The organism is Novosphingobium clariflavum (genome assembly GCF_026420865.1).
Lineage (GTDB): Bacteria > Pseudomonadota > Alphaproteobacteria > Sphingomonadales > Sphingomonadaceae > Novosphingobium > Novosphingobium clariflavum.
The window spans coordinates 1-54,766 of record NZ_JAPCWC010000011.1 but is presented as its reverse complement, the minus strand read 5'-3'; the positions used below and the strand labels follow the sequence as shown (position 1 = coordinate 54,766).

The 54,766-nt window shown below is 66.0% G+C and carries 59 protein-coding genes (1 of these 59 cut by a window edge); 32 read left to right on the top strand and 27 right to left on the bottom strand.

Annotated elements, in window-relative coordinates; all coding sequences use genetic code 11:
- From OKA11_RS14750 to panC, 4 genes are all read right to left on the bottom strand, one after another.
- Positions 1-695, bottom strand: partial view of a sensor histidine kinase gene (locus tag OKA11_RS14750; protein WP_267221615.1) — the 5' portion only. It extends 673 nt beyond the left edge of the window; the window shows 695 of its 1,368 coding nt (coding positions 1-695); its start codon is at positions 693-695; its stop codon lies beyond the left edge, outside the window.
- A 4-nt stretch (positions 696-699) separates the two neighbouring features.
- A complete protein-coding gene (locus tag OKA11_RS14745; protein ID WP_267221613.1) occupies positions 700-1,389 on the bottom strand; it encodes a response regulator transcription factor in 690 nt (229 codons plus the stop codon).
- A 155-nt stretch (positions 1,390-1,544) separates the two neighbouring features.
- Positions 1,545-2,315, bottom strand: a complete 771-nt coding sequence (locus OKA11_RS14740) for a CsgG/HfaB family protein (RefSeq protein WP_267221611.1) — start codon at positions 2,313-2,315, stop codon at positions 1,545-1,547.
- A gap of 197 nt (positions 2,316-2,512) precedes the next feature.
- Complete coding sequence (gene panC / locus OKA11_RS14735) at positions 2,513-3,370, bottom strand: pantoate--beta-alanine ligase (protein ID WP_267221609.1); 858 nt, start codon at positions 3,368-3,370, stop codon at positions 2,513-2,515.
- 159 nt (positions 3,371-3,529) lie between these two features.
- Here panC and OKA11_RS14730 point away from each other — a divergent pair, with 159 nt between their 5' ends.
- The 3 genes from OKA11_RS14730 to pgmG are packed head-to-tail and all read left to right on the top strand — an operon-like array spanning position 3,530 to position 6,100.
- The gene (locus OKA11_RS14730) at positions 3,530-4,342 is read left to right on the top strand and encodes a division plane positioning ATPase MipZ (RefSeq protein ID WP_267221607.1); all 813 of its coding nucleotides are present in this window, start codon (positions 3,530-3,532) and stop codon (positions 4,340-4,342) included.
- A 10-nt stretch (positions 4,343-4,352) separates the two neighbouring features.
- The gene (locus OKA11_RS14725) at positions 4,353-4,676 is read left to right on the top strand and encodes a J domain-containing protein (protein ID WP_267221604.1); all 324 of its coding nucleotides are present in this window, start codon (positions 4,353-4,355) and stop codon (positions 4,674-4,676) included.
- Positions 4,677-4,699: 23 nt separating this feature from the next.
- Complete coding sequence (pgmG, locus tag OKA11_RS14720) at positions 4,700-6,100, top strand: phosphoglucomutase/phosphomannomutase PgmG (protein ID WP_267221600.1); 1,401 nt, start codon at positions 4,700-4,702, stop codon at positions 6,098-6,100.
- Positions 6,101-6,120: 20 nt separating this feature from the next.
- On the opposite strand, the gene OKA11_RS14715 is transcribed toward pgmG, so the two are convergent.
- A complete protein-coding gene (locus OKA11_RS14715; RefSeq protein ID WP_267221598.1) occupies positions 6,121-7,422 on the bottom strand; it encodes an MgtC/SapB family protein in 1,302 nt (433 codons plus the stop codon).
- 151 nt (positions 7,423-7,573) lie between these two features.
- On the opposite strand from OKA11_RS14715, the gene OKA11_RS14710 reads away from it, so the two are divergent.
- Complete coding sequence (locus OKA11_RS14710) at positions 7,574-10,036, top strand: ligase-associated DNA damage response DEXH box helicase (RefSeq protein ID WP_267221595.1); 2,463 nt, start codon at positions 7,574-7,576, stop codon at positions 10,034-10,036.
- A 17-nt stretch (positions 10,037-10,053) separates the two neighbouring features.
- On the opposite strand, the gene OKA11_RS14705 is transcribed toward OKA11_RS14710, so the two are convergent.
- The 5 genes from OKA11_RS14705 to OKA11_RS14685 all read right to left on the bottom strand — a co-directional run bounded on the left by OKA11_RS14705 (position 10,054) and on the right by OKA11_RS14685 (position 13,287).
- A complete protein-coding gene (locus OKA11_RS14705; RefSeq protein WP_267221593.1) occupies positions 10,054-10,473 on the bottom strand; it encodes an ExbD/TolR family protein in 420 nt (139 codons plus the stop codon).
- 198 nt (positions 10,474-10,671) lie between these two features.
- The gene (locus OKA11_RS14700) at positions 10,672-11,106 is read right to left on the bottom strand and encodes an ExbD/TolR family protein (protein WP_142636806.1); all 435 of its coding nucleotides are present in this window, start codon (positions 11,104-11,106) and stop codon (positions 10,672-10,674) included.
- 23 nt (positions 11,107-11,129) lie between these two features.
- Positions 11,130-11,663 (bottom strand): ExbD/TolR family protein, encoded by a 534-nt coding sequence (locus OKA11_RS14695; RefSeq protein ID WP_267221591.1) that lies wholly within the window; start codon positions 11,661-11,663, stop codon positions 11,130-11,132.
- 109 nt (positions 11,664-11,772) lie between these two features.
- Positions 11,773-12,546, bottom strand: a complete 774-nt coding sequence (locus tag OKA11_RS14690; protein ID WP_142636810.1) for a MotA/TolQ/ExbB proton channel family protein — start codon at positions 12,544-12,546, stop codon at positions 11,773-11,775.
- Between the two features lie 72 nt (positions 12,547-12,618).
- Positions 12,619-13,287, bottom strand: a complete 669-nt coding sequence (locus tag OKA11_RS14685; protein ID WP_267221589.1) for a TonB family protein — start codon at positions 13,285-13,287, stop codon at positions 12,619-12,621.
- Positions 13,288-13,679: 392 nt separating this feature from the next.
- Between OKA11_RS14685 and OKA11_RS14680 the strand changes: the two genes are divergently transcribed.
- Together OKA11_RS14680 and OKA11_RS14675 are read left to right on the top strand one after the other, a co-directional pair.
- Positions 13,680-14,537 carry a hypothetical protein gene (locus OKA11_RS14680; RefSeq protein WP_267221587.1) on the top strand — a complete coding sequence of 286 codons (858 nt, stop codon included), beginning with the start codon at positions 13,680-13,682 and terminating at the stop codon, positions 14,535-14,537.
- A 76-nt stretch (positions 14,538-14,613) separates the two neighbouring features.
- Positions 14,614-15,921: a homoserine dehydrogenase gene (locus tag OKA11_RS14675; RefSeq protein ID WP_267221585.1), complete on the top strand. Its 1,308-nt coding sequence runs from the start codon at positions 14,614-14,616 to the stop codon at positions 15,919-15,921.
- Positions 15,922-16,032: 111 nt separating this feature from the next.
- Here the strand turns inward: OKA11_RS14675 and OKA11_RS14670 are convergent, their stop codons facing one another.
- The gene (locus OKA11_RS14670; protein ID WP_267221583.1) at positions 16,033-16,539 is read right to left on the bottom strand and encodes a hypothetical protein; all 507 of its coding nucleotides are present in this window, start codon (positions 16,537-16,539) and stop codon (positions 16,033-16,035) included.
- Between the two features lie 66 nt (positions 16,540-16,605).
- On the opposite strand from OKA11_RS14670, the gene glpX reads away from it, so the two are divergent.
- Together glpX and OKA11_RS14660 are read left to right on the top strand one after the other, a co-directional pair.
- Positions 16,606-17,580, top strand: a complete 975-nt coding sequence (glpX, locus tag OKA11_RS14665; RefSeq protein ID WP_267221581.1) for a class II fructose-bisphosphatase — start codon at positions 16,606-16,608, stop codon at positions 17,578-17,580.
- 171 nt (positions 17,581-17,751) lie between these two features.
- On the top strand, positions 17,752-18,687 hold the full coding sequence (locus OKA11_RS14660; RefSeq protein WP_142636821.1) for a ribose-phosphate pyrophosphokinase: 936 nt from the start codon (positions 17,752-17,754) through the stop codon (positions 18,685-18,687).
- Between the two features lie 133 nt (positions 18,688-18,820).
- On the opposite strand, the gene OKA11_RS14655 is transcribed toward OKA11_RS14660, so the two are convergent.
- On the bottom strand, positions 18,821-19,765 hold the full coding sequence (locus OKA11_RS14655) for a helix-turn-helix domain-containing protein (RefSeq protein WP_267221578.1): 945 nt from the start codon (positions 19,763-19,765) through the stop codon (positions 18,821-18,823).
- A 185-nt stretch (positions 19,766-19,950) separates the two neighbouring features.
- Here OKA11_RS14655 and hisN point away from each other — a divergent pair, with 185 nt between their 5' ends.
- The 14 genes from hisN to OKA11_RS14585 all read left to right on the top strand — a co-directional run bounded on the left by hisN (position 19,951) and on the right by OKA11_RS14585 (position 33,198).
- Entirely contained in the window at positions 19,951-20,736 is a 786-nt protein-coding gene (hisN, locus tag OKA11_RS14650) for a histidinol-phosphatase (protein WP_267221576.1), read from the top strand.
- 10 nt (positions 20,737-20,746) lie between these two features.
- Positions 20,747-21,175 carry a gamma-glutamylcyclotransferase family protein gene (locus OKA11_RS14645; protein WP_267221574.1) on the top strand — a complete coding sequence of 143 codons (429 nt, stop codon included), beginning with the start codon at positions 20,747-20,749 and terminating at the stop codon, positions 21,173-21,175.
- 181 nt (positions 21,176-21,356) lie between these two features.
- Positions 21,357-21,560, top strand: a complete 204-nt coding sequence (rpmI, locus tag OKA11_RS14640; protein ID WP_021232722.1) for a 50S ribosomal protein L35 — start codon at positions 21,357-21,359, stop codon at positions 21,558-21,560.
- Between the two features lie 13 nt (positions 21,561-21,573).
- Positions 21,574-21,933: a 50S ribosomal protein L20 gene (rplT, locus tag OKA11_RS14635; RefSeq protein ID WP_142636829.1), complete on the top strand. Its 360-nt coding sequence runs from the start codon at positions 21,574-21,576 to the stop codon at positions 21,931-21,933.
- Positions 21,934-22,162: 229 nt separating this feature from the next.
- The gene (locus tag OKA11_RS14630) at positions 22,163-23,035 is read left to right on the top strand and encodes a helix-turn-helix domain-containing protein (protein ID WP_267221571.1); all 873 of its coding nucleotides are present in this window, start codon (positions 22,163-22,165) and stop codon (positions 23,033-23,035) included.
- Between the two features lie 115 nt (positions 23,036-23,150).
- On the top strand, positions 23,151-24,248 hold the full coding sequence (gene pheS, locus OKA11_RS14625; protein WP_267221569.1) for a phenylalanine--tRNA ligase subunit alpha: 1,098 nt from the start codon (positions 23,151-23,153) through the stop codon (positions 24,246-24,248).
- Between the two features lie 21 nt (positions 24,249-24,269).
- Complete coding sequence (gene pheT, locus OKA11_RS14620; protein WP_267221567.1) at positions 24,270-26,681, top strand: phenylalanine--tRNA ligase subunit beta; 2,412 nt, start codon at positions 24,270-24,272, stop codon at positions 26,679-26,681.
- A 53-nt stretch (positions 26,682-26,734) separates the two neighbouring features.
- Positions 26,735-27,616, top strand: a complete 882-nt coding sequence (locus tag OKA11_RS14615) for an aldose 1-epimerase family protein (protein ID WP_379489359.1) — start codon at positions 26,735-26,737, stop codon at positions 27,614-27,616.
- An 11-nt stretch (positions 27,617-27,627) separates the two neighbouring features.
- On the top strand, positions 27,628-28,377 hold the full coding sequence (locus OKA11_RS14610; RefSeq protein ID WP_267221563.1) for an SDR family NAD(P)-dependent oxidoreductase: 750 nt from the start codon (positions 27,628-27,630) through the stop codon (positions 28,375-28,377).
- A gap of 95 nt (positions 28,378-28,472) precedes the next feature.
- Complete coding sequence (locus OKA11_RS14605) at positions 28,473-30,011, top strand: peptide chain release factor 3 (protein WP_267221561.1); 1,539 nt, start codon at positions 28,473-28,475, stop codon at positions 30,009-30,011.
- 104 nt (positions 30,012-30,115) lie between these two features.
- On the top strand, positions 30,116-30,820 hold the full coding sequence (locus OKA11_RS14600; RefSeq protein WP_267221559.1) for an endonuclease/exonuclease/phosphatase family protein: 705 nt from the start codon (positions 30,116-30,118) through the stop codon (positions 30,818-30,820).
- 151 nt (positions 30,821-30,971) lie between these two features.
- Positions 30,972-31,310, top strand: coding sequence for a P-II family nitrogen regulator (locus OKA11_RS14595; RefSeq protein ID WP_267221556.1), 339 nt, complete (start codon positions 30,972-30,974; stop codon positions 31,308-31,310).
- A 29-nt stretch (positions 31,311-31,339) separates the two neighbouring features.
- Positions 31,340-32,677 carry an ammonium transporter gene (locus OKA11_RS14590; protein WP_267221554.1) on the top strand — a complete coding sequence of 446 codons (1,338 nt, stop codon included), beginning with the start codon at positions 31,340-31,342 and terminating at the stop codon, positions 32,675-32,677.
- 182 nt (positions 32,678-32,859) lie between these two features.
- Entirely contained in the window at positions 32,860-33,198 is a 339-nt protein-coding gene (locus OKA11_RS14585; RefSeq protein ID WP_142636847.1) for a P-II family nitrogen regulator, read from the top strand.
- A 269-nt stretch (positions 33,199-33,467) separates the two neighbouring features.
- On the opposite strand, the gene OKA11_RS14580 is transcribed toward OKA11_RS14585, so the two are convergent.
- Entirely contained in the window at positions 33,468-33,896 is a 429-nt protein-coding gene (locus OKA11_RS14580; protein ID WP_267221551.1) for a TIGR01244 family sulfur transferase, read from the bottom strand.
- A 298-nt stretch (positions 33,897-34,194) separates the two neighbouring features.
- Here OKA11_RS14580 and OKA11_RS24635 point away from each other — a divergent pair, with 298 nt between their 5' ends.
- The 5 genes from OKA11_RS24635 to queC all read left to right on the top strand — a co-directional run bounded on the left by OKA11_RS24635 (position 34,195) and on the right by queC (position 39,347).
- Positions 34,195-34,953 (top strand): cold-shock protein, encoded by a 759-nt coding sequence (locus OKA11_RS24635; protein ID WP_142636851.1) that lies wholly within the window; start codon positions 34,195-34,197, stop codon positions 34,951-34,953.
- Positions 34,954-35,096: 143 nt separating this feature from the next.
- Positions 35,097-36,287: an aspartate aminotransferase family protein gene (locus tag OKA11_RS14565; RefSeq protein WP_267221549.1), complete on the top strand. Its 1,191-nt coding sequence runs from the start codon at positions 35,097-35,099 to the stop codon at positions 36,285-36,287.
- Positions 36,287-37,213: an ornithine carbamoyltransferase gene (gene argF / locus OKA11_RS14560; RefSeq protein ID WP_267221547.1), complete on the top strand. Its 927-nt coding sequence runs from the start codon at positions 36,287-36,289 to the stop codon at positions 37,211-37,213. Before OKA11_RS14565 ends, argF begins: the two co-directional genes overlap by 1 nt.
- Positions 37,214-37,227: 14 nt before the next feature.
- Entirely contained in the window at positions 37,228-38,118 is an 891-nt protein-coding gene (hslO, locus tag OKA11_RS14555; protein WP_267221545.1) for an Hsp33 family molecular chaperone HslO, read from the top strand.
- Positions 38,119-38,648: 530 nt separating this feature from the next.
- The gene (gene queC / locus OKA11_RS14550) at positions 38,649-39,347 is read left to right on the top strand and encodes a 7-cyano-7-deazaguanine synthase QueC (protein ID WP_267221543.1); all 699 of its coding nucleotides are present in this window, start codon (positions 38,649-38,651) and stop codon (positions 39,345-39,347) included.
- A gap of 151 nt (positions 39,348-39,498) precedes the next feature.
- Here queC and OKA11_RS14545 read toward each other — a convergent pair whose 3' ends face one another.
- The 9 genes from OKA11_RS14545 to OKA11_RS14505 all read right to left on the bottom strand — a co-directional run bounded on the left by OKA11_RS14545 (position 39,499) and on the right by OKA11_RS14505 (position 46,864).
- Positions 39,499-40,518, bottom strand: a complete 1,020-nt coding sequence (locus tag OKA11_RS14545; RefSeq protein WP_267221541.1) for an OmpA family protein — start codon at positions 40,516-40,518, stop codon at positions 39,499-39,501.
- Between the two features lie 191 nt (positions 40,519-40,709).
- Positions 40,710-41,168 (bottom strand): DUF2793 domain-containing protein, encoded by a 459-nt coding sequence (locus OKA11_RS14540; protein WP_267221539.1) that lies wholly within the window; start codon positions 41,166-41,168, stop codon positions 40,710-40,712.
- A gap of 50 nt (positions 41,169-41,218) precedes the next feature.
- Complete coding sequence (locus OKA11_RS14535) at positions 41,219-42,271, bottom strand: GTA baseplate fiber-binding domain-containing protein (RefSeq protein ID WP_267221537.1); 1,053 nt, start codon at positions 42,269-42,271, stop codon at positions 41,219-41,221.
- Between the two features lie 88 nt (positions 42,272-42,359).
- A complete protein-coding gene (locus OKA11_RS14530) occupies positions 42,360-43,043 on the bottom strand; it encodes a phage major capsid protein (RefSeq protein WP_267221535.1) in 684 nt (227 codons plus the stop codon).
- 65 nt (positions 43,044-43,108) lie between these two features.
- Positions 43,109-43,510, bottom strand: coding sequence for an HK97 family phage prohead protease (locus OKA11_RS14525; protein WP_267221533.1), 402 nt, complete (start codon positions 43,508-43,510; stop codon positions 43,109-43,111).
- On the bottom strand, positions 43,507-43,815 hold the full coding sequence (locus tag OKA11_RS14520) for a DUF6127 family protein (RefSeq protein WP_267221531.1): 309 nt from the start codon (positions 43,813-43,815) through the stop codon (positions 43,507-43,509). The genes OKA11_RS14525 and OKA11_RS14520 overlap by 4 nt, the downstream gene beginning before the upstream one ends.
- Positions 43,812-44,984 carry a phage portal protein gene (locus OKA11_RS14515; RefSeq protein WP_267221529.1) on the bottom strand — a complete coding sequence of 391 codons (1,173 nt, stop codon included), beginning with the start codon at positions 44,982-44,984 and terminating at the stop codon, positions 43,812-43,814. The genes OKA11_RS14520 and OKA11_RS14515 overlap by 4 nt, the downstream gene beginning before the upstream one ends.
- A gap of 55 nt (positions 44,985-45,039) precedes the next feature.
- Complete coding sequence (locus OKA11_RS14510; protein ID WP_267221527.1) at positions 45,040-46,368, bottom strand: DNA-packaging protein; 1,329 nt, start codon at positions 46,366-46,368, stop codon at positions 45,040-45,042.
- Entirely contained in the window at positions 46,361-46,864 is a 504-nt protein-coding gene (locus tag OKA11_RS14505; RefSeq protein ID WP_267221525.1) for a hypothetical protein, read from the bottom strand. The genes OKA11_RS14510 and OKA11_RS14505 overlap by 8 nt, the downstream gene beginning before the upstream one ends.
- Before the next feature lie 188 nt (positions 46,865-47,052).
- Here OKA11_RS14505 and OKA11_RS14500 point away from each other — a divergent pair, with 188 nt between their 5' ends.
- Positions 47,053-47,691: a YqaA family protein gene (locus tag OKA11_RS14500; protein ID WP_267221523.1), complete on the top strand. Its 639-nt coding sequence runs from the start codon at positions 47,053-47,055 to the stop codon at positions 47,689-47,691.
- A gap of 131 nt (positions 47,692-47,822) precedes the next feature.
- Here OKA11_RS14500 and OKA11_RS14495 read toward each other — a convergent pair whose 3' ends face one another.
- Genes OKA11_RS14495 through hisD form a run of 5 tightly spaced genes read right to left on the bottom strand, consistent with a single transcriptional unit; the run spans position 47,823 to position 51,801 of the window.
- Complete coding sequence (locus OKA11_RS14495; RefSeq protein WP_267221520.1) at positions 47,823-48,113, bottom strand: antibiotic biosynthesis monooxygenase family protein; 291 nt, start codon at positions 48,111-48,113, stop codon at positions 47,823-47,825.
- Positions 48,110-48,517 carry a VOC family protein gene (locus tag OKA11_RS14490; RefSeq protein WP_267221518.1) on the bottom strand — a complete coding sequence of 136 codons (408 nt, stop codon included), beginning with the start codon at positions 48,515-48,517 and terminating at the stop codon, positions 48,110-48,112. Before OKA11_RS14490 ends, OKA11_RS14495 begins: the two co-directional genes overlap by 4 nt.
- A gap of 5 nt (positions 48,518-48,522) precedes the next feature.
- A complete protein-coding gene (locus OKA11_RS14485) occupies positions 48,523-49,686 on the bottom strand; it encodes an alpha/beta hydrolase family protein (RefSeq protein WP_267221515.1) in 1,164 nt (387 codons plus the stop codon).
- Between the two features lie 25 nt (positions 49,687-49,711).
- Entirely contained in the window at positions 49,712-50,467 is a 756-nt protein-coding gene (locus OKA11_RS14480) for an SDR family NAD(P)-dependent oxidoreductase (RefSeq protein ID WP_267221513.1), read from the bottom strand.
- 2 nt (positions 50,468-50,469) lie between these two features.
- Positions 50,470-51,801 (bottom strand): histidinol dehydrogenase, encoded by a 1,332-nt coding sequence (hisD, locus tag OKA11_RS14475; RefSeq protein WP_267221511.1) that lies wholly within the window; start codon positions 51,799-51,801, stop codon positions 50,470-50,472.
- 173 nt (positions 51,802-51,974) lie between these two features.
- On the opposite strand from hisD, the gene OKA11_RS14470 reads away from it, so the two are divergent.
- From OKA11_RS14470 to OKA11_RS14455, 4 genes are all read left to right on the top strand, one after another.
- Positions 51,975-52,919 (top strand): fumarylacetoacetate hydrolase family protein, encoded by a 945-nt coding sequence (locus OKA11_RS14470; RefSeq protein WP_267221509.1) that lies wholly within the window; start codon positions 51,975-51,977, stop codon positions 52,917-52,919.
- On the top strand, positions 52,916-53,485 hold the full coding sequence (locus OKA11_RS14465) for a cupin domain-containing protein (RefSeq protein ID WP_267221507.1): 570 nt from the start codon (positions 52,916-52,918) through the stop codon (positions 53,483-53,485). The genes OKA11_RS14470 and OKA11_RS14465 overlap by 4 nt, the downstream gene beginning before the upstream one ends.
- A complete protein-coding gene (locus tag OKA11_RS14460) occupies positions 53,485-54,234 on the top strand; it encodes an SDR family NAD(P)-dependent oxidoreductase (RefSeq protein WP_267221505.1) in 750 nt (249 codons plus the stop codon). The genes OKA11_RS14465 and OKA11_RS14460 overlap by 1 nt, the downstream gene beginning before the upstream one ends.
- Positions 54,235-54,557: 323 nt before the next feature.
- Positions 54,558-54,731: a hypothetical protein gene (locus OKA11_RS14455; protein WP_267221503.1), complete on the top strand. Its 174-nt coding sequence runs from the start codon at positions 54,558-54,560 to the stop codon at positions 54,729-54,731.
- The last annotated feature ends 35 nt before the right edge of the window (positions 54,732-54,766 follow it).

Below are 54,766 nucleotides of genomic sequence, written 5' to 3'. Positions count from 1 at the left end.
AGCCGGGCAAGCGCTTCGCTGGAATGGCGGGTCAGTTCGTCGATCTCGTCACGGTCGAGCGAACCCTTTTCCAGCCGGGCCAGCGCTTCCTCGTCGGGATGGCGGAAGGCGGCATTGATGCGCTCGATCCGCGTGCGCAGCCGGTGCGCGGCGGTCATCCCGATCAGCGCCACCGCCAGCGTCGCCAGCAGGCCGCCGGTCACGTAGACCAGCGCCACTTGCCGGCGCAGCGCGTCGATGTCGTGGTCCTCGTGGGCCACCAGCAGCCTGAGGTCCGGGCCAAGCTGGGTGGCGCGCGCAAAGGCGCTGCCGCCGGGAAGGGCAATCGGACCCGATTCCGAAACCCCGGCATGAAGCCCGGGCCACTGGCGCAGGTCGCCCGCCAGGCGCCGACCTGCCGTGTCTGCCAGCAGGTAATGCGCCAGTTGGCCGTCGCGCGGTTGCAGGGCGATGCGATCGGCGATCCGCCGTGCCAGTTCCTCGCGTCCGCCGCTGGCGTGGATATCGACCATGCCGGCAAGATCGAGGTCGACCGCACGTTCGAGCGCGATCTGGTTGGTATTGCGGATGGTCGCGTCGGTCAGCAGCCAGAGGCAGGCGGTGATGGCGGCGGCGATGATGATCGCCCAGAGCACGGTCCGCGCGAAGATCGAGCGGTGGAAGCGGGTCGGCGGCGCGGTGGACTGGTGCGGCACGCGCTTATCGGCGGCCGTCGAGCAGGCGATAGCCCGAGCCCCAGATGGTTTCGAGGGCCGGCCCGTCGAAGCCTTCCTCCAGCTTGCGGCGCAGGCGGCCGATGTTGACGTCCACCACGTTGGTCTGCGGGTCGAAGTTCATCTTCCACACGTCGCGCAGCAGCATCTCGCGGGTCAGGACTTCACCGGCATTTTCCATGAAGTAGCGGAACAGCTCGAACTCCTTGGGGCTGAGCGCAAGGTGGCGGTTCTCGCGAAAGGCGGTGCGGGCCTTCACATGGCATTCGAAGGCACCGTAGAGGATCACCGCGCTATGCGTGCGGCCCGAGGCCCGCCGGTGCAGCGCGCGCAGGCGGGCGAGCAGTTCCTCGGCCTCGAAGGGCTTGGCCAGATAGTCGTCGGCACCGCCATCGAGGCCTTCGGCGCGGTCGGAGCTGCGCCCCAGCGCGGAGAGCATCAGGACCGGCGTGCCGACCCCCGATTCGCGCAGGCGCTCGAGGATCGTCAGCCCCTCCAGGTCGGGCAGCATGCGGTCGAGGATGATGACGTCGAAACGCTCCACCCCGGCGAGCTTGAGCCCGTCCTGCCCATTGGCCGCCCAGGTCAGGGCCAGGCCTGCCGTTTCGACGACCTCGCGCACCTGCTGGGCGGCGCGGGCATCGTCTTCGATGTAGAGGATGCGCGCGGCGCTCATGATCCCGTGCGCCGTGCCTGTGATGCCGAATTGCCTGTCAAAACCTGAGCCCCGTGATGACGGGGCCCCGGCATGGGCCGGGCCCCCGATCAGATAGCCATTGGCGGATGGGATTTCCGCTGACAATGCCTGTTATAGCACGAAACTTCAGGATGTTACTTCGCCGGCGGGGCTGCTGCCGAAGCGTTTTCGGGAAGTCCGCCGAGCTGGGTGACCAGCTTGGTATAGGCATCGAGGTAGGCGAGCACGATGATCTGGCCGATCTGGGTGTTCTGGTAGCCGCCGCCACCGACCCCGCCGAAGGTGCCGCCGAAGAAGCCGCCGCCACCCGCGCCGAAGCTGACGTCGGACTTGCGGGCATACCCCTCGGTCAGCGCTTCCTCGACCGTGGTGCGTGAATTGACGATCGAGAGGGTGACATTCGCCTCGCCCTTCTTGATGTTGAGGCCGCCGGCGATCGCGCCGACGCCGTGGCCGAACAGGCCGCCGACCCCGCCGAGCACGCCGCCGATGCCGCTGCCGCCCGAATTGTTGTTGGTCGAGACGATGTCCGGCTGGAGGAAGTAGTCCGCCGCCTTGATCTGGCCCTTGCCGATGTTGGAGCCGCCCTGCAGCTCGCCCTGTTCGGCCAGCGCGCGTTCCATTGCGCTGTTCTGGAGCGAACGGCCGCGATTGACGAGGGTGAAGCAGCGCGACTGCTGCACGAAGACGCGCAGGATCGCCTCGGGACTGCCGAGGTTGAACTCGCGCCACCACTGGTTGTCAGGCTCGATGATGGCGACGGTGCCGAGATTTTTGCGGCAGACGGGAATCTGTCGGGTGCCATTGTCCTGGGCCTTGCGGGCCGATGACCGGTCTTCCGCAAAAGCTGCAGGAGCGCTTGCCATGATGGCAAGCGCGGCGAGCGCACATGCGAACGTTTTCATCGTTCTGGTCCCTCCGTTACGCCGCTCGGGGAATTGCCGCTGCGGCGATCTGGTTTCCGGCCGGTATACGGGCGGTATTTGGCCGTTTCACTGGAATAGTGTCGGCGCCAGACCTTAAGATGGAATCGATTGCGGGCAAATGACTAATTCTGTCAGATTCGATCCTTGAAGCCGGCGTCCATGCACCGAAGGGAGCATCAGCGCGGGGCGACCGCCATGTTGTCGATCAGCCGGGCCTTGCCGATCCGGGCGGCAACCAGCAGCCGCATCGACCGGTCGGAGCGGGCATCGAGCAGGGCGAGGTCGTCCGCGTCGCGCAGTTCGGCATAGTCGAGCGAGGCGAACCCCCCGGAAAGCAGGGCCTTTTCGAGGTCCGCGAGCGCATCGGCAACGCGGGTGTCGCTTTCGATGGCGGCGATGGCGGCCTTCATCGCGGTGGGCAGGGTGACCGCGGCGGCGCGCTGCTCGGCGGTGAGGTAGGCATTGCGCGAGGACCGGGCGAGGCCATCCGTCTCGCGCACGGTCTCGACGCCGATGATGGCATCTGCATGCGGCTGGGTCAGGTCGAGGTCACGCGCCATGCGGCGGATCACCGCGAGCTGCTGCCAGTCCTTCTCGCCGAACAGGGCGACGTCGGGCAGGACCTGGTGGAACAGTTTGCACACGACCGTGGCAACACCGTCGAAATGACCGGGGCGCGCGGCGCCGCACAGGCCTTCGGACACACCCGTGACCGAGATGTTGGTGGCAAAGCCCTGCGGGTACATCGCCTCCACGGTAGGCGCCCAGATCAGTGCCACGCCTTCGGGTTCCAGCAGGGCGCTGTCGCGCTCCAGCTGGCGCGGATAGGCGTCGAGATCCTCGTTGGCGCCGAACTGCAGCGGGTTCACGAAGATCGAGACGACCACGTGATCGGCGTGCTTGCGGGCCTCGCGCACCAGCGTCAAATGGCCTTCATGAAGCGCGCCCATGGTCGGCACGAGCGCCACGGTCCCGGTCTCGCGCAAGGTCGCGACGGCACGCCGCAGTGGATCAAGGCTGTGGACGGTTTGCATTGGGGGTGGCTGCTCCGTTAGAATGGACTTGACCGGTTCTCGCGCCCGCCCTTAGCGCCGGCGTGCCCCGGGCGGCAATTGATATCCGCTTCCGGTGGAAGCAGATCGGTATTCGCCAGTCAGGCAGGACCGGCGGCAACAGGGAAAGCGACAGGGTCCGTGACAACGCATCGCATCGTCTTCGCCAATGAAAAGGGCGGCACCGGCAAGTCCACGACGGCGGTTCATGTCGCCATCGCACTGGCCTATCAGGGCGCCAAGGTGGCCGCGATCGATCTCGATCCGCGCCAGCGCACGCTCTACCGCTATCTCGAGAACCGCATGGAGACCGAGCGCCAGCGCGAGATCGCGTTGCCCGGCGCCCGTTTCGCGGTCTACGACGGTGAGGATATCGACGAACTCGACGATCTCGCCGAGCAGATCGCCGAAGGCTACGATTTCCTGATCTTCGACACTCCGGGCCGCGACGACCAGTTCGCGCGCCACGTTGCCGCCACTGCCGACACGCTGGTGACGCCGCTCAACGACAGCTTTGTCGACTTCGACCTGATCGGCCAGGTGGAGAGCGATACCTTCCGGGTGAAGAAGCTCTCGTTCTATGCCGAGCTCATGTGGGAAACCCGCAAGAAGCGCGGCCTCAAGACCATCAACGAAGGCCGCCGCGAGCTGGACTGGGTGGTGGTGCGCAACCGTGTCCAGCACGTCGAGGCCAAGAACATGCGCCGCCTCGAAGGCGCGCTCAAGGAACTGTCGAAGCGCGTGGGCTTCCGCATCTCGCCGGGCCTGTCGGAACGCGTCATTTTCCGCGAACTGTTCCCCTCGGGCCTGACCCTGCTCGACAAGGGCCACCTTGGCGAACTGGGCACCAGCCATCTGGTTGCGCGCCAGGAACTGCGCGGCCTCGTGGCCGGGCTCAACCTGCCGATGCCCGCGCGCCGCGAACCACAGCTTGCGCTGAGCGACGAGGGCTGAAACCGGCGTCATGAAGCTGCTCTGGATCCTCGCGCTGGGCTGCATCGCCTGCAAGATGCTGACGGGCCGCTGGCCGTGGAACTTCCTGGGCTACGACTGGCCGGCCTCCGGGCCGCGCAAGCAGTCCGGCTTTGCCCGGATCCACGCCGAGGCGCAGGCGCGGGCTCTGCTGGGCCTGTCCGAAGGCGCCAGTCGCGAGGCGATCCTCGAGGCGCACCGCAAGCGGGTGGTCCAGGTCCATCCCGATCGCGGCGGCTCGAACGAGAAAGTCCATGAAGCCAATGCCGCGCGCGACCTGCTGATCGGCGCGCTGGAGCGGGGCGCGGGGTCCTGAGCGGAAGCGGACAGGGCGGGGCCATGCAGGGCTACCGCATCGACCCGACGGTCCTGCGCGAATACGACATTCGCGGTGTGGTCGGCGAGAAGCCGGAAGGCAACCTTGGACCCGGCGATGCCCGTGCCATCGGCCGGAGCTTCGCTACGCTGGTGCGGGCGGAGGGCGGCGGCAAGGTCGTGGTCGGGCGCGATGGCCGGCTCAGTTCGCCGATGCTGGAAGCGGCTCTGGTCGAAGGGCTGACCGCCAGCGGCGTCGACGTCGTGCGGATCGGGATTTCGAGCAGCCCGATGCTCTATTTCGCCGAACTGTCAGCCGAAGATGTGCAGGGCGGCATTCAGATAACTGGCAGCCACAATCCCGCCGATCAGAATGGCTTCAAGATGGTAATGGCGGGTCGGCCCTTTTACGGGGCGGCGATCCAGCGGCTGGGGGAACTGGCCGCCGCCGGGGAATGGAGCCGCGGTGCCGGCCGCATCGAAGACCGCAGCGTCATCGATGCCTATGTCGAGGGCATGCTGGGCGCCCTTGCCGACTTGCCCGCCGACCGTCTTGCGGCGCTGAAGATCGGTTGGGATGCGGGTAACGGTGCCGCCGGTCCCGTGCTCGAACGATTGACCGCGCGATTGCCTGGCGAGCATCATCTTCTCCACACCGATGTTGACGGGACCTTCCCCAACCATCACCCGGATCCGAGCGAGGAGGCCAATCTTGCAGACCTGCGCGCGCTCGTCGCGGCGAAGAAGCTCGATTTCGGAGTGGCCTTCGATGGTGACGCCGATCGTATCGGGGTGATCGACGGGCAGGGGCGGGCATTGGCCGGGGATCAGTTGCTGCTGATCTATGCCGAGGATGTCTTACGCAAAAACCCGGGGGCTCGGGTGATTGCCGACGTGAAGGCCTCGCGCGTGCTGTTCGATCGGGTCGCGGTGCTGGGTGGGGTGCCGGACATGTGGAAGGCCGGGCACGCGCTGATCAAGTCCAGAATGAAGCAAACCGGCGCCGTGCTGGCGGGTGAGATGACCGGGCACATGTTCTTCGCGGACGACTATCACGGCTTCGACGATGCCTTCTACGCGGCGCTGCGCCTGATCGCGGCCACCTTGCGGCTGGATCGCAGCGTCGCCGAATTCCATGACGCCATGCCGCAGCTGGTCTCCACGCCCGAACTGCGCTTCGCGGTTGGGGAAAGCCGCAAGTTCGCGGCCATCGAGGAAGTGCGGGGACGACTGGCCGAGGCGGGCGCCGAGGTGGTCGCGGTCGACGGGGTGCGGGTGACGACGGCGGACGGTTGGTGGTTGCTGCGTGCGTCGAACACCCAGGCCATGCTGGTCGCACGGGCCGAAAGCGAAACGCCCGAAGGTCTGGCCCGGCTGGTCGGCGAGATCGACCGGCAACTGGCGGCCTCGGGGCTGTCGCGCTGATCGCGGGTGATGCCGTGAGGTCAGGGGAGGGCCAGCGCGGCGATGCCGATCCCGGCGGCGCTGGCGATGAGCGGCAAGGCCGCGACCCGCCCCCGGCGCCATCCCGCCAGGCTGATCGATAGCCCTGCCTTGAACAGGGTGTTGAGCGCGACGGGAACGGCCAGGACCAGTCCTGCGGTTCGCGCGTCGAGCGACTGTCCGGCCAGACCGCCCATCGTGATGATCGCGGAATCGACATCGACGCTTCCCGATATCGCCAGCACGACCGCAAGGCCGCGTTCCCCGAAGGTGTTCAGAACCCAGAGCGAGGCGACCGTCAGGACCATGACGAGGCCAGCCAGCATCAGCGCCGGTCCGATGTCGAAGGGATTGCGCACCGGCATGTCGCTCGATGACGGTGTGGGCACTGGGAGGGCTGGCGATGGGGAGGCTGGCGCGGCCGTGCGGGTGCGGTGCAGCAGCCAGCCCGCAGCGACCAGCGCGATCACCAGGCCCGGTACGACCAGGCGTGCGAACGTCGGCAAGGCGACGGGGGCGAGGGCGCTTGCCAGCAGCAGGACACGCACGAACATGATGGCCGAGGCACAGGCGATCCCTGCAGGCAGCGCCGCATCGGCGTCGCCGGCCTGTTTCATCCGGCTGGCGAGCGAGGCGGTCACCGCGGTCGAGGAGACCAGCGATCCGGCGGCGGCGGTGGCGATCACGCCGCGCGTGGAACCCAGCACCCGGGCGGCAAAATAGCCGGCGAAGGAGAAGCCGGAAACCAGCACGACGATCAGCCACAGCTTGCGGGGGTTCCAGGCCTGATAAGGGCCGAACGGCTGGTCGGGCAGGAGTGGCAGGATGACCAGCGCGATCAGCGCGAAGCGGGCGATCGACAGCACTTCGCGCTGGCTCAGCCGGTCGATCCAGCCATGGAGCTGATCGCGCAAGGTCAGCAGCAGCACCATCACCACGGCAATGGCCGTGCCGGTCAGCCGCTGGCCGAGGCCGACATAGAAGCCGCTCGCCAGGGTCAGCAGTGCGACCAGGGCGCCGGTGCCGCTGACCGTTGCATTGATCCGGCTGCCCTTGAGATAGCCGATCAGCACGAGCAGCGCGGCGGCGGCAAGGACGATCGCGGCCGGACCGGGGGCCAGGCCAAAAAGCTGACCGGAGATGCCGCCGGTCAGCCCCATCAGCGCGAACGTGCGCACGCCTGCAAAGCGCGTCCCGGCAGCCTGTTCGCGCAGCACCCAGCCGCGCTGGATGCCGACCAGCAGCCCGAGCGCCAGCGATACGGCCAGCAGGGCGAGATGGGATTGCGCAAGTTCGGTCGACATGATCGGTCGGCGGCGGCCTTGCCTTTCGTGACATGGAAACGGTCATCGTGGCGGCAACCGGCGGTCCAGGCAACTCTTCGTTTCGGCGGACTTTTCTCGGCGCGCCGGCTATGCTCCAAGGGATGGTGATGGTTGTGAGACGAACCTGGGGATGACGCCCGCGCTGCCTGCCGAAATTGCCGCCTGGTTTGCCGCGCGTGGCTGGCGGGTGCGGCGCCACCAGGCCGAAATGCTGGCGGCCTCCGATCGCGGCAACCACGCGCTGCTGGTCGCCGATACGGGGGCGGGCAAGACGCTGGCGGGGTTCCTGCCGACGCTGGCCGATTTCTGCCCCTCGCGGCTGGACGGCGGCCCGCCGCCCGAGGGCTTGCACACCATCTACGTCTCGCCGCTCAAGGCGCTGGCGCACGACGTGCAGCGCAACCTGTTGGCGCCGGTCGAGGAAATGGGCCTGCCGGTCCGCATCGAGACGCGCAGCGGCGATACCCCGTCCGACCGCAAGGCCCGCCAGCGCGCACGGCCTCCGCATATCCTGCTGACGACGCCGGAATCGCTTTCGCTGCTGCTGACTTATCCCGAGGCGGGGGAGCTGTTTTCCGGGCTCAAGCGGATCGTCGTCGACGAGATCCACGCCTTTGCCACCGGCAAGCGCGGCGATCTGCTGGCCCTGTCGATGGCGCGGTTGCAGGCCTTGTCGCCGGGGCTCCGGCGGGTAGGCCTGTCGGCGACCCTGGCCGATCCCGACGGGTTCCGCGGCTGGCTGGCACCCTGGGGCGACATCGAGGCGGTGGAACTGGTCGAGGGCGAGGAGGGGGCCGAACCCGAAGTCTCGATCCTGCTGCCGCAGCAGGAACGTATCCCATGGAGCGGTCATGCCGCGACCTGGGCGATCCCGCAGCTCATCGCGCTGATCGCGGCGCACCGCACGACGCTGATCTTCACCAACACCCGCTTCCTGGCCGAATACATCTTCCAGGAACTCTGGAACGCCAACGAGGACAACCTGCCGATCGGCATCCATCACGGCTCGCTGTCCAGGGAGGCGCGGCGCAAGGTGGAAGGCGCGATGGCCGAGGGGCGGCTTAGGGCCCTCGTGTGTACCGCCAGCCTCGATCTAGGTGTCGATTGGGGGGACATTGACCTTGTCGTGCAGATGGGGGCGCCCAAGGGCTCCTCGCGCCTGCTCCAGCGCATCGGGCGTGCCAATCACCGGCTGGACCAGCCGAGCAAGGCCATGCTGGTGCCGGGCAATCGCTTCGAGTTTCTCGAGGCTTTCGCCGCGCAGGAAGCGGTGCGCGAGGGGCAGCGCGACGACGAGCCGTTCCGACCGGGCGGTCTTGACGTCCTGGCCCAGCACGTGATGGGCACCGCCTGTGCGGGGCCGTTCCGGGAAGCGGAACTGGCGGCGCAAGTGCGGTCCTGCTCGGCCTATGCCTGGGTGGACGACGCCTGTTTCGCGCGGGTCCTCGAATTCGTCGCGACCGGGGGCTACGCCTTGCGGTCCTATGACCGGTTCCGGCGGATCGTGCGCGAAAAGGATAGCGAATCGGGCTGGCGCTGGCGGCTCACGCACCCCGAACATGCCGCGCGCCACCGCCTCAACGCCGGGATCATCGTCGATGCCGAGATGCTGGAGGTGCGCTTCCGTAATGGCCGCTCGCTGGGCAAGGTCGAGGAAGGTTTCGGTGCCAGCCTGAAGGCGGGCGACACCTTCCGGTTTGCCGGCATGGACCTCGAGGTCGAGGCGCTGCGCGAACTCGAGTTGATCGTGCGCGCTGCGAAACGCTCGGCGACGATCCCCAGCTACATGGGCCAGCGCATGCCGATCTCGACCCATCTTGCCGACCGGGTACGGGCGATGCTGTGCGATCGCGCAGGCTGGGCGCGGTTCCCGGACGACGTGCGCGAATGGCTGGAAGTGCAGGACTGGCGTTCGCACTTGCCGGCACCGGGACGGTTGCTGGTGGAGAGCTTCCCGCATCAGGGCTGCGCCTATACCACCTATTATACGTTCGAGGGCTGGCCGGCGAACCAGTCGCTCGGCATGTTGATTACCCGGCGCATGGAAGAGCGCGGGCTGGGGCCGCTCGGCTTTGTCGCCACCGACTATGCGCTGGTGGTCTGGGGGCTGCGGCCGGTGGAGGACCCCGCCGCGCTGCTCTCGCCCGATATCCTGACCCACGAATTTGTCGACTGGGTCCAGCAGTCCTACCTGCTGCGCCGCGCCTTTCGGGAGGTGGCGGTGATTTCCGGTCTTGTCGAGCGCCAGCAGCCCGGCACCCGCAAGTCGGGCCGGCAGGTCACGTTCTCGACCGACCTGATCTACGACGTGCTGTGCAAGTACGATCCGGATCACCTGTTGATCGAGGCAGCCTGGGCCGATGCCCGCGCGCGCATGACCGACGTTGCCCGTGTCGCTGATGTGCTCGACCGGGCTGCGAAGGAGGTGGACCATGTCCGTCTGGACCGGATCAGCCCGCTTTCGGTGCCGGCCCTGTCGATGATCGGGCGCGAATCGCTGCCGGCAGGATCGGCGGACGTGGATCTGCTGATGGAGGCGGAGAGCCTGGCCTCGCTGGCGATGCGGGTCGATCCGCCCGCCAGCGAGGACTGAGATCTTGCAACGGCAGTCTATTGTTCGAAGTGGCCGAAGCGATCGTTGTCGACGAACCCGAAATTGGTGACCCCTGATGCCTTTATGGCGGCAAGCACTTGTGCGGCGCGGTCGTAGCTGGCGCCGGCGTCGGGCCGGAAACGCAGTTGCGGTTCGGTCGGCATCCGGGTGGTGCTGTAGAGCAGTTTGGCCAGTTCGGCGCTTTCCACCGCCTCGCCGTTCCAGCGGATCGTTCCATTGGCGTCGAGAGAGACGGTGTTCTGCAGCGGCTGCACCGCCCGGGTGGCTAGGTCCGAAGGCAGGTCGATGGGAACAGAGTTGGTGGCAACCGGGATGGTGATCACGAACATGATCAGCAGTACCAGCATGACATCGATGAGCGGGGTGGTGTTGATGGTGCTGATCGGGGTTTTTGAAACGGCCTCTCCAGTGGTCATGGGCAAGTCCTCTCGATCGGGTCTTTTCCGCACTGGCATGAGATCTAACGCGAAACCCTCAGGGCTCCAAGTGAACATCCTGTCCGCGCGCCGACTTGGAGGCGGCTACGGATCGCGGACATAGCAAGCGGACATAGAAAAAGGGGCGGATTTCTCCGCCCCTTCCTTGGTCCCGAAGGTCCTGTTCGCGCTTTCGGCTTACTTGCCGAAGGTGCTGAACTGTTCGTTGCCGACGAAGCCGAACTTGGTCACGTTCGCAGCCTTGATGAGCTGGAGAACCTGAGCCGAAAGTTCGTACGACGCCTGCGGTTCCGGCTGGTACTGCAGTTCGGGCTCGACCTTGTAGGTCAGCGACTGCGCCAGCAGGTTCTGCAGGGTGCCCTGGTCGACGGCATTGCCGTTCCACAGGATCCGCGCATCCGCGGTGAGCACGATCTTGTTCTTGATCGGGTCCACCGGCGGCGGGTTGTTCGTCGGAGGGGTTGCAACCGGCAGGTCGATATCGATCGAGTTGGTCGCAACCGGAATGGTGATGATGAACATGATGAGGAGAACGAGCATGACGTCGATCAACGGCGTCGTGTTCATTTCCATCATCGGCGCGCCATCGTCCTTGCCGCCTGACATTGCCATGGAATGTTACTCCTTCTCGAACGTCAGGCGTTCGGGTCGACCGGGTTGGAGATGAAGCCAACCGTCGGGTAACCCGCAATCTGAACGTTGTAGATCGCGCCGGCCACGCAACGCCACGGGGCGTTCACGTCACCACGGATGTGGACCTGCGGGACCAGATCCGGGTTGTCCTTCAGGGCTTCCGGACCACCAGCACGCTTCACGATAGCGTCGAGACGCTTGAAGGCCTGGTCGTAGAGTTCCTTGGAGGTAACCGGCGTGATGTTGTTGAAGTAAACGCGGCATTCGCCATTGCGCGAAGCGCCCTGGTAGCCGGGTTGACCTGCGCTGCGACCCGCATCGTCGGTGGTCGTGACAGTGAGGAGGAGGTTCTCCACCTTGTCCTTCGATTCTTCCGACTTGATGATGGGGATCTTCAGCTTTTCGATCGTCTGGATCGCGACCGGGACCGCGATCAGGAAGATGATCAGAAGCACCAGCATGACGTCGACGAGCGGCGTCGTGTTGATGTCGGACATCGGTGTTTCGGCACCGCCTCCGCCCGAGGATATCGCCATAGTCTTATCCTATTCCTTGCGTTGCCCTGGGGAGGCGGCGGACGCAGCCTGCGCCGCCACCTGGGTTCCCCGTGGGCACGCCGCCCTGAAGCGGCGTACCCCGTGCTGCTTACGGCTTGGCCGGAGCAGCAGCCGGCTTGGCCGGAGCAGCGGCGGGCTTCGCCGGGGCAGCAGCAACTGCGGGCTTCACAGCGCCCTTCGAGTTGATGTTGGCAAGCAGGTCGCTCGAGAAGCCGGTCAGCACTTCGGCGATGCGCTTGTTGCGGCTCTGCAGGTAGTTGTAGGCGAGAACGGCGGGAACGGCGACGATCAGGCCGAGTGCGGTCATGATCAGCGATTCACCGACGGGGCCGGCAACCTTGTCGATCGAGGCCGAACCGGCGATGCCGATCGCGATCAGGGCGCGGTAGATGCCGACGACGGTACCGAACAGACCGATGAACGGAGCGGTTGCACCGACGGTGGCGAGGAAGGGCAGGCCCTGGGCCAGGCGCGAGTTGATCGAGGCTTCCGAACGCGCGAGCGAAGCGTGCATCCAGTCATGGGCTTCGAGCGAGTCGGTCATCTTCGAGTGCTGTTCTTCAGCAGCGATGCCGTCGTCGACGATCTGGCGCCATGCGCTGTTCTTTTCCAGCTTGGCAGCGCCTTCACGAAGGGTCGGGGCCTTCCAGAACTGGGTGCGGACGGCACCGAACTGGCGCATGATCTTGGCCTGTTCGAACCACTTGGTGAAAAGGATGTAGAACGAACCGAACGACATCACGCCCATGATGATCACGGTCGCGTACGAAATGAAACCACCGGCCTGAAGGGCTTCGACGAAGCCGAACTTGTTCTGCGGCGCGGCTTCGCCAGCGGCGGCAAGGATGTCAACGATAAGCATGCGAATTACCTCTCAAGAAGAATGCAGGATTTGGCGGGACCCAGCGTCTGGTGGTCCCGGCCGTGCCGTGGATTAACTGAGCTTGTAGACGATCGACGTCGCGAAGGAGCCGCTGGTCGGGTTACCCGCGTCATCAAGAGCGGGGTTGAAACGACCGAAACGGTTCATACCTTCACAGGCGGCGGAATCGAGCTCGGGGCTGCCGCTGGAGCTGGTGACGGTGCAGCTCGAAACACGGCCATCGGGACCGATGCTGACACGCACGCCAACACGACCTTCACGTTCTTCGCGCAGGGCCTTTGCAGGATATTCCTGGTTGAAACGCTGGGTCCAGTTGCCCTTGACCGAGGCGCCACGTGCCTTGGAGGGAGCCGGGGGAGCCGGGGGAGCCGGCGGGGCCGGAGCGGCCGGAGCCGGGATCGGCACCGCAGGCAGCGGAACCGGCGGCGCGGTGTTGACGGTCGTCACCGGCGGCGGGGCCGGGGCGATGTTGATAGGCGGCGGCGGCGCCACGATCGGCGGCGGCGGCGTATCCTGCTGCTTGGGAGGCGGCGGCGGGGGCTCTTCCTCCTTCGGTTTCTCTTCCTTGATGTCGACTGTGGTCACCTTGTTGATGACCTTTTGCGCGGCTTCGTATGCCAGACCCGTGACGAGTGCATAGCCTACAAAGACGTGAATCAGCGCGACAATGACAAGCGCGGTAATCTTGTTACCGCTCATTTGCTGGTCAGCGTAAGCCATTCAAACGCATCACTCCATTACCAAGCCCAGAACCCGCCCGGGTGCGGGACAGGTCCAAAGGCGCCCATGGCCCGCCCCGTGAGGAGAGGTCCATGACGAAACTCCAAATTACCCACCCTGACGGCTAACAGTCTGCCGATCCGTAAACGATGCAACGGGCTGGCGAACCGCGGGGCATTTTCGTTTTTTTGCCCCATTTTGCGAGTTTCCTTAGCGGTACCGTTGCTCCTGTGCAACGCCTTATCGGCAGCGGAACCGTTAACGCCCGATTCAGGGCATATAAGTTCCAAGGGTAAAAAGGGGATTTTGTCTGAGGAATGCGGCGACGAATTTGTGCCGCATGTCCCTGGCGGCTATGGCCAGCCCCCAACGTTTCCCAGAGTGAGACATCGATGCCTGCGAATCCGACCCGCGTTGCCCTCAGACTGGCATGCCTTGCCCTTGCGGCGCAGACGCTTCCAGCCCATGCGCAAGTGCAGGCCGGTGTGGCCGCGCCGACGCGCGGCGAGCCGACTTTCGCGGATGTCGCCGATCTTGCCGATTCGTCGGCTCTGGTGGTACGCGCGACGGTCCGCAAGATCGTGCGGGTCGAGGATGCCAGGGCGCCGGGGCTGACCCCGGGCATGGGCCGTTTCTACATCAATGCCCAGACCGTGGCCTTGCTGACGGGCTCTTCGCCGATCGGCGAATCGATCGCCTATTTGGTTGACCTTCCGCTCGATTCCCGCGGCAAGCCGCCCGCGCTCAAGAAGCAGGACGTGCTGCTCTTTGCCCGCGCCGTGCCCGGCCGTCCGGGCGAACTGCAGCTGGTCACGCCGACCGCCCAGCAGGTCTGGAGCGAAGCGGCCGATGCGCGCCTGCGCGGCATCCTCAAGGCGCTCATTTCGCCCGATGCGCCGGCGCGAATCACCGGCGTGCGCGAGCTGCTCTATGTCCCGGGCAATCTGGCCGGGCAGGGCGAGACGCAGATTTTCCTCAACACCGCCAATGGCTCGGCAGCGTCGATCACCGTCGTTCGCGCGTCCGGCGCGGCCCCGGCATGGGGGGTGTCGTTCTCTGAACTCGTGGCAGACGTCGGCCATCCGCCGCAGGCCGACACGCTGGAATGGTACCGCCTGGCCTGCTTCCTGCCGGCCAATCCGCCCCCGCGCGCCAATGTCTCGGAAGGTGTCGAGGCGATGCGTCAGGCCGCTGCCGACTACCGCCTCGTGCTTGTGCAACTTGGTGGTTGTCATCGTAATCTTCGCTGAGCCCGGGGGAAGAGGCGTGAAGGTACTGGAATTTCGCGTGCGGCTCGCTTAGGGCCCGCACGCGAAAGGGAAGTCCATGGTTGAACCGCTGAATATTGCGCTGGCCGGTCTCGGCACGGTCGGGGCGGGCGTTGTCCGTCTCATCGAGACCAATGCCGAACTGATTGCCCGGCGTGCGCGCCGCCCCATCCGTATCGCCGCGGTGAGCGCGCGCGATCGCAGCAAGGACCGCGGGGGCGACCTCTCGGGCTACGACTGGGTCGACGATACCGCTGCCTTGGCCGCCCGGCCGGACGTGGACGTGGTTGTCGAGATGGTCGGCGGCTCGGATGGTCCGGCGCTGGCGCTGGCCCGCAACGCCATTGCGCAGGGCAAGGGTTTTGTCACCGCCAACAAGGCAATGATCGCGCACCACGGCCTTGAACTGGCCTCGGCGGCGGAGTCCGCGGGAGTGGCGCTCAAGTTCGAGGCGGCGGTCGCGGGGGGCATTCCGGTCATCAAGGGGCTTGCCGAAGGCGCCGCTGCCAATGCCATAGAGCGGGTTTACGGCATCCTGAACGGCACCTGCAATTACATCCTCTCGACCATGGAAGACACCGGGCGGGACTTTGGCGATGTGCTCGCCGAAGCCCAGCGCATGGGGTACGCCGAGGCCGATCCCACGTTCGACATCGAAGGCGTCGACGCCGCGCACAAGCTTTCGATCCTGGCTGCGATCGCCTTTGGTTCGCGCCTGCGTTTCGACGCGGTGGAGACTTCCGGGATCTCGCGCGTCAAGGCGGCGGATATCGAGCAGGCGCGTTCGCTTGGCTACGTGATTCGCCTGATCGGCATGGGCGAGATCGACCGGACCGGCGGCGCGCCGTGCCTGTTCCAGCGGGTGCGCCCGCACCTGGTGCCGTTCGACCACCCGCTGGCGAGTGTCGACGGGGCGACCAATGCGGTCGTTGCCGAGGGCAACTTCATGGGCCGGCTGCTGTTCCAGGGCGCCGGTGCCGGCGACGGTCCGACCGCCAGCGCGGTGGTTGCCGACATCATCGACATTGCGCGCGGCGAAAAAGGCGCCGCGTTCTCGATGCCGGCGGGCGAACTCGAGGCGATGGAGCCGGCCGAGACCGGCCATCGCCGCAGCCGCAGCTATATCCGCTTCACCGTGCCCGACCGTCCGGGCGTGCTGGCCGACATCACCGCGGCCATGCGCGATGCCGGGGTGTCGATCGCCAGCATGATCCAGAAGGGGCTCGCCGGGCAGGAGGGCGAGGTGATCCTTGCCATCGTCACCCATGAAGGGCCGGAATCGGCGGTCTGCGAGGCGATGCGGGTGCTGGAGGGGTCGCAGAGCCTGACCGCCGCGCCGCTGGTGATGCAGATCATCGAGGGATAGGTCGGCCGTTTGGAAATTCGCTGAAGGGCGATTGTCGACTGGCCGGTCCCGAACCGCCGCGAACGCCCCGGCTCCTTCCAGAGCCGGGGCGTTGGTCTTTCCGGCGGCGCCTCAATGCGCGCGCAGTTCGCCCTTGGCGACGAGATCGGCGTCCGATCCGGCAGGAGCCTCGGGAATCTGCGAAAGGTCGATGATCAGCGGCTGAGCGGGCGGGCAGGGCGGAATGAAGCAGCCCTTGGCCACTGTCACGCCGGGCATGTGCTTTTCGAAATCGGGTGCGCGCAGCCGTCCGTCGTTGGTCCCGGCCTTGCCGGTCGGATCGCTGTCCGCCGTCGATTCGACGCGGAACTGGTCTTCATCGGGGGCGCAGACGACGATTTCCCCGGCGCGCGTGTTGCGCACGCAGGCACGGTGGCTGCGATCCGGGGTGATCCGGCCGCCACCCGCCATCATCTTTTCGGCGATGGCCTTGTCCGCATCCGAGATGGTGTTACCCGTCGTCGCGGCGGTGCCGGACGAGGCCTTTGCGGCCGCCGTACCGGCCGGGTTTTCCTGCGCCATCGCGGCAGCGGGAGAGAGGGTCGCGATTGCGAATAGCGCGCGCCATATCCTCGACAAGTGGTATTCCTCTGTCTAATCCCCCTGCCCGAACCTTATCCCTCCATGCCTTCATGCGGAGTGTTCATGCCCGAAGCAAGCAAAGTCCTCGATCGCGTCCTCGTTCTTGAGATGGTGCGCGTGACCGAGGCGGCGGCCATCGCGGCTTCGCAGCTGGTCGGCAGGGGGGACGAGAAGGCGGCGGACCATGCCGCGGTGGAGGCCATGCGCAAGGCCTTCGACACGCTCTACATGGACGGCACCGTGGTGATCGGCGAGGGTGAGCGCGACGAGGCGCCGATGCTGTTCATCGGCGAAAAGGTCGGCGGCGCTCCCGGGCGGGGCCCGAAGATCGACATCGCGCTCGATCCGCTGGAGGGCACCACGATCACCGCCAAGGCCGGTCCCAATGCGCTGGCGGTGCTGGCGGCGGCGGAAGAGGGTGGCCTGCTCAACGCGCCCGACGTCTACATGGAGAAGCTGGCGATCGGCCCGGGCTATCCTGAGGATCTGATCGACCTCACAAAGAGCCCGACCGAGAACGTCCAGGCGGTCGCCGCCGCCAAGGGCGTGAAGCCTGAGGACATCATCGTCTGCGTGCTCGATCGTCCGCGCCACGCCGGACTGATCGCCGAACTGCGCGGTATCGGCTGCGGCGTCGTGCTGATCGGCGATGGCGACGTCGCCGGGGTGATTGCGGTGACCGACGAGAACACCACGATCGACATGTACATGGGCTCGGGCGGGGCACCGGAAGGCGTGCTGGCAGCCGCGGCACTGCGCTGCGTCGGCGGCCAGATCCAGGGACGCCTGCTGTTCCGCAACGACGACGAGCGGGCCCGTGCCCGCAAGTGGGGCATCGAGGACCTCGACAAGATCTACAAGCTGCGCGATCTCGCCAAGGGCGACTGCATCTTCGCGGCGACCGGCGTGACCGACGGTTCGTTGCTGGCGGGCGTCAAGCGCCTCAAGGGCGGTACGATGACGACCGAGAGCGTGGTCATGCGCGCGAGTTCGGGAACGGTCCGCTGGATCAAGGGCGAACATCGCCTTCACGGCTGAATTTCAGGTGCTTGACGCAGGAAGGCCGGCCCGCGCCATGCTGCGGGCCGGCCTTCCTGCGTTCGGGTCACGGAGACGCGGCGTCGCTTTGATGTTGCAATCCGATGACTCATGGCTAGAGGCGGGCGCGTTCAGCCACCCATCACTTCCACGCCGTCTCGGGGATTCGCCATGAAGATCATGTCCGGCAACAGCAACCTTCCGCTCGCGCGGGCCATCGCAGCCTATCTCGAGCTGCCGCTGACGGACGCGGCCGTACGCCGCTTCGCCGACGAGGAAATCTTCGTCGAAATCCACGAGAACGTCCGCGGCGAGGACGTGTTCATCGTGCAGCCGACCAGCTATCCGGTGAACGACAACCTGATGGAGCTGCTGATCTGCATCGATGCGCTGCGCCGCGCGTCTGCCAAGCGGATCACCGCCGTGGTGCCTTACTTCGGTTATGCCCGCCAGGACCGCAAGCCCGGCCCGCGTACGCCGATCTCGGCCAAGCTGGTCGCCAACCTGCTGACCGAGGCCGGTGCCGACCGCGTCCTCTCGGTCGACCTGCACGCCGGGCAGATCCAGGGCTTCTTCGACATCCCGACCGACAACCTGTTTGCCGCGCCGGTCATGGCCGCTGACATCCAGGCCCGCTACGGCGACCAGTCGCTGATGGTGGTCTCGCCCGACGTCGGCGGCGTGGTTCGCGCCCGCGCGCTGGCCAAGCGCCTCGATAACGCCCCGCTCGCCATCGTCGACAAGCGTCGTGACAAGCCCGGCCAGTCGGAAGTGATGAACATCATCGGCGACGTGAAGGGCCGCGCCTGCATCCTGATCGACGACATCATCGATTCGGGCGGTACCCTGTGCAATGCGGCCCAGGCGCTGATGGACGAGGGCGCCACCAGCGTCACCGCCTACATCACCCACGGCGTGCTGTCGGGTGCGGCGGTCAGCCGCGTCACCAATTCGGCGCTCAAGGAACTGGTCATCACCGATTCGATCCAGGCCACCGAGGACGCCAAGGCTTCGGACAAGATCCGCATCCTGACGATCGCCCCGCTGATCGGCGAAGCGATCCGCCGCATCGCCGACGAAAGCTCGGTCTCGAGCCTGTTCGACTGAGGACCGGTCTGCGGATTGAAGGCATTCAGGGCCCGGGGCGCAAGTCCCGGGCCTTTGTGTTTCCGCCGGTACCAGGCACGCGCCATGCCTTGGGCTTTGCCGATGGCGGGTCGCTGCTATGGCCTGGCCGCTGCTATTGCCAAGGACGCGCCTGTCCCGGCTCCAGCCGCTTGAGCGTTTCCAGCCTCCGGGCCTGGCGCGATTCGAGCGCCAGCGTGAGGATCGGCTGCGGGCGCTTCACGAACTGGCTGGGCGACATGCCGAAGAGTTCGGTGAACTCATGGATCAGGTGGCTCTCGTCGTAATAACGCAGCGCGATCTCGTCCGCCTCATCGGCATCGACGACGCCGCGCAGGTAGCTTGCCATGTCCAGCGCGCGGGCGCGGCGCAGGACCTGCTTGGGGGACATTCCGAAGTCGCGGTTGACCACGCGTTCGAGCATGCGACGCTCCACCCCGCATTCACGCGCGGCATCGGCGACGGTGATCGAGGGGTTGCGGTAGCTGATCGTCTCGAACCGCGCCGCGATGGGATCCGGCGGCGGGCAGTTCATCTGCTGGATGCGCTGGCGAAAGGTCTGCTCCAGTCGTTGCAGCCATTCCTCCGGCGGTGCATCGGGGGCGACCATCGCGACATAACATTCGGACGGTATCGACACGGCGTTCGTCGAGACCAGCCGGTCCACGAAATCGCCGATGCGCGGCCCCTGCATGGCCGTGCAGGCGCCGGGACGGAAGGAAATGCCGACGCTGGTGAAGCTGCCGGTCACGGTGATCGGCATGCGGTGCGTCTGCGGTCCGAGGAACAGCGCGGCCTTCTCGAACGTGTGTTCGCCGTCCGCATCCCTTGCCGTCCACCTGCCTTCGATCTGGATGCGCAGATGGGCGGTGTCGCTGAACAGTCCGCAGGACAGGGTGTAGCCGGCCGGCGCGGCTACCCGCGTGACGTAGACGCGTCCGATCCACGGCGCGAGATCGGCCGCCGGGGCGCGGTTGTAGGACAGTGGCTGGCCATTGCGGGCAAACCCCTGCTCCGGCGCCAGGGCCGGGTCGACGGCTGGAAGTGATCTGCGCAGCATGCCCCTACTCTTGCAGAAGATGTGCTTCTGCCATGCCGGGATAAATGGGGCGCAAGGGCGCCGCAATGTGTGAAAAACACATAAGGTCCGGTGTCGGCCCCGATTTTGCGGGTGGCGCGGCCCGGCTCGCATGCGGCTTGCGTGCGGCTTGACCGGGCCGGGGAGGAACAGGCACAGGTGCGGCCATGAAACTCGATCAGGATATCGCCCTCGCCATGCGACTCGCCGATGCGGCGGGCGAGGCGATCCGCCCGCATTTCCGCTCCGGCCTTACCGCCGAGCGCAAGTCCGACGCGTCTCCCGTCACCATCGCCGATCAGGCGGCCGAGGAGGCGATGCGCCGCATCCTCAAGGCCGAGGTGCCGCAGGACGGGATCATCGGTGAGGAGTTCGGCACCGAGGAAGGCACGTCACGGCGGACCTGGGTGCTCGATCCGATCGACGGCACCGTCTCGTTCATCGCCGGGCGTCCGATCTTCGGCACGCTGATCGCGCTGCTGGTCGACGGCTGGCCGGTGCTGGGGGTCATCGACCAGCCGATCCTGCGTGAGCGCTGGGTCGGTGCCAGCGGGGCGGCGACGACGTTCAACGGCCAGCCAGTGCGCACCCGCGCCTGCCGCGAACTGTCGGAGGCGATGCTGGCGACCACCGGGCCGCAGTATTTCAACGACCACGAGGGCGAGCACTTCATGGCGCTGGCCGCCAGGACCGACCACAAGCGCATGATGATGGGCGGCGACTGCTACAACTATGGCCTGCTCGCCTCGGGCCAGCTCGACCTGATCTGCGAAGCCGGGCTCAAGCTGCACGACTGGGCGGCGCTGGTGCCGATCGTCGAGGGTGCGGGCGGGACGATGTGCGACTGGAACGGTGAGCCGCTGCACCAGCAGTCCGAAGGGCACGTGCTGGCCATCGGCGATGCGGCGCGGCTCGAGGACGTGGTCGAGGCGATGGCCTGCCACCACCACTGAGTCGATCCTGGTGCAGGACCTGTTTGTCTACGGTACGCTCCAGCCCCATGCCGGAACGCGCATGGGGGAGTGGATCGCAGGGCGCTTGGTCCGTGCCGAGCCGGCATGGGCGCCGGGCCGGATTGTCGCCGTGAAGGGCGGAAACGGCTGGTTCCCTGCGCTTCTGCCGGCGCGCTCCGGCGCCAAGGTGCGGGGCACGCTGTGCCGGCTGGACTTGCGGCCGGGCGATCTTGCCCGGCTGGACCGCTACGAGGGGCGCGAGTATCGCCGGATCTGCATGCCGGTACGCCTTGCCTCGGGGCGCCGGACCCCGGCGCAAATCTATGTCTGGCGTGCCTCGCAGCCCAAGGCCGCGCCGGTGATCCGCGATGGGGATTACCTCGGCTGGCTGGCCAGGACCGGCCGGCAGGCTTTCACCACGCTGCGCAACGGCACCTGAGGCCGCGAAATCCGCGAGGACTGCGCGCGGTGCCCGGCAGGGCTTGCGCTGCGGGCAATCTCGCCCTAAAGGCGCGCCCTTCAATCGACACGGTTGAGTCTCCGCAAGGGGATTCGCTCGTCCGCCTGGCGAAAAGGGCTGCCATGGCTGACTGGACGTGTCTGCTGCGAAAGGAAACGAAATGCCCAAGCTGAAGACCAAGAGCGGTGTGAAGAAGCGCTTCAAGCTCACCGCCACCGGCAAGGTGAAGCACGGCGTCGCCGGCAAGCGTCACCGCCTCATGAGCCACAACGGCAAGTACATCCGCCAGAATCGCGGCACCGAAGTCATCTCTGACGCCGATGCAAAGACGATCAAGAAGTGGGCGCCCTACGGGCTCAACTGAGGAGTACTGACCTATGAGCCGTATTAAGAGGGGTGTTACCACCCGCGCCAAGCACAAGCGTATTCTGGACCAGGCCAAGGGTTACCGCGGCCGTCGCAAGAACACGATCCGCGTTGCCCGCCAGGCCGTCGAAAAGGCCGGCCAGTACGCGTACCGCGACCGCAAGGTCAAGAAGCGCACCTTCCGCGCCCTGTGGATCCAGCGTATCAACGCTGCCGTCCGCGCCGAAGGCCTGACCTACTCGCAGTTCATCCACGGCGCCAAGCTCGCCGGTATCGAACTGGATCGTAAGTCGATGGCCGACCTCGCCATGAACGAGGGTTCGGTGTTCTCGGCGGTGATCGCTCAGGCAAAGGCCGCTCTGCCGGCCTAAGCCGATCGGTTCGGAGGCTTTCGAGGCTCCGAAATCGCGATCCGCGAAAACAGTTACGGGGCGTGGGTGTTTTGGCACCCGCGCCCCGAATTGTTTCTGCTTTCATGGTTTTAATGGCGCTTCTCTGCCGAATTGCTTTGCGCGTCCTGTCCTGAACCTGTAATTTTTCGGCGCGGAGGCTCGTCGACATTACAGTGGCAAGAAACAGGACAACGGCAAGAACCAGGGAATGACAGCCAGGCGGGTCATCATCCAATATTGCCCGGTGCCCCCGGGGCTCGAGCGCTACGTCACGGCCTTGTTCTACTGCGACGTCGATCTCGGTGCCGACGAACGCCTGCATGACGTCCTGTGCCCGGACTGGGCGACCTTCCGGTTCCATTACGGAGCGCCCGTGCGGGCCACCACGCGGTCCGGCAGCCGGATCGACGGCAGTTGCTTCACGGTGAGCGGGCCGCGCACGCAGGAAGTGCGGTTCTCTATGGGGGCGGCGCGGCAATGGGGCTTTCGCGTCAGCCCGCTGGGCTGGGCGGCCCTGGTCGACGCCCCCGCCTATCTGTATGCCGACAGGCTGATCGATGGGGATCACGACCCGGTCTTCGCACGGTTCATGCCGCTGCACGATCTGCTGGCGGATCCGGGCGTCTCGCCAGGGGCCCATCTTGATTGCCTGATCGCGTTCCTGGCCGGGCTGGACCTGCGGGACGTGCCGCATGAGGCACTGATCGCCGCGATCGGCGAGGCCGTGCTCGATCCCGAATTGCGCACTGCGGTTGATCTTGCCGCGGCCGTCGGCGCGCATCCGCGCATGGTCGAGCGGGTGTGCCGCGCCGCCTTCGGCTTTTCGCCCAAGCTGCTGCTGCGGCGCCAGCGTTTCCTGCGCAGTGTCGAGCAGTTCACCGAGGCGCCGGCGCTGAAGTGGATCGGGGCGATGGACGAGGCCTACCACGATCAGGCTCAGTTCGTACGCGATTTCAAGGCCTTCATGGGGATGACTCCGCGCGAGTATGCCGCGCTCGACAAGCCCTTGACGGAAACGCTGATGCGCGAGCGGGTCCGGCTCGGCCGGACGGGCATGGGGCGGCGGTTCCGGGCGGGCTGATCGGGGGGCAGCCATGCGGCCTCTTCGGGGGAGGCGCGCTCTCGCCGTTGCGATTCTCGCGCGCTCCCCCTAAGGACCGCGCTTCCAGATATCAGCAACAGTCAGGCAGACACCAGTGGACTACGCAGCAACCGGCCAGGAGGCGCTCTCGCGGATCGCGGAAGCATCCGATCTTGATACGCTGGAGGCACTGCGTGTCGAGTTTCTGGGCAAGCAGGGTTCGATCTCCGGCCTGCTCAAGACGCTGGGCAAGCTCGATCCCGAAGAGCGGAAGGTCGAAGGCCCCAAGATCCATGGTCTGCGCGAGAGCGTGAGCGATGCGCTCGGCGCCCGCAGGGACGCGCTGGAGACGGCAGCGCTGAACGCCCGTCTTGCCTCCGAGACCATCGATCTCTCGCTGCCCGCGCCCGAAGCGCCGCGCGGCACCGTTCACCCGATCTCGCAAGTGATGGACGAGATTGCCGAGATCTTCGCCGACCTCGGCTTCTCGGTCGCCACCGGGCCGGAGATCGAGGACGACTGGCACAACTTCACCGCGCTCAACATGCCGGAAAGCCACCCGGCGCGCGCGATGCATGACACGTTCTATTTTCCGGACCGCGACGCCAAGAACCGCGAGATGCTGCTGCGTACGCACACCTCCCCGGTGCAGATGCGCACCATGCTGGCGCAAGGCGCGCCGCTGCGCATCATCGCGCCGGGCCGCGTCTACCGTTCGGACAGCGACGCCACCCACACCCCGATGTTCCACCAGGTCGAAGGTCTGGTGATCGACAAGGACGTCCATCTCGGCCACCTCAAGTGGACGCTGGAGACCTTCCTGAAGGCGTTCTTCGAGCGTGAGGACATCGTCCTGCGCCTGCGCCCCAGCTACTTCCCCTTCACCGAGCCTTCGGTGGAAGCGGACATCGGCTTCACCCTGATCGACGGCAAGCGCGTGATCGGCGGCGATCCGTCGAAAGGCGAGGGCGGCTGGATGGAAGTGCTCGGCTCGGGCATGGTCAACCGCCGCGTCATCGAATTCGCCGGGCTCGATCCCGATGAATGGCAGGGCTTTGCCTTCGGCATCGGCATCGATCGCCTGGCCATGCTGAAGTACGGCATGGACGACCTGCGCGCTTTCTTCGACGGCGATGTGCGCTGGCTCTCCCACTACGGTTTCTCCGCCCTCGACGTGCCGACCCTATCGGGCGGCGTTGGCACTCCGGCTTGAGCGCGGGAAGGATTGTAAAAAATGAAGTTCTCGCTTTCCTGGCTCAAGCAGTATCTTGAGACCGACGCCTCGCTTGAGGATATTGCCCTGAAGCTCAACGCCATCGGCCTTGAGGTCGAAGGCATCGAGGATCCCGCCGCCAAGCTGGCCGGTTTCCGCGTGGCCAAGGTGCTGACCGCGGACAAGCATCCGCAGGCGGACAAGCTGCAGGTTCTCACCGTAGATACCGGTGAGGGCGTGCTGCAGGTCGTCTGCGGCGCGCCGAATGCGCGTGCGGGCCTTGTCGGCGTGCTGGGCCTTGCCGGTGCGACCGTGCCTGCCAATGGCATGGTGCTGAAGGTGGCTGCCGTGCGCGGCGTCGAATCGAACGGCATGATGTGCTCCACGCGCGAGCTGGAACTGGGCGAAGATCACGACGGCATCATCGAACTGCCCGAAGACGCGCCGGTCGGCACGCCTTTCGCGGACTATCACGGCGCCGATCCGGTGATCGAAGTTGCGATCACCCCGAACCGTCCGGACTGCATGGGCGTCTACGGTATCGCGCGTGATCTCGCCGCCGCCGGCCTCGGCACGCTGAAGCCGATCGAGGTGCTGGACATTGCCGGCAGCTTCTCCTGCCCGGTGGAGGTGCGTACCGACGACGTCGAGGGTTGCCCGGCGTTCTACGGCCGCGTCATCAAGGGCGTGAAGAACGGTCCTTCGCCGCAGTGGCTGCAGGATCGCCTGAAGGCGGCAGGCCAGCGGCCGATCTCGGCGCTGGTCGATGCCACCAACTACATCATGCTGGCCTATGGTCGCCCGGCTCATGCCTATGACCTTGCCAAGCTGAACGGCGCCGTCATTGCGCGCCGCGCCAAGGACGGCGAGACGGTCGTCGCGCTGAACGAGAAGACCTACACGCTCGACGCCGAGATGACCGTGATCGCCGACGATTCGGGCGTGCACGACATCGCCGGGATCATGGGCGGCGAGCATTCGGGCTGCGGCGACGAAACCACCGATGTCCTCCTCGAAATCGCATACTTCGATCCCGAGCGCATCGCCCGGACCGGCCGCAAGCTCAACCTCACCTCGGACGCGCGTAGCCGTTTCGAGCGCGGCATCGATCCGAACTTCCTCGATACCGGCCTCGACCATCTGACCAAGCTGATCCAGACGCTGTGTGGTGGTGAGGCTTCGCAGGCGGTGCGCAGCGGTGCGGCCCCGGCCACGCCCAAGATCGTCCACTTCGATCCGGCGCTGACCGAGAAACTGGGCGGCGTCGCGATCGAGCCGGCCGAACAGCAGCGTATTCTGGAAAGCCTCGGCTTCGCCGTCGTCGCGCAGGAAGCCGGGTTCGACAAGGCCTGGGCCGTCACCGTTCCCGGCTGGCGCCCGGACGTCGACGGCGCCCCCGACATCGTCGAGGAAGTCGTCCGCATCCACGGTCTCGACAAGGTCATCAGCGTCGCCCTGCCGCGCGTCGATGGCGTCGCCCGTCCGACCGCGACGCCGACGCAGGCGCTTGAGCGCCGCGTCCGCCGCGCCGCGGCCGCGCGCGGTCTGCATGAAGCGGTTACCTGGTCGTTCCTGCCCTCGGCTGAAGCCGATGCCTTCGCGGAAGGTAACGGCGCGCTGTGGACGCTCGCCAACCCGATCAGCGAGGACATGAAGGTCATGCGGCCGTCGCTGCTGCCGGGCCTGCTGATGGCGGCCAAGCGCAACCTCGATCGCGGCGCTTCCTCGCTGCGCCTGTTCGAACTGGGCCGCCGCTATCTGCGCGGCGAGGGCGGTGCGAGCGACGAGCGCCTGGCGCTGGGCTTCGTGCTGGCCGGCGAGAAGGTCGCGCGCGGCTGGGCGAGCGGCAAGGCGGCGATGTTCGATGCCTATGACGCCAAGGCCGAAGTCACCGCGCTGCTGGCTGAAGCCGGCGCTCCGGTTGAGAAGCTGCAGGTCATGGGCGAGGCTGGTTCGCAGTTCCACCCCGGCCAGTCGGCCACGCTGCGCCTTGGGCCCAAGAACGTGCTGGCGCGCTTCGGCATGCTGCACCCCACGGTTGCCAAGCAGTTCGACATCGAAGGCCCGGTGGCCATTGCCGAGATCTATCTCGACGCCGTCCCCGGCAAGAAGGGGGCTGCGACGTTCGCCCGTACCCGCTACGCCCCGCCGGCGCTGCAGGCGGTGACGCGCGACTATGCGTTCCTGGTTCCGGCCGAGCTTCCGGCGGGCGACCTCGTCCGCATGGTGGCGGGCGCGGACAAGGTGAACATCGTCTCGGCCCGCCTCTTCGACGACTTCCGCGGCCAGGGCGTGCCCGAAGGCCAGAAGTCGCTCGCGCTCGAAGTCACCCTCCAGCCGCTTGAGAAGAGCTACAAGGAAGAAGACCTCAAGGCGATCAGCGACAAGGTGACCGCCGCCGCCGCCAAGCTCGGGGCCGTGCTTCGCGGTTGAAGGGGAGCCTGAAGAGGCTACTCGGGAAAAAGGGAAGATCGCCGGTGACTGACATGGAATTCGTGACCATCTCCTCCGGCGATCTTACCGCACGCATTGCCACGTTCGGGGCCGAACTCTGGTCGCTGACCGACCGGACCGGCCGCGAATACATGACCGACGCCGATCCGGCCTTCTGGACCGGCCATGCGCCGATCCTGTTCCCGATCGTGGGCGGGCTCAATGGCGATCGCTACCGGTTGGACGGGCAGGACTACACGCTGCCCCGCCACGGTTTCGCCCGCCATTCGGCCTTTGAGGTGGTCGAGCAGGAAGAGGGCGCGGTCCGCCTGCGCTTGCGTGACAGCGAGGGCACCCGCAAGGTCTATCCCTTCGCCTTCGTGCTCGATCTGGTGTTTCGCATTGACGGCGCGGCGCTGCATGTGGCGGCGGAAGTCTCCAACCCCGGCGATACGCCGATGCCGTTCAGCCTTGGCTATCACCCCGCCTTCGCCTGGCCGCTTCCCGGCGGCGCGCCCAAGGCGGAACATACGATCGCTTTCGAACAGGCCGAACCGCAGCCGGTCCGCCGCATCGATCCGGCGACCGGCCTCGTCCTGCCAGAGCCGGTGCCGACACTGGTGGAAGGCCACCTCTACCGCCCCGATGCCGCGCATTTCGTCGAGGACGCGGTGATCTGGGACCGGCTTTCCAGCCGCGCGCTGACGTTCGGCGCGCCCGGTGGCGGCCAGCTTGCGGTGGCTTTCCCGGACATGCCGATGCTGGGCATCTGGCAGAAGCCGGGCGCGAATTACCTCTGCATCGAACCCTGGCAAGGCCATGCCGATCCGCTGGGCTATTCCGGCGACTTCCGCGCCAAGCCGGGCATGCTTTCGCTGGCCCCCGGCGCCAGCCGCCGCTTCCGCATGGACGTGACCGTCCTGACCGCTGATTGAAGGAGACCTCCATGAAGACCGCACTCGTAACCGGCGCCACCTCCGGTATCGGCGAAGCCTGTGCCCGCGCGTTCGTGGCGGCAGGCTGGCGCGTGATCGGCACAGGCCGCCGGGCCGAGCGTCTGGACGCGCTGAAGGCCGAACTCGGCGCGGACAAGTTCCACGCCGCCGTCTTCGACGTGCGCGATGAAGCGGGGCGCGATGCCGCGCTGGCGGCGCTCCCGGCGGAGTTCGCCGGCATCGACTGCCTCGTCAACAATGCCGGCCTCGCGCTCGGCACGGAACCGGCCCAGAGCGCTTCGCTCGATAGCTGGAAGACGATGATCGACACCAATGTCACCGCGCTGGTCTCGCTCACCCACAAGCTGCTGCCGGCGCTGATCGAGCGCAAGGGCGCGATCGTTAATCTCTCGTCGGTGGCGGCGACCTACCCCTATACCGGGGGCAACGTCTACGGCGGCACCAAGGCCTTCGTGCACCAGTTCTCGCTGGGCCTGCGTTCGGACCTTGCCGGGACGGGCGTTCGCGTCACCTCGATCGAGCCGGGCATGGTGGAGACCGAATTCACGCTGGTGCGCACTGGCGGCAACCAGCAGGCCTCCGACACGCTCTATGGCGGTGCCAATCCGATGACGGGTGAGGACATTGCGCAGACGGTGCTGTGGGTGGCCATGCTGCCGCCGCATCTCAACATCAACACGCTGGAACTGATGCCGGTCAGCCAGTCCTTCGCCGGTTTCCAGGTTGCCCGCGCCGGATAAGGCTCCGGGAGGGGAGGTATGGAGCGAGGGAGGGCGCCGCCGCGCGTTCCCTCGATCCTCTTTCCTTCTGGGGCAGTCCCCAGTAAAGGGCGCCGATGACCAATTCCCGCCGCACTTTCGCCATCATTTCGCACCCTGACGCCGGTAAGACCACGCTCACCGAAAAGCTGCTGCTGCAGGGCGGCGCGATTCACCTGGCAGGTCAGGTCAAGGCACGCGGCGCGGCGCGGCGTGCGCGTTCGGACTGGATGAAGATCGAGCAGCAGCGCGGCATCTCGGTCACCAGCTCGGTCATGACCTTCGAGCGGACCGATGCCGATGGCAATACGGTCACCTTCAACCTGCTGGACACGCCGGGCCACGAGGATTTCTCGGAAGACACCTACCGCACGCTGACGGCGGTCGATTCGGCGATCATGGTCATCGACGCGGCTAAGGGCATCGAGCCGCAGACACGCAAACTGTTCGAAGTCTGCCGCTTGCGTTCGGTGCCCATCATCACCTTCATCAACAAGGTCGACCGCGAAGGCCGTGCCTGCTTCGACCTGATGGACGAAGTGGCCGACATGCTGGCGCTGGATGTCTGCCCGATGTCCTGGCCGGTCGGCATGGGCGGGCTGTTCGAGGGCATTCTCGACATCGCCAGTGGACGGATCAGCCGCCCGGAAGGGCCGAGCAAGGAATTTCTCGGCCATGTCGACGAAAACGCCGCGCTCCCCGATGCGGTGGCCGAGGAACTGGAGCTGGCGCAGGCCGGGTATCCGGAATTCGACGTCGAGGCCTATCGCGGCGGTGACCTGACGCCGGTCTACTTCGGCTCGGCGCTCAAGAACTTCGGTGTTGCCGAGCTGATCGATGCAATTGCCCGGTTTGCCCCGCCGCCCCGCCCGCAGCCCTCGGAGGCGGGCACGATCGAGCCGGACAACAAGGAAGTCACCGGCTTCATCTTCAAGGTCCAGGCCAACATGGACCCGATGCACCGCGACCGTATTGCCTTCATGCGTCTGGTTTCGGGCACCTTCAAGCGCGGCATGAAGCTGACGCCTTCGGGCCTCGGCAAGCCGATCGCGGTCCATTCGCCGATCCTGTTCTTCGCGCAGGACCGCGAGATCGCCGACAGCGCCGAGCCCGGCGATATCATCGGCATTCCCAATCACGGCACCTTGCGGGTGGGCGATACGCTTTCGGAGAAGAATCAGGTTCGTTTTACCGGCTTGCCGAACTTTGCCCCGGAAATCCTGCGCCGCGTCGCGCTCAAGGACCCGACCAAGACCAAGCAGCTGCGCAAGGCACTGGACGACCTTTCGGAAGAAGGTGTCATCCAGGTCTTCTATCCCGAGATCGGCTCGCAATGGGTCGTGGGGGTTGTCGGTCAGTTGCAGCTGGATGTGCTGATCAGCCGCCTCGAAGCCGAATACAAGGTTGAGGCGGTGCTGGAGCCTGCGCCCTTCGATACGGCCCGCTGGCTCAAGGGCGATGACAAGGCGCTGCGCGATTTCGGCGAATTCAACAAGATGAACCTCGCCCGCGACCGGGATGGCGACCCGGTGTTCATGGCTCGCTCGGCCTGGGACGTGAGCTACCAGCAGGAGCGCAATCCCGACCTGACTTTCAGCGCCACCAAGGAGCGCTGACGGGAACCGCGAGGACGCCTTGCGGATTGAACTTATCTCCGCCTTGGCAGTGCCGCGGCGGTCGGCCTAAGTTCCGGTCGTCAAAGCCCTCGCGAAAGTTCCCCGTGCAGATCACCTTCGCCAGCTACAATATCCGCAAGGCCGTGGGGTTGGACCGGCGGCGCGATCCCGAACGGATTCTCTCGGTCCTGCGCGAGATCGATGCGGATGTCGTTGCGCTGCAGGAAGCGGACCGCCGTTTCGGCCGCCGGATGAGCGCCTTGCCGCTCGATGCCATCCATACCTCCACCGATTATGTGCCGGTGCCATTGTCGATGAAGCCCGACAGTCTGGGCTGGCACGGTAATGCCCTGCTGGTGCGCAAGGGCATCGGACTGCTGGATGCTGCGCAGGTGCCCTTGCCGGTGCTGGAGCCGCGGGGCGCCATTCGCGCGGACCTCGCGCTGGGCGGAACCCGCTTCCGGGTCGTGGGCATGCATCTCGATCTGTCGGGTCTGCGGCGCCGGTTGCAGGTGCGAAGTGTGCTCTCGCACGTCGAGGACTGTGGCCAGCCGATGCCCACCGTCTTGATGGGCGATTTCAACGAATGGTCGGCCCACGGCGGTTGTTTCCGGGAGTTTCAGGCGCCTTGGCAGGTGCTTTCACCTGGCCGGAGTTTCCCCTCCAGACGGCCACTGGCGCTGCTTGACCGCATCATAGTGTCCGAGCAATGGGTGGTTCTTGGAACAAAGGTCCATCATAGCCCGTTATCGGCGATAGGATCTGACCATCTGCCGGTATTTGCCGCGCTCGAGCTGCCTAAAAAATAGGCAGTTGCTCAGGAATCGGGCGATGACTCGTGCTGCAAGTGCGAGCGTCTGGTAAAAATGTGCCGGAATCTTGCCCTTTGGTAAATTGGCACACCCCTTGCTTAACGTAGGTACGACCGGTGCTGGGACCGGTGGCAAGCAGGGGATAGGCATGAAGTTCATCATAGCCATCATCAAGCCCTTCAAACTCGACGAAGTTCGGGAAGCTTTGGGCGCAATTGGCGTCGCCGGCATGACCGTGACCGAGGTGAAGGGCTTCGGCCGTCAGAAGGGGCAGACGGAAATCTATCGTGGGGCCGAGTATTCGACCAACATGCTCCCGAAGGTGAAGATCGAGGTCGCCGCGCCGGACGATCTGGCGCCCAAGATCGTCGAGACGATCCAGCAGGTCGCCAGCACCGAAGCCATCGGCGATGGCAAGATCTTTGTCCTCGATCTCGCATCCGCGGTGCGCATTCGCACCGGCGAATTCGGCGATACCGCGCTTTGACCGGCGCCTCCCACAGAAGGGATTCCACGATGAACCGCAAACTTCTTTGCGGCGCCGGCGCTCTGGGAGCGTCGCTGTTCGCCGCCATGCCTGCCTTTGCGCAGGCCGCAGCCACCCCTGTGCCCAACCCCGGCAACAACGCCTGGATGATGACCTCGACCCTGCTGGTCCTGCTCATGATCCTGCCTGGCCTTGCGCTGTTCTACGGCGGCCTGACCCGCTCGAAGAACATGCTCTCGACGATGACGCAGATTGGCGCCGTGGCGTGTCTCGCCATGCTGCTCTGGGTGATCTACGGCTACGGCCTGGCCTTCGGCCCTGAAGGCAATGCCTTCATTTCGTGGGGCAAGTTCTTCCTCGCCGGCGTTACGCCTGCCAGCACGGCGGCAACCTTCACCAGCGAAGTGATCAGCGAATATGTGTTCATCTGCTTCCAGATGACCTTTGCCGCCATCACCATCGCGCTGGTGCTCGGTTCGACGGTTGAGCGCATCAAGTTCTCGGCGGTCATGGTATTCGGCCTGGTCTGGCTGACGATCACGTATTTCCCGATCGCCCACATGGTCTGGGCTGCCGGCGGCTTCCTGTTCGCAGGCAAGATGTTCGGTACCGATCTGCCTGCTGCGCTGGACTTTGCCGGCGGTACTGTCGTCCACATCAACGCGGGCGTTTCCGCGCTGGTCCTCGCCATGATCCTCGGCAAGCGCAAGGGTTACCCCTCGGAGCCGATGCCGCCCCACTCGCTGACGCTGACCATGGTAGGCACCGGTCTGCTCTGGGTGGGCTGGTTCGGTTTCAACGCCGGTTCGGCGCTGGAAGCCAACGGTTCGGCTGGCCTTGCCATGATCAACACGTTTGTCGCCACTGCTTCGGCCGGCCTGTTCTGGATGCTTGCAGAGCGCTTCAGCGGCCACAAGGGTTCGGCCCTGGGCTTCTGCTCGGGCATCGTTGCCGGTCTGGTTGCGGTGACCCCGGCTGCAGGTAATTCGGGCCCGTTCGGTGCGATCGTGCTCGGCGCCGTGGCTTCGATCATCTGCTTCTTCGCCGTTAGCAAGCTCAAGCCCGCGCTTGGCTATGACGATGCCCTCGACGCCTTCGGCGTGCACGGCATTGGCGGCATGGTCGGCGCCGTGGGCACCGGTATCGTCTACGCTCCGAGCCTCGGTGGCCCCGGCGCTGCTGATTTCTCGATGGGCGCCCAGGTTGCCACGCAGGTCATCGCGGTTCTGGTCGCGATCGTCTGGGCTGCAGTCGGCACCGTGATCGCTGCCTATGTCGCTAAGGCTGTCACCGGGCTGCGGGTTGCACCGGAAGTCGAGCAGGAAGGCCTCGACATCGGTGAGCACGGCGAGCGCGCCTACAACTAAGTTCTCGAGTTTGGCGGCGGCGGGATTTTTCCTCTCCTCCTTCCCGTCGCCGCCTGCCAGTGTTCCTCCTGCGAACACAAACTTAAAGGGCCGGAGCCAGCCGCTCCGGCCCATTTTTCTTTGTCGTGGAGGAGTGTTTGTGGGATGCTCGCGGCATCAGCCAGTCGGCCAGGGAGATACGCGTGAAATACATCGTCGCGATCATCAAGCCGTTCAAGTTCACCGAAGTGAAGGATGCGCTCGCCAGTGCCGGAGTGTCGGGCCTGACGGTTTCCGAGGTGAGCGGCTTTGGTCGGCAGAAAGGGCAGACCGAGATCTATCGCGGCGCAGAATACGCTTCGAGTCTGGTGCCCAAGATCAAGTTGGAAATTGCCGTTTCGGATGCCTTTGCCGATACCGTTATCGAGATCATCGGCAAGGGCGCGAGTACCGACGAGATCGGTGATGGCAAGATCTTCGTGTTCGAACTCGCCGAAGTCCTGCGCGTCAGGACCGGTGAGCAGGGCGATATCGCCCTCTAGGCGGCGTGGACAAATTCCGCATCGCCACGGCTGGAGGCAAAAGCCGTCAATTCCAGAAGGTGAGGCGCAGGAGTATGTCGATACTTCCAGCCGAGCCGACGCCGAAGGGGCGGCTTTTGCCTCCAGCCCCGGAGGGGTTGCCCTGCAAGCGGCGCCAGCAGCGTTGCTCCGCCTTGAAAGAAGCCCGCTCTTCCTGCGGCTTCGCGCCTTGCTGGCGCCGCTTGCAGGGCAACCGTGGCGATGCGGAATTTGTCCACGCCGCCTAGGTCTCAGCCGCCGGCCGAAAGCATTTCGATCAATTGACGGACCGGCGATACGTCGTAGCCTGCGGCGGCGGCTTTCGATGCAATCACGGCGGGATTGTCACCGGCCTTGGCGCGGGCGAGCGCCCAGAGCAGGGTCGAGCGGGTTCCCGACCGGCAATAGGCCAGGACCGGACCGTCCAGACCTTCGAGAGCGGCGCTCATGGCGTCGACTTGTGCCTGGCTGAAACCGCCATGGCCCACCGGAATGGCCACATAGTCGATCCCGGCGGCGCGCGCTGCTGCTTCGATTTCGGCGCCGGGCGTCTGGTCGTCGCTTTCGCCCTCAGGGCGGTTGTTGATGATGCGAACGATTCCCAGGTCCTTGGCTTCGGCAACGGCCTCCACGGTGATTTGCGGGCTGGCGAAGACGGTTTCGGTGACCTGGCGGAACATCAGACTTTTCCTCGCGATCGTGCGGTTGTCCGGCAGCGGTTGAGCCTGAAATTATCTGCCGTCAAGCGCATAGTTCAGGCAACATGGTCGCGCGCGAGCCATGGAAAAGCGGTGTTTCGGTCAGATCGCCGGAAAATCCCGCTTATTTGTATTCGCCATGGGCAGATGAGTCGTGTATGAGTCGCCGCTGCAGGTACCGGGAGAGCTTTGTCTCTTCCGCTCGTCTGACGGTCGGCACGGCTCGTCCACGTGTCCGGGTGAATACTTTTTGGGGCGCAGCGAAGGTACGTTCGTAAACATGGGTTTTGACAGAGGTCGTCGCGGAAGGGGACGCGACAAGCGAGATCGGTTTGGAGAGGACGAGTTCGACCCGTTCTTTGCCGGGCAGGATCGTTTCGGTGGCGGTGACCGTTTCGGCGGTGGCGATCGCTTTGGCGGCGGTGACCGTTTCGGCGGCGGTGATGACCGTGGCGGTTTCGGCGGCGGCGCTCCTCGCAGCGGCGGCTTCGGCGGCCCGCGTGGCGGCGGCGGTGGCGGCTTCGGCGGTCCCCGCGGCGGCGGCATGCCGGCCCAGGTCGTCGGCCAGGGCAAGGGCGTCGTCAAGTTCTTCAACGGCGCCAAGGGTTTCGGCTTCATTCAGCGCGATGAAGGCGGCGAAGATGTGTTCGTGCATATCAGCGCGGTCGAGCGGGCAGGCCTCGAAGGTCTTGCTGAAGGCCAGCAACTCGAATTCCAGCTTGTCGACCGTGGCGGCAAGATCTCGGCCAGCGACCTCGTTGTGGTCGGCGACGTGATCCCCGTCCAGAAGCGCGAGCCCGCGCCGCAGCGTCAGCTGACTGGCGAAAAGGCCAGCGGTACGGTCAAGTTCTTCAACTCCATGAAGGGCTTCGGCTTCATCACCCGTGACGATGGCCAGCCGGATGCGTTTGTTCACATCAGCGCGGTTGAACGCTCGGGCCTTGCTGGCCTGAACGAAGGCGATCGCGTGGAGTTCGACATCGAGGTCGATCGACGAGGCAAGTACTCGGCGGTCAACCTTTCGTCGCTCCAGGGTTGATCAAGCCTGCACTCCCCCCGGGCGTTTGACCGGGGGGCTGCAAAAGCCTAGAAGCGCGCAGATGGCGGTCCGACAGGGCCGCCATTTGTCGTTTTCAGATTCCCCGTTTTTCGCTTCACAGATTTGTTTCGAGGAATAACGTCATGTCGATCACTCCACTGATGCCCGTGTACCCCCGGTGCGGCGTTCGGCCGGTTCGCGGCGAGCACTGTCACTTGATCAGTGAAGACGGTCGCCGATTCCTCGATTTCGCCAGCGGTATTGCGGTCAACCTGCTTGGGCATTCGCATGACGGTCTGGTCGGTGCGATCCAGAAGCAGGCGGAAACCCTGATGCATGTCTCCAACCTGTACGGCAGCCCGCAAGGGGAGGCGATCGCGCAGCGGCTTGTCGATCTGACTTTTGCGGATACGGTTTTCTTCACGAATTCGGGTGCGGAAGCCGTCGAATGCGCGATCAAGACGGCGCGCGCCTATCATCAGCATGCCGGCAATACCGAAAAGTATGAGCTGATAACGTTCAGCAACGCTTTTCATGGCCGGACGATGGGCACGATCAGCGCGTCCAACCAGGAAAAGATGCACAAGGGCTTCCTGCCTCTGCTGCCCGGTTTCAAGTATGTCGAGTTCGACGACCTCGAGGCGGCAAAGGCAGCCATTGGCCCGAATACGGCAGGCTTCCTGGTCGAGCCGATTCAAGGTGAAGGCGGCATTCGCATCGCTTCCCAGGCGTTCCTCGAGGGTCTGCGCGCGCTCTGCGATGAGCATGACCTGATGCTTGTGCTGGACGAAGTGCAGAGCGGCGTGGGCCGTGCGGGAACGCTCTATGCCTACGAGCAATATGGGATCGTTCCCGACGTGGTGGCGACCGCAAAGGGTATTGGCGGCGGGTTCCCGGTCGGCGCTTGCCTTGCCACCGAAAAGGCGGCTCGTGGCATGGTCGTGGGAACGCATGGTTCGACGTATGGCGGCAATCCCTTTGCCATGGCGGCGATCGGCGCTGTGCTCGACGCGGTCGCCAACGAAGAGTTTCTTGCCGATGTGCGTGCCAAGGGTGAGCGCCTGATGGCGCGCCTTGAGCAATTTATCGGCAATTACCCCGAGCTGTTCGACTCGGTGCGTGGCAAGGGGCTGTTCATCGGCCTCAAGATGAAGGTCGAGCCGCGGGCCTTTGTTGCGCATATGCGCGACAATCATCAACTGCTGACGGTTTCGGCTGGCGACAATGTCGTCCGGGTTCTGCCGCCGCTCGTCATCGACGACAGCCACATGGATGAATTCATGGAAAAGCTCTCGGCCGCGGCGGCCAGCTATCAACCGGAAGGAGTTGCCTGATGGCTCGGGATTTCCTCAACCTGGTCGATGCGGGCGGCGATGCGATCGCGAGCATGATCGCCGACGCCATTGACCGCAAGGCGGCGCGCAAGGCCTGGCCGAAGGCGCAGCCGGATGCGGACCAGCCGCTGGCGGGCCATACCCTGGCCATGATCTTCGAGAAGAACTCCACGCGTACGCGTGTTTCTTTCGACATGGCCATGCGGCAACTGGGCGGAAGCGCGTTGATCATGGAGGCGGGCAGCACTCAGATCGGCAGGGGCGAGACGATCGCCGATACCGCTCGCGTGCTCAGCCGGATGGTTGATGCAATCATGATCCGGACCGACGATCATGCCAAGATCGAGGAACTTGCCCATTACGCCGAGGTGCCGGTCATCAATGGTCTGACCGACCTTTCGCACCCCTGCCAGATCGTCGCGGATCTGCTCACGATCGTGGAGCAGGGGTTTGCCTTGCCGGGTCTGCAACTGGCGTGGCTGGGCGATGGTAACAACGTCGCCAATTCGCTGATCGAGGCTGCGGGCCTGATGAAGTTCACCATCCGGATCGGTGGTCCTGCCGGTTATGAACCGGACGCCGACTTTGTTGCCCGTGCCCGTGCTGCCGGCGGTGAGGTGATTCTCACTCAGGATCCTGCGGAGGCGGCTGCAGGTGCGCAGATCGTCGTCACCGATACCTGGGTTTCCATGGGCCAGGTGGGCGGCGAAAAGCACATCGCGGCGATGCAACCCTATCAGGTCAATGCCGGACTGATGGCAAAGGCTGCGCCGGGAGCCAAGTTCCTGCACTGTCTTCCCGCCCACCGTGAAGAGGAAGTGACCAACGAGGTTATCGATGGGCCTGCTTCTGTAGTATGGGATGAGGCCGAAAACCGGATTCACGGTCAGAAGTCGGTTCTACTCTGGGCATTGGGCAAGCTGTGACGGATGACGTGCTGATGCGGGACGACGATACCGGGTTCGACCGGGTGCTGGCGTTCACGGTGCCTGCGCGTCACGCGCGGGGCCGTGTCGTCAGGCTGGGGCCGGTACTCGAGACCGTGCTTTCGGCTCACACCTATCCCAGGGTGGTCAAGCACGTCCTGGCGGAAGCACTTGTTCTGACAGCCTTGATGGGCTCGTTGCTGAAGGAAGACGGTGCGCAACTGACCTTCCAGGCTCAGGCCGAGGGAGGCGCGGTCGACCTCCTAGTCTGCGATTACCGAGACGGGGAGTTGCGGGGATACCTGCGGCATGATCCCGATCTTGCCACGCGTCTTGAAGAGGATTGTTCGCTCGAGGCGATCTTCGGCAAGGGGTATCTGGCGATCACCTTCGACCTTGCGGTGTCGAACGAGCGTTATCAGGGGGTTGTTCCTCTTGAGGGGACTTCGCTGGCGCATGCGTGCGAAAGCTATTTCGCCATGTCCGAGCAAGTTCCGACCCTCATCCGGGTCAACGTGCGCTCCAGCGATGCACACTGCGTTGCCGGTGGGTTGCTGGTCCAGCACTTGCCGGACGGCGAGGAAGGCAAGGAGCGTCTCCATGCCAAGGAACAGCATCCCGACTGGGAGCATGTTTCGATCATGGCGGGAAGTGTCCGTCCGGAGGAACTGGTTGATTCGGTCCTGAATCTCGAGCAGCTGGTCTGGCGGCTCTTCCATGAGGAAGAGGAGGTTCGCGTCGAACCGCTGGAGCCACTCCAGCGCGGATGCCGCTGCTCGGTATCGTATTACCAGAACATCCTGTCCCGCTTTCCCGAAAGCGAACGCATTGATATGCGGGATGAAACTGGCCTGATACCGGTGGATTGCGCGTTTTGCTCGAAGATCCTCCATATTCCGGCCTGAAACCGAAACCGAAACCGAAACCGAAACCGAAATCGAGGCCGGTCCGGGCAGGCCGGCCCTGCTTCTTTCAGAGGTCAAAACGTATGAAGCATCCAGCACGGGCACTACTTGTGGCGGGGTGTGGAATTGCTCTCTGTTCGGTCGCTGCCGTCGCTGAACCGCGACCGCTCCTGATGCTTGATCAATTGGCTCCGGGGCAGTGGGAACTGCGTGAGCATGGGGAGGGCATCCAGCCCAGGAAGGTTTGCCTGCACGGCGGGCGAGAGCTCATCCAGTTGCGCCATCCCGGGGCTGCATGCAGCCTTGTGGTGATAGACGACAGGCCGAACGAAGTCACCGTGCAGTATACCTGTGCCGGGCGCGGATATGGGCGGACCCACGTCCGACGCGAAACCAATGGATTGGTGCAGATCGACGGGCAAGGCATTGCCGGTGGCCAGCCTTTTGCCTTTGCTGCCGAGGGCCGGCGGACAGGCGCTTGTCGCGGTTGAAGGTTGTCAGCGCCGGTGAGAGCGCCTAGCGCAGAGGTCATGCAAGACACGTCTCTAGCGACTGAGGGCAGAAAGGCTGTGGTCCTTCTGTCCGGCGGTCTCGATTCGATGGTATCCGGCGGACTGGCCCGTGAGGCGGGCTATTCGGTCAATGCCTTGACCATCGACTATAACCAGCGGCACCGGCGCGAGATCGATGCTGCGCGCCAGATCGCGCAAGTCCTGAAAGCGGAGCGCCATGTGGTGTTGCCCCTCGATCTTCGCCAGTTCGGCGGATCGGCGCTGACCGACGACATTTCGGTTCCCAAGGACGGACTGGAGCCCGGGATTCCGGTGACTTATGTACCGGCCCGCAATCTGGTGTTCCTGTCGCTCACGCTGGCCTGGGCTGAGGCGATTGGTGCCTCCGACATCTTCATCGGCGTCAATGCGCTGGACTATTCGGGCTATCCCGATTGTCGTCCCGAATTCATTTCCGCGTTCGAGAACATCGCGACGCTGGCAACCAAGGGAGGCGATGAGGGGACCAAGTTCCGTATTCATGCGCCTCTGCAGTTCATGGGTAAGGCGGATATCGCGCGCGAAGCCTATCGCCTGGGCTTTGACGTAGGCATGAGCTGGTCGTGCTATGATCCTCAGCCGGACGGGAGCGCTTGCGGTCTGTGCGATAGCTGCCGGTTGCGGCGAGCGGGTTTCGCCGATGCAGGATTGGAAGATACCACGCATTACGCGGCCTGATCCAAGCCTTCCTTACGACTCCAAAAACAAAGCCCCGCTCGATCGAGCGGGGCTTTGTTTTTGCCATCGGGCCAATCGCAATGTTCGATGGCCAAAAGAAAAGGGGGGCGGATCGCTCCGCCCCCCAATCCATTTACCGTTGCCGGTACACTTACATGCCCGAACCCGGACCGTAGGTGATTTCGACGCGACGGTTCTGCAGTTCGCGCACGCCGTCGGCGGTCGGAACGCGGGGCTGCGTCTCACCGAAGGCCTGGCTCGAGATCGCGCCGTCAGGCACGCCGTGGCTGGTCAGGTAAGCGCGGACCGAGTCGTTACGACGGCTCGAGAGACCCAGGTTGTACTTGGGCGTACCCGAACGGTCGGTGTGGCCGGCCAGCATGATCGGCACGCTGTTGCAGTTGCCGTAAGCGGTGATCGCGCTGTCAAGGATGGTTGCAGCCTCAGGCGTGATGTCCGACTTATCCCAGTCGAAGAACACGATGTACGGGCCCTTGTTGCAGACCACAGCCGGGGGCGGCGGGGGCGGCGGGGGCGGCGGAGGCGGCGGGGGCGGCGGCGGCGGCGGCGGCGGCGGAGCAGCCGGTTCGCCGAAGTTGTACGCCAGCGTACCCATCAGCGAGTGCGAGCGCCAGCGGGTCTTGTACGACGAACCGTCGTCACCAACCAGCTTGACGTTGTCGACGTTCATGAAGCGGTACTTCAGGCCGACATCGACATGGCTGGAGATCGGCGCGCGAATGCCCGCGATTGCCTGCCAGGCGAAGCCGGTGTCCGAATCGTCGATCGCGTCGACGTCGACACGGCCAACGCCGGCACCACCGCCGACAAAGCCCTGAAGGCCGTCGTCGGGACCGAAGTCGAGCAGGCCGTTGACCATGAAGGTCAGGTTGCTGGCGTGACCGCCAACATACTTCACCGCAGCCTGACGATAGCTGGCTTCGGTTTCAAGACGGAACCCACCGAAGTCGTAACCGATGGTGGCGCCGCCATCCCAACCGGTCTTGAAATCAAGCTGATCGTCAGCCTTGACGCCGTCGACCTTGACGCTGGCGTCTTCGACGATCATCGGGCCGAAGTCGAGTTCCAGATACCAAGCGTCGTCGCGTGCGAACGCGGGCGTGGCGATGGCTGTCGAAGCCAGCGCCAGTCCGATGACGAGTTTCCTCATACGTTTCCCCTACTAAGAGATTTGGAGCCACCGAGTGCCGTAAGTGTCTACCCCCTCAATAAACAGCGTGCAAGCGCACAATGACGACATGTGTTGCAAGAATGTCGCGTTTTCGGGGCCTTGGCGCCGTCTTGTGACTCCGTTCTTCGAAATCGACGACATCTTGTTGACCCCGGTTGCATTGGCACTTGTCACGCCGAAGGCAGGATACCCACGGCTTGCAGGGCAACCATCAGTTCAGTGATGGCTGCCCGAGCTTGGACGTCAACGGTCGTACCGCCAAGTGGTTCCACGAATTGCGAAGCTTTTCTCCAGATACCGAAAAAAAGGCGCTCCTGGCTGCTGGCCTTGTCAAACACCCGCAGCCCGTCACGGGGCTCAAGGAACAGCCAGCCGCTGTTCTGGCGACAGGCGAGGCTTGCCGGGTGGCCGGTCCATTCGCCGGTCGGGTTTTCTCCCACCAGCCAGACATCACCGTCGGCCGTTTCTTCCGCGGGTTCGTCGCGCTCGCCTTCGATCGCGCAATGGAGCAGGGCATCGGTGCGGGAGAATGCTTCGTTGACGAAGGCTTCCTTGCCGGCTTGCCCGGTGTGGAGCAGTGGCAAGGCAAACTTCGCGGTGACGGTCTCGAAGGCGAAGGGATCGGTCATGTCATGGCTTCCTGAGATGGCGGATGGAGGTTGCTGCAGGTCGCTGCGCGTCAGGCTATGGGGCCGAGATCCAGTCGATCGGACAATGCGAAAGTTCCCTTTTGCACCACATGGAATCGTTGATCCGGGGCCCGGGCGGCGAGCGCGGCGTGGACCTGCGGCGGGATGTCGAGCGAGGCCTGGCCGGTCGTCCATTGGGCAAGGGGGGAGCCGGGAGGTCCGGAGCGGACGATATAGCTCTCGGTTTCCTCGATCAGCGGAACGTCGACGCCGTCGCGCCAGTCATGCAGTCCGCGCGCGCGCCTGGTCCATTCGAGGCGCCGGGTGCCATCGGCGAGGATACGCGTGCGGGCATGGACGGGGGCGGGCGGGCGCAAGGTGAGGCCGGACAGGGCCACGCCCGTTCCCACGCCTTGCGGATCGCCCAGGCCGATCGCCACGATCCGTCGCGCACTGTTGCTGCCAAGCTTGGCCGGATCCAGCGATGTCAGGCGCGAGTCGACCAGGACGAACGTTTCGGCTGCCGCGTGTGTCGCAATTCCGTTCTCGGTCGCGCCGCGGCCGCGCAGCAATCCGGTCAAACGCCATGTTCCGCCGGAGAGGAGTGTCGCTTGTGCGAACTGGATCAGCTCCTCGCCGACAAGCGCCACGTTTGCGCCTTCGGCAAGCTGGCGGGCTGTCGCCGAGGCCAGTTGCATGCCATCGTCGGCCAATTCCACGATGATCTGCGAGCCCCGGTCGAATAGAAGCGGCGATGCGGCGGGCACCAGGTTCGTGACACGCCCCATGACGCAGCGGTTTCGCCCGCTCGGCCCGAGCGGCAGCAGGGATCCGTCACCTCGGTCGGCATAGAGCGCCGCGCCGTTCCAGTTGGCCTGGCCGGACGATACGGCGGCGAGGGGCCGGGCCGTGCCGGGCGAACCGATCGCCGGATCATAGGGCAATTCGAAGGCGGCAATCAGGGTCGGGGCGGAAGGCAGGTCTTCCGGCCGGTGCGCCTGTCCCGGATCCGTGGGCAAGGCCAGGGACCAGGCGTTTGCGGTCGGAGGCATGCGCTCGGCGGTGATTTCAACGCCGGTATCGCGCCATTCCCATTCGCGCACGCGCCATCGTCCCGGCATCCGGTCGAAGCTGACGCAGGCTCCAGGCGCGATTTCGCCGTCGAGTTCCGCGGTGCGCCAGGTGACCGTGTCACGGCTCCAGTCGAGCCGGCCGGAAACAGTTTCGACAAGCGCGCGCGCGGGATGCCTCGAGCGCGGCAGGAAGTTCGAGGGTGCGGGGCTGTCCCGGCGTTGCCCGGCCGGTCGCGTGCTGCACGCCGGGAAGATAATCGCGCGACACGTCATAGTAGCGCAGGCTCGAAACCGGTTGCGCGGGGCGCGGCGCACGGCGCCGGGAGATGCCGGTGGCGGCGCTGAATTCGTCATCGCCGACAGCGCGCGTCGCCTCGCTGACCCAGCCCGAGGCGGTGCCGCCGGTGTTGACCAGCTTGCGATAGCCGGCGCTGCCGGTCTGCACGACCTGGGCGATCGAGCGGATCGGGCTGACGTTCTTGAGGCGCCGCGCAATCAGGGCATCGATCTCGCGGGGGACCGCATAGCCGCCGTCCGCGGCGACGAGGCCGGACATCGACTTCAGCTCGGTCTCGCGGCCCATGCGCAAGTAGCCGTCGACAAAGCCCTTCACTTCGACCGAGGCGGCGGTGGCGGCGCCTTCCATCAGCGGGCGGGCGGCGGCGCGGCCGACGCGGTCGAGCCGCGACTTCACGTCCTCGACATCGCCGCGCAGCGCTTCGACGGCGGCCTCGGTGGCATCCTGGCGGGTGACCAGATCGAACGAGGAGTCGAGCGCTTCGACCGGGGGAGTGGATTCCATGGGGCATTCACCTTTCGCTTGGGAGCCGCCGGATGGGCGGCGGAAAACTGTCGGAGGGGGCGGGGTCAGGAAACGAGGTGCACCCGCGCGCCGTGCTGCATCGGGTGGGTGACGAGGCTGACTTCAAGCAGTTCGAGGTCGAGCAGCTCGCGGCCCGCCGCACCCTGGCGGCTGGAGCGCGCGCGGTAGCCGAACGACAGGCCGCTCACGGTGCCGCGCCTGAGCGCGAGGCCGGCGGCGCCGTCGGGATTGTCGATCCTGGCCACCACCCTGAGGCCGCGCGCGTCCTCGGCAGCGGTCTCGACCCAGCCGATGCGCACGTCCGGCCGGTGCTGCCAGTAGAGCGGCAGCGGATCGCGGCGCTCGGCAAGGGTGCGGGCAAAGGCGCCGGGGCGGATGGTGTCGCGGCCGGAATCGCGCCGGTCGAACAGCGCGGCATAGCCAGCGAAGCGCAAGTCGCGGCTCAACGGAGCAGCTCCGTGGTGCCGCAGCGTACCGCCAGGCCAAGCAGCAGCGCGGCCAGCACCGCGCGCACGAACCAGCCGATGGCGGCGGCCCGGGCGCTGGACTTGGCGTCGCGCCAGGCCTGCAGCAGTTCGCGCAGTTCGGTGAGGTCGCTGGGCGCGGTGGCATCGTCGAGGCCGATCCGCGACAGCATCCGCCGCGCGCCGACTTCGCTCGCTTCCTCGACGATCGCGCGCAGGGTCACCAGATCGCCGCCTTCGGAGGCCGCCTGCGCCAGCAGACCGGCAAGCATGTCCTTTTGGTTCATGATTTGTTCTCCACTTCCTTCCCGGAATGGGGGCGTTCGGGCAGGCCGAGCAGCGCGCGCTTCTCATCGCCATCGAGGAAATCGGCGGCGGTCACTTGCGACCACAGCCGCTCGCGGTCCTCAGCCAGCGCGGGGACCTGATCGAGGTCGATGGCGAGGCAGGCCTCGGGGAACCACGGCGCCAGGCCTTCGCAGAGCGCCGCGAAGATCTTGGCAGCCAGCGGCAGCAGCGTCAGCCGCCAGAGCGCGCGGTTGGCCTCGCGGTAATTGGCATAAGTGGCGTCGCCCGGCAGGCCGAGCAGCATCGGCGGCACCCCGAAGGCCAGCGCCACGTCGCGGGCGGCGGCGGCCTTGAGCGTGGCGAAGTCCATGTCGGCCGGGGTCAGCGCGATGGCCTGCCACTTGAGCCCGCCTTCCAGCAGCATCGGCCGCCCGGCGTTGTGCGATCCGGCATAGGCCTGGCTCAGCTCGGTCTTGAGCCGGTCGAACTGTTCGGGGGTGAGGGTATCGCCGTCCCCGGTCTCGTAGACCAGCGCGCCGGAGGGGCGGGCGGCGTTTTCGAGAAGCTGGCGGTTCCACCGCGCGGCGGCATTGTGGGTGGCGATCGCCTCGTCGGCGGCGGCAAGGCAGCCGGCGCCGTAATGATCGTCCGCCGGGTGGAAGTGGCGGATGTGGATCACGTTGGGCGAGGCATCCTCGCCGTGCAGCGGGATCGTCATGCGCCGTCCCGCCACGTCGTAGGCATAGGCGGCGGGCCAGCCGTCCTCGCCCGCGAGAATGGTCACGCGCTCGGGCCGCAGGGCAAAGAGTTCGACCGGGCGCCCGCGCGCGTCCTTGAGCACCTGCACATAGGCATTGCCGTGCAGCAGCAGGTGGCAGGCGAGCGTTTCCAGCAGCGACTGCCCGGCGCTGGTCTCGCCGATGAGCGCGGCGAGCGCGGGATCGGCCGCCTTGAGCGGGGCGCCGGCGATCCCTTCGGCCACCAGCCGCACCGCGCGCTGGGCGACGGGATTTTCGAGATAGGCCCGGCGCACCGCCGAGGCGTATTCGAAGTGGGCTCGCCCGCCGTCGCCGTCGGCGAAGAACCAGGGCGAGGCGGGCCCCCGCGCCAGGGGCAGGCGGGCACTCTCGCCCTTGAAGGCGGCGACGAGCGTATCGATGAAGGACACGTGGGGTTCCTTTCCAGGCGGGAGGGAGCGGCCGGAGCCGCGCAAGGTTCGTGATTCAGGGCAACCGCACTTGCGGGGCCGAAGCCTTGCCGAGCATGAGTTCGCTCAAGGCCCAGACCAGCGCGTCGGCGCGGTCGGGCGAGCGCCCCGGTCCCTGATAGGAACCACCGGCGACCAGCCCGCAGATCTCGTCTTCCAGCGCCGGGAACAGTCCGGCATGGCGCACGCGCCCGGCCTCGTAGAGCGCGGCCACGGGCTCCGCGCGGGCGACTTTGCCGCGGCTGGCGTGGACCAGCCGCAGCGGCAATGAAATCTCCGCCGCGCGCAGCACCGAGGCGACCATGGCGCCGCCCTGGTTGGCCTCGGCGACGACACGGTCGGCGGACCAGGCCGCTGCCGCCTCGGCGACGGCGCGGGCCCAGCGCTCGGGACCGGCCTTCTCCGCCGAGGCATCGGCCAGCACATGGGCGTTCCCGTCCGCCGAGAGGCCGACGACCACGATGCCGCAGGTGTCTCCGCCCGCAGAAGCGGGCGGATCGACGCCGACGACCACGCGGCAACATGCGGGCGCGTGCTCCTCGCGGCAGCGTTCCAGCAAGGCGCGGCTCCACAGCGCGCCTTCGATGTCGGCGATCAGTTCGCCGTCGATTTCCTGCCGGCCGAGCAGGCTGCGGCCGAAATTGCGGCGCATTGCCGACAGGAAGCGCGCGGGGAGGTTGGCGGCATTGTCGAAGGTGCTCCCCCGCGTCACCACGACCTCGCCCGAGGCGCTATCCGCCAGCAGCCGCGTGACCAGCGGCATGCTGCGCGGCGTGGTGGTGGCGACCACGCGCGGATCGTGGCCGAGGCGAAGGCCCATGAGCAGGTTGTCCCAGGCCGCGGTGGCCCGCCCCGCGGCATTGTCCCACTTGGCGATCTCGTCGCACCAGGCGTGGCTGTGCTGGGGGCCGCGCAGCGATTCGGGCTCGGCGGCCGAATAGAGCGTGGCCTGCGCGCCGCCCGGCCAGGTCAGCCGTCTGAGCGAGGGTTCGAAGACCGGACGGCGCCACGGCGCACCGACCGAGAGCAGTCCGCTCTCGCCCTCGACCATGACCGAGCGCGCCTCGCCCAGATTGGCGGCGACCAGCGCGATGCGGGCATCGGGATTCTCCTCGGCGACAAGGCGCACCCATTCGGCGCCGCAGCGGGTCTTGCCGAAGCCGCGCCCGGCCATGACCAGCCAGACGCGCCAGTCGCCGGCCGGGGCGAGCTGCGAGGGCCGCGCCCGGATCGACCAGTCCCAGCGCCATTCGCGGCGCTCGTTCCGGTCGAGGCTGGCCATGAACGCCTCGATCTCCCCGCTTTCGGCCTCGGTCAGCCAGTCCAGCGGGTCGGCCTCAGCCATCGTGGGGGCCTTCCTCTGCCGCGCGGCGGGCGACAACCTGCTCGCGCAGCTGCGCGATCTTGGCCTGGAGCGAGGCGCGCACGGCGCCGATGTCCTCGTCCTCGCGCATGGCCCGCTCGCGCGCCACGGTCTCGCGGTGGAGGCCGAGCAGGCGCAGGGCATTGGCGTTGTCGAACTTCATCTCGCCGTCCTTGGTTTCGCCGAAGCGCAACCGGTGGAGCAGTTCCAGTTCGAGGTTCTCGTATCCTTCCAGCAAGGCGCCGCGCCAGTCGCGGGCGAAGTCGGGGTCATTGCGGCGCAGCTTGTAGGGGCGGCTGAGGTGGACCCCGGCGGCGAGGGCGGCGGCGCTGACATTCGAGGTTTCCGCCAGCACGGCGAGGAAGGCGGTGCGCCAGTGGCGGTTCAGCTTGTCCTCGCTGCTGGCAAGATCGGCATTGAGCCTCGTCCGACGCTTGCACGGGGCAGCAGCGGACGAAGCACGCTTCGGCTCGGCCATCCGGAACATCCTGTTGCTGTGAGTGGGGGCGCGAAGGAGCCGCCGGAGCGACTCGGAATTTCGCGATGTTCCTGATATGTACCTGATCGGCGTTACGCTGTCAATGGGAAATAACCAAATAGGTTACTGCTTGCCGCCCGAACCCGTGCCCACTAAGCACGCCGCCATACCTTATTGCGGAGAATTCGATGCTGCGCCGCCTTTACGACTGGACCATGGCCAAGGCGTCGCACCGCCATGCCGGCTGGTGGCTGGCGCTCTTCGCGTTCATGGAAGCCAGCTTCTTCCCGGTGCCGCCGCATCCGCTGCTGGGCCTGATGTGTCTGGCCGAACCGAAAAAGGCGATTCGCTATGCGCTGATCGCCACCGCGGCCTCGGTCGTCGGCGGGCTGCTGGGCTATGCCATCGGCCACTTTGCCTATGCCGCCTTCGGCGAGGTGCTGCTGCGCGCGCTGCATCTGGCCGACAGCTTCCCCAAGGCGGCGTGCTATTTGCGCGAATACGGTGCGGAGATCATCATCGTGAAGGGCGCGACGCCGATTCCCTTCAAGCTGCTGACGATCACCGCCGGTTTCATCGGCATGAACCTCTTCGTGTTCCTCGGGGCCTCGGTGATCTCGCGCTCGATCAGCTTCCTGATCGTCGGCGTGCTGTTCCGCCTGTTCGGCGCGCCGATCAAGGCGGTGATCGACAAGCACCTGGGCAAGGTGACGGTGGCCTTCGTGGTGGCGGTGCTCGCCGGGTTCCTGGCGGTTTCGCTGCTGGGCGGCGGCGCCAAGGAAGCCAACCAGAAGTGCGACACGATCGCGGCGGCGAACAAGGCCTGAGCGCGCGTTTGGAAATTCGCGGCACTAGAGCAGTTTCCGATCCGATTGCATCGGATCAACTGCTCTAGGATTTTGGTTTTACGCCTCTTCCGCGCATGGCGCAGGCGGAGTGATGCGGTGCCGGGTCCCGCTCAGATCGCCTGGGCAAGATGCTCTACGCAGGGCGGCGCCGTGAAGAACGGGCCCGCCAGCGAACGCCAGGCCTGAAAACCCTCGGACTCGCGGAAATCCACCATGTGGGCCTCGACGCTCTGCCAGCCGACGACGAGGTGATACCGCGCGGGGTTCTCCACCGAGCGGTGCAGCGCGAAGGAGACGAAGCCCTTGGCCGCCTCGAAATGGGGGCGGGCTTCGGTGACGGCGGCTTCGAAATCGGCGGCGCGGGCCGGGTCGATGGTGAGGGTGGCCAGTTCGTGGATCACAGCTCCGGTTCCTCGACGAATTCGATCAGGTTGCCCGCGCAGTCGCGGATGAAGCAGCCCTTGCCGAAAGCCTCGCGCACGACGAAGGCGACGTCGGCCTGCTTCTCCTCCATCTCGGCCAGGAAGGCCTCGAGGTCTTCCACCCGGAAGGCGATGTGCTTGTTGCCGTGGGTCCTGAGATCGCGCGGGGGGAAGCGGCGGTCCTCGGGGAGGGCGGCGGCGCCTTCCACCTCAAAGATCTCGAAGCGCAGCGGGCCCTTGCGGACCATGGCGGTGCGGGATCTCGCCGCCTCGATGTAGAACCTCTTCTCGACCGCGAAGCCCAGTACGCGGCCGTACCAGTCGATCGCCTCGTCAAGACTGGGGACGGAGACGCCGCCGTGGTGGAAGGTGAATTCGGCCATCGCGCTCAGCCCATTTCCGCAAAGGTTTCCGCGCACCAGTCGGCGATATAGTCGCGCATGCCGGTGCCGTTGTCGGCGCCGCAGTGCTCGACCTCGAAGTCCTTCGTGGTGAAGACGCGGAGCGTGCGCTTGGGGCTGTTCACCGCCTGATCGTAGCTGAGCTGCGCATTGAAGGCTGGGATCTGGCGGTCGTTCTCGCCGTGCGTGATCAGGAAGGGCACGCGGATCTTCTCGACCTGACCGTCCAGAGTGATCTGGTCGGCATATGCGAGGAAGGCGTCGCGCCCCCCATTCTCGGCATCGATGCCGAAGACCCACATGACGTGGTCCCAGTAGTGCGGCACCGGGTTCTCGCCCTCGTTGGCCACGCGCTCGCGCTGGCGGCGGCCCCAGACGTGGTTGGCGCCCATCACCGCGCAGAGCGCATAGCGCGGCTCGTTGGCGGCGATGCGCGGCGCGTGGTAGCCGCCGAAGGAGAGGCCGAAGATGCCGATCCGGTCAGGGATCACATCGCTGCGGGTCAGCAGGTATTCGAGCGCAGGGGTGCCCCAGCGCTCGCCGTCGTAGATGGCCGCAAGCCCGCGCTTGCGGATCGCCTCGCCGGTGCCGGGCTGGTCGACGAACAGGGTGTTCATGCCGCGCTCCAGATTCGACTGGCCATGGCCCGCCATGCAGACCTGCTCCTTCATCGAATCGAGCCCGTTGACCGAGACCAGCGTGGGGCGCGGCGTGCCCGAACCGTCGTGGACGAAGATCGCGGTATAGGCGCCGGCCTCGTAGGGGATTTCCACTTTGTCGATGTGCAGCCCGCGCAGCTTCGCGCCCTTGTGGAACAGCGCCAGCCCCTTGTCGTAGGCGGCCCAGCGCGGGGCATAGTCGCGGCTCTGCATGCGCTCGGCCGCAAGGTAGTAGCCGGAGGCGCGCAAGTACTTGGTACCGGCGGAAAGCAGGTAACCCGCGGCCTCGTCGCCTTCAGCATTGGCGGTGACCTGATCGGCGACGGTGATCCAGCTGTCGAACATCTGCGCGGAGCCGGCATCGGCGCCGGCCTTGCTCGCTTCCATGATCGGGCGGTTGGCCGCGTCGATCTCGCCGTAATTGCCCCCGCAGGCGAGCGCGAGGTTGGTGGCGAGGTTCCAGACGTAGTTTCCGGGGAACGGTTCGAACATGATCTATCCTGCGATGTTCAGATGATTATTCGGCGGTCCAGCCGCCATCGACGATAAGGCTGGTGCCGGTCATCAGCGCGGAGGCATCGGAGGCGAGGAACAGCACCGCGCCCATCAGGTCCTCCACCTGGCCGATGCGGCCGAGCTTGATCTTCGAAAGCACGCTGGCCTTGAACGCCTCATCCTCGAAGAAGGGCTTCGTCAGCGGGGTTTCGATGAAAGTGGGTGCGATCGTGTTGGAGCGGATGCCGTGGGGGGCAAGGTCCAGCGCCATGGCTTTGTTCATGCCCTCCAGCGCCCACTTGCTGGCGCAGTAGAGCGAACGGTTCGGCCCGCCCACGTGCCCCATCTGGCTGCCCATGTGGATGAGGCTGCCCCGCGTGCCGGAATCGATCATCCGCTTCACGCAGGCCTGCGCCACGAAAAAGGCGGATTTCAGGTTGAGGTCGAGCACGGCGTCGTAATCGTCTTCGCTCACCTCCCACATCGGCTTGGGGCGGTTGGTGCCGGCATTGTTGACGAGGATGTGAAACGGCGCGCGGTCCGCAAAGAATGCGGCAACGGCGCCGAGGTCCGAAACGTCGAGTGTCTCGGCCTTGGCTCCATTGCCGATCTCGGCCGCAGCCGCCGCGATCTCCCCCGAGGTGCGGGCAACCAGCGTGACCTCGGCCCCCGCTGCCGCCAGCGCGGCGGCGGCGCCGAGGCCGATGCCCCGGCCCGCCCCGGTCACCAGCGCCCGGCGTCCATCAAGGCGCAGGCTCGGCGTCTGCGGGATCGCCACGGTCAGGCCGCCGTTTCAGGCGTCGGTTCGGCCTGCCCGGCATAGGGCACGTTGCGCCCGCCGAAGCGCCGCACCCGGATGTTGGCCTGCTCACCGTGCCCCGCAAAGCCTTCCAGCGCGCAAAGCCGCGAGCAATATTCGCCGATCAGCGCCGAGGCCTCGTCGGTGGTGACGCGCTGGTAGGTGCAGGTCTTCAGGAACTTTCCGACCCAGAGACCGCCCGTGTAGCGCGCCGACTTCTTGGTGGGCAGCGTGTGGTTGGTGCCGATTACCTTGTCGCCGAAGCTGACATTGGTGCGGTTGCCCAGGAACAGAGCGCCGTAGTTGGTCATGTTCTTGAGGAAGTAGTCCGGATCGGCGGTCATCACCTGCACATGCTCGCTGGCGATCTCGTCGGCGACCTTGACCATCTCCTCGTAGCTGTCGGCCACGATCACTTCGCCGAAGTTCTCCCAGGCCTTGCGGGCATGGTCGGCGGTGGGGAGGATCTGCAGCAGGCGCTCGATCTCGGCCATCGTGGCGCGGGCGAACTTTTCCGAATTGGTCAGCAGCACGCCGGGGCTGTCAGGCCCGTGCTCGACCTGGCCGAGGATGTCGGTGGCGGCGATTTCGGGATCGCAGCCGATCTCGTCGGCAATGATAAGCGTCTCGGTGGGGCCGGCGAAGAGGTCGATGCCGACGCGGCCGAAAAGCTGGCGCTTGGCTTCGGCGACGAAGGCATTGCCGGGGCCGACGAGGATGTCGACCGGATCGATGCTCTGGGTGCCGATCGCCATGGCGCCGACCGCCTGGATGCCGCCCAGCGCATAGATCGCATCGGCCCCGGCCATGGCCTGCGCGGCGACGATCGCACGCGCCGGCTGGCCCTGAAACGGCGGGGCGCAGGTGACGACGCGCTTCACGCCCGCGACCTTGGCGGTGATCACCGACATGTGGGCGGAAGCGAGCAGCGGATACTTGCCGCCCGGCACGTAGCAGCCCGCCGAGTTTAGAGGGATGTTCCGGTGGCCCAGCACCACGCCGGGCAGCGTCTCGACCTCCACGTCCTTCATCGAATCGCGCTGGATCTGGGCGAAGTTCTTCACCTGGGCCTGCGCGAATTCGATGTCCTTGCGTTCTTGCGGGCTCAGACTGTCGACGCAGGCGTCGATCTCGGCTTGCGACAGGCGATAGTCGTCGCGGTCCCAGCCGTCGAATTTGATCGACATCTCGCGCACCGCCTCGTCGCCGCGCGTCTCGATATCGGCAAGCGCCGCCTCGACGATGTCGCGAACCTTGCGGTCCGCGTCTGCCTTTGCCTCGGCAGTGGCGCCGCGCTTGAGCCAGGTGGCCATTGTATTCTCCCGATCCGGTGTGACGTGATTTTCACCGGACCTAGCGCCGGGGGGCGAGCGGGGACCATCGCATGTTATCGATGGCTTGCTATCGATCCTATGCCGTTGTTGCCGCAGGAGGGCTTCGCTAGCCCGGTTCTCAAGGACAGAGCATTCCGGGAGAATAGGAAAACATGCGCCTCGCAACCCTCGATGACGGCACCCCCGACGGGCGCCTCGTCGTCGTTTCGCCCGAGGGCGACCGTTTTGCGCCCGCGCCGGTGGATACGCTGCAGCAGGCGATGGAAAGCTGGGCCTTCGCCGCGCCCGCGCTGGCCGGGATTTCGGAATTTCCCGAGGCGTTGGACGCCGCATTGCTGCGCGCACCGCTGCCGCGTGCCTGGCAGTGGCTCGATGGTTCCGCTTTCGCCTGCCACGGCGAACTGATGGACAAGGCGCTCGGCGTCGTGCCGGTGAAGACCGGCAAGCCGCTGATGTACCAGGGCACCTCCGACACGTTCTATGGCCCGGCCGAGGACGTGCGTTTTCTCACCGAGGAGAACGGCATCGATTTCGAGGGCGAGTTCGGCGTGATCGTCGATGCCGTACCGATGGGGACTTCGGCGCAGGATTGCATGAAGCACATCCGCCTGATCGTGCAGATCAACGACTGGTCGCTGCGCAAGCTGGCCGGGCCGGAAATGAAGACCGGCTTCGGCTGGGTCCAGGCCAAGCCGCCCTGTTCGATGGCGCCCTTCGCGGTGACGCCGGAGGAACTGGGCGACCAGTGGCGCGATGGCCGCGTCTGCATGGACCTGCTGGTGGACTGGAACGGGGAGCGCTTCGGCGCCGCCAATGGCGAGCCGATGGGGCACGGCTTCCACGAACTGGTCGCCCACGCCTGCGCCACCCGCGATCTGGTGGCGGGCACGGTGATCGGCTCGGGCACCGTTTCCAACGCCAACTACCGCGAGATCGGCTCCTCCTGCATCGCCGAGCGGCGCGGCATCGAACTGGTCGATTTCGGCGCGCCGCGCACCGAATTCATGCGCTTCGGCGACACCGTGCGCATGCAGGGAACCCTTGCCGACGGCCGCGCGCCGTTCGGCGTCATCGAACAGAAGGTTGTACAGGCATGAGCGAAGTCCTTTCCGATTCCGGCCTGCCGCCCATCCAGCGTGTCGTCACCGGGCACGACGGGAACGGGCGCGCGGTATTCCGCAGCGAAGACGTGACGCCGACGAAGATGATCCCCTCGGGCGATGCCTCGTTCCTGACGATCTGGACCACCGCCACCGTCCCTGCCGACAACAACGACGAGACGGAAGGCCGCGAACGCCCCACCGGCACGACGCTCGAAGGCGGCTCGGTGATCCGCGTGGTGGACATGCTGCCGGGCAAGCAGAGCCCGATGCACCGCACCAACTCGATCGACTACGGGGTGGTGATGAAGGGCGAGATCGAGCTGGAACTGGAGGACGGCCGCAAGACGACGGTGCGCGAAGGCGGCATCATCGTCCAGCGCGGCACCAACCACCTCTGGCGCAATACCAGCGACGCGGTCTGCCGCATCGCCTTCATCCTGATCGAGGCACCGGCCTATCTCCATGGCGGCGTGCCGCTGGATGAGGCCAAGCCCGAACAGGTCGATCCCGTCTACACCGCGGCGGCTGGCCAGGGGGCCTCGCAGGCCTCGCAGGCCTGATGTTCGACCTTTCCGGCAAGGGCGCGATCGTCACCGGCTCCACGCGCGGGATCGGGCGCGCCATTGCCGAGGGGCTGATCGCGCAAGGCGCGAAAGTGGTGATCTCCAGCGAGGATGCACAGGACACCGCACGGGTGGCTGCCCAGCTCGGGATGCCGGGGCAGCCCTGCGATGTGACCGACGACGCGGCGCTGGCCGCCTTGGTGGATCGCGCCGTCACCGAATTCGGCGGGCTCGACGTGCTGGTCTGCAATGCCGGGATCACCGGCAGGGCAGGGCCTTTCGCCGATCTCGACATGGCCGACTATGCCCGCGTCATGGCGATCAACCTCACCAGCCAGGTCGCGCTGTGCAATCTGGCCCTGCCGAAAATCGCCGAGCGCGGGGGCGGGGCGGCGGTGCTGGTCTCCAGCCTCTCGGGCCTCAGGGGCAACGGGCGCATCAATGCCTATGCGCTTGCCAAGGCGGGCGTCGCGCAGCTGGCGCGCAACCTGGCGGTGGAGTGGGGGCCGCGCGGCGTGCGGGTCAACGCGATCTCGCCGGGCTTCATCGCCACCGAACTGTCCGGGCCCTTGCTTGCCGACGCGGCCTTCATGGCCCGCCGCATGGCGATGACCCCGCTGCGCCGCCCCGGCACGCCGCAGGAGGTCGCCGGCGCAGCCGTGTTCCTGGCATCGGCTGCCGGGGCCTTCGTCACCGGGCACAATCTGGTGGTTGATGGCGGGACGCTGATTACCGACGGCTCGTGAGCGGCCAGTTCCTGCCCTTCCCGGCGCGAATCGGTCTGTCCCCCATCGAGGCGATCAACGCCGCCGCGAAGCGCTGAGCAGGTCGCGTCTTGCGGGCAGCAAGCCCCGACCCGGCGATGCCGCGCACCCTGGTGAGCGGTACGCGCGAAAACCCCTGCGCAGGCCACACGAGGCCGCGAGGGTTAGGGAACTAGCCCGTAATTTCAGCGATTTAGGGAAAACTGGATGCCCCGCGAGGAGCGAGCAGGGTCTCCCCAACGACTGGCGGATCGGCTTGTTCGTCAGGGCTGTCATGGTCGTCATTGAGGTCGGGGGGATAGGTCATGGACGATGCTTTCGCTGAACGATGTGGAGACGGTCATGACGACCGTCTGTGCCCGATTTGCCGGGGTGAGATGTCCGAAGACTTCATCGAGATGATCGAGCAAGCCGGGGCGGCGGAACCGTCGCGACGGATGAGCGGTGAAGAGTTCGTCGAGTGGCTGCACAACCACTGACCGGGATCATGTCGGGGGCGGTCTTACGACCGGCA

Bases quoted from the DNA above. Each gene is read 5' to 3' on its own strand.
- OKA11_RS14630 (WP_267221571.1), top strand. From the start codon at position 22,163: ATGACAGCCAGGCGGGTCATCATCCAATATTGCCCGGTGCCCCCGGGG.
- OKA11_RS14465 (WP_267221507.1), top strand. From the start codon at position 52,916: ATGAGCGAAGTCCTTTCCGATTCCGGCCTGCCGCCCATCCAGCGTGTC.
- OKA11_RS14545 (WP_267221541.1), bottom strand. From the start codon at position 40,518: ATGAGGAAACTCGTCATCGGACTGGCGCTGGCTTCGACAGCCATCGCC.
- OKA11_RS14695 (WP_267221591.1), bottom strand. From the start codon at position 11,663: ATGGCGATATCCTCGGGCGGAGGCGGTGCCGAAACACCGATGTCCGAC.
- OKA11_RS14580 (WP_267221551.1), bottom strand. From the start codon at position 33,896: ATGTTCCGCCAGGTCACCGAAACCGTCTTCGCCAGCCCGCAAATCACC.
- OKA11_RS14660 (WP_142636821.1), top strand. From the start codon at position 17,752: ATGAAGATCATGTCCGGCAACAGCAACCTTCCGCTCGCGCGGGCCATC.
- OKA11_RS14565 (WP_267221549.1), top strand. From the start codon at position 35,097: ATGTCGATCACTCCACTGATGCCCGTGTACCCCCGGTGCGGCGTTCGG.
- OKA11_RS14745 (WP_267221613.1), bottom strand. From the start codon at position 1,389: ATGAGCGCCGCGCGCATCCTCTACATCGAAGACGATGCCCGCGCCGCC.
- OKA11_RS14540 (WP_267221539.1), bottom strand. From the start codon at position 41,168: ATGACCGATCCCTTCGCCTTCGAGACCGTCACCGCGAAGTTTGCCTTG.
- OKA11_RS14700 (WP_142636806.1), bottom strand. From the start codon at position 11,106: ATGGCAATGTCAGGCGGCAAGGACGATGGCGCGCCGATGATGGAAATG.
- OKA11_RS14530 (WP_267221535.1), bottom strand. From the start codon at position 43,043: ATGGAATCCACTCCCCCGGTCGAAGCGCTCGACTCCTCGTTCGATCTG.
- hisD (WP_267221511.1), bottom strand. From the start codon at position 51,801: ATGGCCACCTGGCTCAAGCGCGGCGCCACTGCCGAGGCAAAGGCAGAC.
- panC (WP_267221609.1), bottom strand. From the start codon at position 3,370: ATGCAAACCGTCCACAGCCTTGATCCACTGCGGCGTGCCGTCGCGACC.
- pheT (WP_267221567.1), top strand. From the start codon at position 24,270: ATGAAGTTCTCGCTTTCCTGGCTCAAGCAGTATCTTGAGACCGACGCC.
- OKA11_RS14655 (WP_267221578.1), bottom strand. From the start codon at position 19,765: ATGCTGCGCAGATCACTTCCAGCCGTCGACCCGGCCCTGGCGCCGGAG.
- rplT (WP_142636829.1), top strand. From the start codon at position 21,574: ATGAGCCGTATTAAGAGGGGTGTTACCACCCGCGCCAAGCACAAGCGT.
- OKA11_RS14485 (WP_267221515.1), bottom strand. From the start codon at position 49,686: ATGTTCGAACCGTTCCCCGGAAACTACGTCTGGAACCTCGCCACCAAC.
- OKA11_RS14740 (WP_267221611.1), bottom strand. From the start codon at position 2,315: ATGAAAACGTTCGCATGTGCGCTCGCCGCGCTTGCCATCATGGCAAGC.
- argF (WP_267221547.1), top strand. From the start codon at position 36,287: ATGGCTCGGGATTTCCTCAACCTGGTCGATGCGGGCGGCGATGCGATC.
- OKA11_RS14680 (WP_267221587.1), top strand. From the start codon at position 13,680: ATGCCTGCGAATCCGACCCGCGTTGCCCTCAGACTGGCATGCCTTGCC.
- hisN (WP_267221576.1), top strand. From the start codon at position 19,951: ATGAAACTCGATCAGGATATCGCCCTCGCCATGCGACTCGCCGATGCG.
- OKA11_RS14505 (WP_267221525.1), bottom strand. From the start codon at position 46,864: ATGGCCGAGCCGAAGCGTGCTTCGTCCGCTGCTGCCCCGTGCAAGCGT.
- OKA11_RS14595 (WP_267221556.1), top strand. From the start codon at position 30,972: ATGAAGTTCATCATAGCCATCATCAAGCCCTTCAAACTCGACGAAGTT.
- OKA11_RS14615 (WP_379489359.1), top strand. From the start codon at position 26,735: ATGGAATTCGTGACCATCTCCTCCGGCGATCTTACCGCACGCATTGCC.
- glpX (WP_267221581.1), top strand. From the start codon at position 16,606: ATGCCCGAAGCAAGCAAAGTCCTCGATCGCGTCCTCGTTCTTGAGATG.
- OKA11_RS14675 (WP_267221585.1), top strand. From the start codon at position 14,614: ATGGTTGAACCGCTGAATATTGCGCTGGCCGGTCTCGGCACGGTCGGG.
- OKA11_RS14520 (WP_267221531.1), bottom strand. From the start codon at position 43,815: ATGAACCAAAAGGACATGCTTGCCGGTCTGCTGGCGCAGGCGGCCTCC.
- pgmG (WP_267221600.1), top strand. From the start codon at position 4,700: ATGCAGGGCTACCGCATCGACCCGACGGTCCTGCGCGAATACGACATT.
- OKA11_RS14705 (WP_267221593.1), bottom strand. From the start codon at position 10,473: ATGACCACTGGAGAGGCCGTTTCAAAAACCCCGATCAGCACCATCAAC.
- rpmI (WP_021232722.1), top strand. From the start codon at position 21,357: ATGCCCAAGCTGAAGACCAAGAGCGGTGTGAAGAAGCGCTTCAAGCTC.
- queC (WP_267221543.1), top strand. From the start codon at position 38,649: ATGCAAGACACGTCTCTAGCGACTGAGGGCAGAAAGGCTGTGGTCCTT.
- OKA11_RS14510 (WP_267221527.1), bottom strand. From the start codon at position 46,368: ATGGCTGAGGCCGACCCGCTGGACTGGCTGACCGAGGCCGAAAGCGGG.
- OKA11_RS14590 (WP_267221554.1), top strand. From the start codon at position 31,340: ATGAACCGCAAACTTCTTTGCGGCGCCGGCGCTCTGGGAGCGTCGCTG.
- OKA11_RS14490 (WP_267221518.1), bottom strand. From the start codon at position 48,517: ATGGCCGAATTCACCTTCCACCACGGCGGCGTCTCCGTCCCCAGTCTT.
- OKA11_RS14725 (WP_267221604.1), top strand. From the start codon at position 4,353: ATGAAGCTGCTCTGGATCCTCGCGCTGGGCTGCATCGCCTGCAAGATG.
- OKA11_RS24635 (WP_142636851.1), top strand. From the start codon at position 34,195: ATGGGTTTTGACAGAGGTCGTCGCGGAAGGGGACGCGACAAGCGAGAT.
- OKA11_RS14690 (WP_142636810.1), bottom strand. From the start codon at position 12,546: ATGCTTATCGTTGACATCCTTGCCGCCGCTGGCGAAGCCGCGCCGCAG.
- OKA11_RS14455 (WP_267221503.1), top strand. From the start codon at position 54,558: ATGGACGATGCTTTCGCTGAACGATGTGGAGACGGTCATGACGACCGT.
- OKA11_RS14710 (WP_267221595.1), top strand. From the start codon at position 7,574: ATGACGCCCGCGCTGCCTGCCGAAATTGCCGCCTGGTTTGCCGCGCGT.
- OKA11_RS14470 (WP_267221509.1), top strand. From the start codon at position 51,975: ATGCGCCTCGCAACCCTCGATGACGGCACCCCCGACGGGCGCCTCGTC.
- OKA11_RS14610 (WP_267221563.1), top strand. From the start codon at position 27,628: ATGAAGACCGCACTCGTAACCGGCGCCACCTCCGGTATCGGCGAAGCC.
- OKA11_RS14500 (WP_267221523.1), top strand. From the start codon at position 47,053: ATGCTGCGCCGCCTTTACGACTGGACCATGGCCAAGGCGTCGCACCGC.
- OKA11_RS14685 (WP_267221589.1), bottom strand. From the start codon at position 13,287: ATGGCTTACGCTGACCAGCAAATGAGCGGTAACAAGATTACCGCGCTT.
- OKA11_RS14605 (WP_267221561.1), top strand. From the start codon at position 28,473: ATGACCAATTCCCGCCGCACTTTCGCCATCATTTCGCACCCTGACGCC.
- OKA11_RS14715 (WP_267221598.1), bottom strand. From the start codon at position 7,422: ATGTCGACCGAACTTGCGCAATCCCATCTCGCCCTGCTGGCCGTATCG.
- hslO (WP_267221545.1), top strand. From the start codon at position 37,228: ATGCGGGACGACGATACCGGGTTCGACCGGGTGCTGGCGTTCACGGTG.
- OKA11_RS14460 (WP_267221505.1), top strand. From the start codon at position 53,485: ATGTTCGACCTTTCCGGCAAGGGCGCGATCGTCACCGGCTCCACGCGC.